A 41,861-nucleotide genomic window follows, 5' to 3' on the forward strand; every position below is an offset into this window, starting at 1 on the left:
GGTCGAGCTGACCAGTGCCACTCATCCGCTGGTGCGGTTCCTCAGCGAACTGCCGCGCTCACACACATCAGTCATGACCCCGTTCTATTGGGGCGCGGCGCAACGGCTCCCATTCCTGCCTCGCGTACGCCACGGGCGTGTCGTGCTCAGCGAGGCCCGCTGGCTCCTCAAAGCAACCGACCTCAGTGTCATGGGTGCCGACGCCCTGGGGGAGTGGCGCGAACGATGGAACGTCCCGGCCACGGTCTACCTCGGCTCCGACGACCAGCGCCTACGCATCGACCTCACCGATAGCGCCCAGCGCGACTGTCTACTCGCTGAACTCACGCAACACGACAGGGTCACCCTGACCGAGGCGCCCAGCGAGGACGCGTACGGATGGATCGGCCGAGCACACCAGATCACCCTGGCCTTCGCCGCCGACCAGGACCAGGCACCCGAACCACCCATCTATGCCGCCCAGGTCGGGACAACGCCACGGCACGAACGAGTTCCGGGTCGTGACCAGACGGTTCTCCTCAAGCTCTACGCGCCCGCCGAGGCCCACAACGAGATCCTCACCAGCGGTCTGACTGACCTGCTCAACGCACACGCCGACGTCCTCACGTGGTGGTTCACCCGATATCAGGACCCCGAACCGCACCTGCGCATCCGACTCCGGCTCCGCACCCCGGATGCACTCGGCACGGTCGCATCGGAGGTCGGTGCCCACGTCGCTAATGGCCGAGCTCGCAGCTGCGTGTCCTGGGCCAGCGACCTACCCGAGTACGGACGCTACGGAACCGGCGGGGTCCTTGATGCGGCCGAGGACGTCTTCGCGGCCGACTCACGCGCCGCCCTGGCTCAGGCGGCCATCGCCGACCCGTGCGAGAGGGAAGCGGTCACCGCGGCAAGCCTGGTCGACCTGAGCGTCGCACTTCTCGGCTCGCGCATCGATGCGCTTCGCTGGCTAACCAACTATCTGCCGCGCAACCCGTCCGCACAAGAACGCTCCATCCAGGACCGAGCGATCCAGTTCAGCGCCCCGACGCTCCCGGACGACGTCCAATGTGCCAGCCTTACTGAGCTCTGGAAGGCACGAAGCGCCGCCATTGCCACCTACGCCGGCCTCCTGAACGAAACGGGCGCGGAGCCGGCGAACATCGTTGCGTCCTTGCTCCACATGCATCTCAACCGAGTTCACGGCATCGCCCCCGAGGACGAGCCGTCACGACTGCGCACCGCACGCACCGCGGCGCTGTCCTGGCTGAAGCGACAGGAGCCGCCCGCATGACCACCGCCCAGACCGAAGTTCCCCGTGCGGCCGTGGCCGCCAACCAGTCCATCGCCCGCGGCGCACTCGGAACGGCGCTGCTGCACGCCGTACGTGCCAACGACCCGTGGGCGGCGCAGGTGCTGCACCACCACGTGCAGCGCGCGTTTCCTCTCGTCATTGGCGATGAGGCCTGTCTGCAGTTCGGCGCACCCGCCCTCGCCTTCGTACTGCACATCGCCGCAGAGCAAAGCGTGGACGCAGCGCAGCGCTATCGCGTCGTGCGACGCCACCTGGACGACCTCGTCGTCCAACACACCCAACGGCGCCTGGACTGCGCCACCGACAGGATGCGCGCTGGGCTGCCCACCGCCTTCCGCGAGTACGACCTGCTGCGCGGGCTCGCGGGTCTCGCACGCCTTCACCTCCTGCGCCACCCAGATCACGACATCACCGCCGAGGTCCTCGGCTACCTCATCGAGCTCACCCAGCCCGTCCCCGGAACCGGCGACAGACCCGGCTGGTGGGTATGGCACCACCACAGCAACCTCAACACGCCCGGCGGTCATACGAACGCCGGCATCGCCCACGGCATCAGCGGCCCTCTCGCCGTCCTGAGCATCGCCATCGCACAAGACATACGCGTCCCCGGCGACACGGGCGCCGTCGAGGGGATCCTCACCTGGCTTGACCAACAACGTGTCGATGACCACCGTGGCCCGTGGTGGCGCCGCTGGCCAGGCGACGAAGCCGGCCGCACCGGCCAGACCTACTGGTGCTACGGCACACCCGGAATCGCCCGAGCCGAGCAGCTCGCCGCGCTTGCGCTCGGAGACGTAAGTCGCGCTGAACGGGCCGAGCGTACGCACCTGGCCTGCCTGGCTGACGCCAGGGCTCACGATCGACCGAACGACCTAAGCCTGTGCCACGGCGTCGCGGGGCTGCTCCAAGCCACCCGCCGAATCGCTGCAGACAGCTTGACCCTGGAGAGATTCCGCGCCGACATCGACTGGCTGCAGACGGCGACGCAAGAAGCCACGTCGATCCAGGGCGACGGCCTCCTCGAAGGGACTCCAGGACTCCTCCTTGCCCGTGACCACGCATCCACCGCGAGCAGCGCGCCATGGGATGCCTGCCTGGGGCTCGCCTGATGACGCGCACGGCGAACCTCGAACAGGCGGTGCTCGCCATCCTCGGCGGACGTGCGACAGGCAACGAAGCCGAGCGCGTCGGGCTACCCGCCGAGCACCTGCGTGAACTCGCCGACAGCTATAGAGCGGCGGGCAGAACGGTGCTCGAACCCGGCGCCGAGAACTGGGTGCAGGTCAACATCACCTTCCCCGACTACGGCGCCGCAGAGATCGCCATGCTGGACGCCGTTTGGCCGGCCCTTCGGCAACTCGACATCGATCGATGGTGGTTCCTCCGCAAACGACCCCACTGGCGACTACGCCTCCGCCCGGCAGCCGACACCACGAAGGCCGGGATTCTCGATCAAGTTGCTGCAGCATTCGAGCCGATCGTGAGCCGACGATTCATCGAGAACTGGTCGATCGCGCACTACGAGCCCGAGACAACGGCCTTCGGCGGACCCCAAGGCATGTGCACAGTCCACGACATCTTCCACGCCGACAGCAACGGATACCTCGAGTTCCGCAAGGCATCGCAAGACAAGACCGACGAAAGCCCCGACCCACTGCTGGTCTCGCTCCTGATCACCACGCACATGTTCAGGGCTGCGGGAATCGAGACGACCGAGCACGGCGACGTCTGGGCACGCGTCGTCGACCAACGCCCGCCCGTTCCCCCGGGGCCTGACCTGACTTCGCAGACGGCCAAGGCGTCCGCTGCGCTTCGGGTAGACCTGCGCGAGCTGACGGCGACAGATCCGAGGTTCACGAGCGCGGAAGCGTGGGCGATGAACCTCGATGAGTGTGGACGTCGAGTCGGCGAACTTTGGAGGGCGGGCGCAATCGACGCTGGGCTCCGGGGGATCCTGGCCCGGGTCGTGATCTTCCACTGGAACCGCATCGGCCTGCACGTCCGGCAGCAATCACTCCTTGCGGCAGCAGCTCGGGATGCCGCGCTCGGCGGCACGGAGTGACAGGGCTGTCGGGTTGGCGCGGATCCGCAGATTCGGCCCGTCAGCCGAGGACGGGACCGCCGACGTGTGACTGCCATCGGTCTTCTCGCGACCGGTGCATTCAACGCCCCGCTAGGTGATGCCAGCGACCGTCGAGCCGTGTTTGAGGGGTGCCTGGCTCGCGCTCGGTCACCACTCGGGCAGCCTAGGAATACGCATGTCACGTCGGTGAGATAGCAGTCGCCCGACCGGCATTGGGCCGTTCTCCGAAAACGTGGGTGTCCTTACCGACTTGGCTAGAGACTGCGGCGGCAGCGCAATCCGCATGTCGCCCACGTTCCATCCCCGGCGTGAGACGACGCGCTGGCGCAGCCCACACGAGCCGCAGTCCGGACCGGCTAGGTTGGGGATCATGTCGTCTGGGGATCGTGTGACCGTCATCGGAGCCGGAGTAACAGGCCTGACCACGGCGGTGGTCCTCGCCGAGACTGGAACCGATGTCACGGTGGTCGCGGAGGCAATCCCGGGGCGGACTTCCTTGGCAGCGGGCGCGATGTGGGGGCCGTACCTCGTTGAGCCGAAGAACTTGGTCGAGCGATGGAGCGGGCGGTCCCTGGACGTGTTCAGAGAACTCGCGGAGGACGCCGTCACCGGCGTTCGGATCACCAGCGGGGTCGAGGCCACACGGCATGAGGACGAGCCACCCGCGTGGGCACGGTCCTTGCCCGGATTCGATCCCGTAGCGAAGGCTGACCTCCCGAGGGGCTTCCGGTCGGGTTACCGGTTCAGCGTGCCGCTCATCGACATGTCCATCTACCTCGGATACCTCCAGAGCCGGCTCTCTTCCCTGGATGTCAGCGTCAGCAAGGGGCACGTCGACTCACTTGATTCAGCGCGAGTGGAAGGGACGGTCGTCAACTGCACGGGCATGGGCGCCGCGAGGCTGGCCGCCGACACCGGCCTGAGGCCGATCCGTGGACAGCACGTCGTCGTGACGAACCCAGGGCTGACCGATTTCTTCTCCGAAGACACCGGCGACTCATCTGAGCTGTTGTGCATCTATCCGCAGGGTGACGTCGTGGTCCTAGGAGGAACGTGGATGTCGAGCCACGACTGAGCGAGGCGACGGTGTTGGAGCATCGCGTCGGACTGCGCCCCACGCGGCCGCAGGTTCGGGTGACAGCGGAGCGATCCGACAAAGGACTCGTAATACACAACTACGGCCATGGCGGGGCAGGCGTGACACTCTCTTGGGGCTGCGCCGAAGACGTCGCTCGTCTTCTTGCAGCCTGACCGGGACTGCACGCCGAAACGTGCGACGCGGCACTGACAGCGCCACGATATCGGGACGCGTGCAACGCGGTTTCATACTCGGTCACGGGTGCGGGCCAGGTTGACGTGCACCGCATCGAGCTGCGAGTCCTGGAATTCAGCGCGCCGGCGATCGCCTGGTACCAAACGCGCCCGGCTTCACGATCGAGGGACGAGAACACGACACGGCGTTGATCGACGGCATCTGGCACGGCGACGTCATCATGCGCATCCTTGACCACGAGTTCGATGGCTGACGGCTGACCGCGGCATGAGGCCCGTCAGTCGAGGAGGTCATTGGCGACGGAGCCAAGGAGTGCTCGCCCGTTGGCGGTGATCGGTGCCTCGACGGCATTGATGGGCATCAGATCTCGGGCAGTTCTGATCATCTGCTCGGCGATACCCCGGCGCCGCCATGCGGACGCCGTCCATATGTGCGCGATGGACTCGTACGCTCCGTCATGGTCGCGGTCGTGGACGACGACGAAGCCAACGAGAGTGCCTAGGAACGTATCGTTGGTCAACTGGTATGGGCTGGTAGCAATCACCCATATGCCGTCCGGTCCCGGTGGCACGTCCCAGCGGCTCTCTCGCTTGTAGGCCAATGCCGCCCGGGCACGCGCAGTCTCCCTCCACTCTTCCGCAGACCATGCCTCCACACAGTGGGCGCCTGCAGGATCACTGTGGACGCCGGTGTCGAAGTCCGAGACAATGATCGTGAAGGGTGGAAAGTCCTCGCCGTCGTTCAGGTCGCCGGGCCAGCTCATTCGAGGGCCGTGTTCAGCATCGATCACTTCCTGCGCCGCTCGGTAGATCGCGTCCAAGTCATCGATGACAACCGCCAGAAGTTCGTCGTCGACTGCGGTCTCGTAAGCGGATGGCACAAGCGCGCGAAGGGCGCGGTACGCGTCACGGATCGGACCTTCGAGCTTGGACGTGACGTGCGGACTGTCGGTCGCCATGTTGCCCAACTCTCTCAAAGCGAAGGGCGCTCTAATGGTCGCGCCGTCCGGCATGTTGCAAACCCGATTGCGCAGCGGGGTTGGATTCAGTGCGTCACTGGAGGTTGGTGCCGACGTCGATCAGCCAGTTCGCACACGCGAGTGCGCCACCGACGAGGACGGCGGCCAACGAGACGAACGAGCCGGTTATCGCCTCCTCATCCGTGTGTCACGTGCCTGCGCATCCCGTTCTTCACAGGTTGGATGTCTCGGGCGCGGCTCGTTTCCTGCCGTGTAGCTACCTACTCCGGTAGCGCAGGACGTCCCTGTCGGTCTTCCAGGGTGCTGGGCCGTCGAGCCAGTTGGGGTCCACTTTGATCGGGGAGAGTTGCTGTCGTTTGAGCCAGGACATCCGGACGCCGGCGTTCGGTCCGTCGTCCCAGTAGGCAACGAGGAAGCGGTTGCCAGTGCCGGCGATCGGCCAGGTGACAACGAGGCCCAGGTGGGGGCGGAGTCTTCCCGGCTGTCGTACGAAGACGAGGCGCTGCTGATCGGCGCGGTATGGCGGCCATCTGTCGTTCTTGGGTGGGCTGGCCATGGCATGAGTGTAGAACACGGTTTCGAACAGGAGTTCGATGATGCGTGGTTGAACTCTTCCCCACTTCAAGAACTTGGCTGGCTGTCCCTGCGGATCCAACCGGCCTCGGCTGCGACTGCTCTCGTTCGGGCGGACTCTTCGATCGGGCCTTGGTGATCATCGGTGCGGTTGAACACCTCCTGTCGCACGATCTCCTCGGCGGCCTTGGCGTCGCCGGTGGCGTCTTTGACGCGAGCCAGGTCGAGGCGGCAGATCTCGTCGTATGGAGACGCCTTGGTGGCGATCTCGACGGTCACGAGGGCGAGGTTGGTGTCGTGCTGTTCCAAGGCGTGGGCGGTGACGATGTGGGCAGTGTCGACGATGGCGCATTGGGCGATGTCGTTGGTGCGTAGGTCGTTGAGCCAGGCCCAGCCGGCCGGGCGGATGTGGGAGAAGGGTTCGCCCGTGACGAGGTCGAGGGCGGCGATGAGGTCGTCGATCCCGTCGGCGCCACGGCGTTGGCCGCGCGTGCGGAGTCGTCTGAAGAGGTCCCAGTCGGTGAGGACGTCTTCGACTCGGTAGAGCGCTGAGCCGCGAACGCCCGAGGTGTCGCTGGTATCGGCCTTGGGGAGGTGGAGCTTTCCGGTGCGAGGGTTGGTCCCGAGCCACTTGCGTACTTCTCCGATGTCCGTGCGCAGACGTTCGATCCGGATGCCGAAGTCCTCGGACATCCGGGCTCCAGTGACTCCTTCAGGGTGCAGAACGAGGTAGGCGAGGATCTCGAGGTAGAACGGCTTGCGTCGTGCAACGGCTTTGGGATCGCCGTGGGTTCGGGCGGAGACGGGGCCGAGGAGGCTCAGGCGCGGGTAGGGGCAGTCGGGGTCGTACCAATTGTCGACGATGCTGTTGAGCGAGGCGTCGGGGTCGGTGGTGCCTTTGCCCTCGCTCGACGGGGGAGCCCCATCACCAGGGCCCGCATCCTCCGGACGTTCGGACTCAGACGCCGGTGGTGCCGTGGGAGGAGGTTGCGCAGCGACGGGGGCCAGATGCTCGATGTCGCTGGCCGTGGTCGCTGCCGCCGCGACGTACTGCTTGGTCTCCTTTGGCAGGACGGATCCAGGTCCTGCCGGTCGACCAGCCGGCCGCGGTTCGGTCTGCGCTGGGAGAAGCGCGCCGGCCTCGTCGGTGGTGCCTTCCTGGCCGCTCGCGCGCGTGGATGTGGGTACGGGGATGTTCTCGGGATCTGGAGCGAGACTGGCGACGGCGGCGCAGGTCGCGGCTTCGGACTCCGTGATTCCGGCGGCTGCCAGGTCGAGGCCCAGGGCGGGGAGGTGCAGGCGTCCTTCGTGGGTGAGCTCGATGGGGGTGCCCTCGGGCGACCTGGCATTCGTGATGAGGACCGCCGTGCCTGCCCGGGCGGGATAGGCCGCGACGATCTCGGAGATCTGCTGGGCGAGGCCGGCATGTTCGCTGGTGGCGATGACCGCGTGGAAGTCCTCGATCTCCCAGTGCGCGATCTTTGGGTCCAGGCTGCTCGCGATGTCGGTGACGAAGTGGTCGTCGCGGCTGTAGTGATGGTTCGCTCGCCCTGTGGTCCAGGCGGACAGGTCGCTGGATCGGAAGGTGACATGGGAGGGTTCGCCGAAGGTATCGACGATGACGTTGATCGACCAAGGGTTGAAGGCGAGCTCAGCGCTCACGTATCTGGCGAACGCCGCACATCTGTCGGGATCGCCGCTGACCGTGACGTACGGATCTTCCTCGAGGTTGATCAGGACGTGCTCGCCGCTGTCGGTGGAACCGATCCCGATGAGAAGAGGGTAGGCACAGGTGTACTCGGGATCGGGAGCGTCTTTCGGTAGTGGAGCGGTCCACACGGTTCCGCTGCCGGTCCAGGGCTGCGGGAGTTCTGCGTCCTCCACCAGATGAAGCGTCGCGGTTCGCTGCCCGAGAGCGACCCAACGAAGCAGTGGCATCGGGGTGGCGGTCTCCTGGAGTGCCTCGAGAAGGTGGTTGAGGCCGAGGATGTTGGGGCCGGTGATGCTTCCAGCGAACTGGGCTGTCTTGGCGACGTTCGTGATCTCTGGGGGCGAGGCGAGGATGTGTCCGGGCTGGCGGTAGCGGAGTGTGGTTCGACGGTAGGTGCGCACGGCGAGGAACACCAGGCCGGCGAGGACCGCGCCGGAACCGGTGAGACCCGGAAGCACCCAAGCTGGAGTGGCCGCGACACCGTCATGCTCGTCGTCCGACGCGTCATTCGCGGTCTTGGCCGTCTGCTCCTCCGGCACCGCCTGGGCGGATGTCGAGGGTGATGTCTCCGGGATGGGGGACCTCGGCCCGGATGGTGTTGCGTGAGGAGGTGGGGGAGGCGGTGATGTCGGTGATACCCCTTCGCTGACCTGGTGTTTCGTTGTCTCTGGGATCTGGAGCGTCCATCCGGGGCGGATCAGGTCAGGATCGGTCAAGCGTGTTCCGTCGGGTTGGATCGTGTTGGTGGAGGCGTTGAAGATCTGGGGGTATCTGGCGGCGTCCCCAAACTTGTCCTCTGCGATCTCGGAGAGGGTGTCGCCTGGCTCGACGACGTAGGTGTTGTCGTCGCCGATGGCGCTCGCGGGGTCCGGTGGAGCTGGTAGGCGCAGGATGAGGCCGGCTTCGAGATAGTCGGGGTTGTTCGCGAGGACGTACGTGTTCAGGGCCACGATCTCCTTGAAGCGGGTGCCACTGCCGAGATGCTTCTCGGCGATGCGCCACAGACTGTCTCCTCGCTTGACCGTGTAGGCCACAGTCTCGCTAGACGCGGTCGCGGCAGGCTCAGGTTGCCGGTTGGGCTCGACGCGAGGGGTGTTGCTGGGGTCCTCGGCCGAGGACTCGTCGACCAGTTGGACTGGCGCGTCAGGTGCGCTGATCGCATCTGCTGGTGGGGCCGTCAACGTCTGTGTCACCGCAGGGACGCTGACGAACAGGAGCGCTGCGGATGCAACGAGGTGGTTGGCGGCTCCTTGGGGAATGGCCAGGCCTGGCATGTGGGGGACACTGATGCCGCGCAGCATCGAGACGACCGAAACGACGACCGAGGCACTGAAGATCGCCCAACAGACCCAGCAAGCGACGTAGATGACCGCGAGCGCCAGGGTGCCGTCGTCGCGAGCTTTGAGTCGTTCCCAGGTGAAGACGCTGAAGTCGGGAAACGAGCGGGTGTAGAGCAGGACGAGAGGCACGCCGATCACGAAGATCGTGAGAGCGAGGATGGCGGCGAGTCCGCGGAGCCGGGTGATCATCGTTGGTTACCTCCGAGGCTGCGTACGAGGTGGGCGGTCGCTTCGCCGTGGACCGTGATGTCGGTGATCCCGACGATCCCGAGGAACTTGGTGCGGTAGGTGTCGCGGGCCTCGACGACGATCCGGTCGCCGTTCCTGATCGAGGCCGTGCCGCGGATGCCGGCGGCGGAGAGGTACGCCTGGGCTGCTTGGCGGGCAGCGCTGGTGTCGATCCGGGCGTACCGGCCTTGGATGGCGGGTGCCGCCTGCACTTCCTGGGCGCCGGTGCGCGCTGCCTCGGCGGCGACATCGTGCGCTCGCTGCTGGGCGTGAACCTGCCCACCGAGGTCGACGGCTAGCCCGACGAGGGTGGCCATCACGAAGGCTCCGGTCGCCATCCAGGCTGTGACGGAACCGCGCTCATCGCGGGAGCGATTCATCTTGAATCACCTCGTTCGCGCCACGTGTCGATCGGCGATGACATCGTTGCTTGGATCAGTCGACTCCCTGGTACGGGCGCGGAGAGGTCGGTCAGATCCAGGCGACAGGTGACGGTGGCGGCCACGGCGCCCGCTTCCCCGACGTAGGTCTGGAATGCCCGGGTGTCGATTCGAACCGAGACCGTACGACAGTTGATCCCTTGGCTCTTGAGGCTTGCTCGTGCCGCGTCGGTCGCTGTTCGCGACGCGTCGGAGGAGGACCGGGCGATCGAAGCCGTACGGGCAGCCTCCGCTGCGGCCGACTGCACGGATTCGTGCGCGACGGCCATGCGTCCACCGAAGATGATCAGGCCGATGAAGAGACCGAAGGCCGGTACGCCGATAGCTGCTTCGATCGCCGCGGATCCACGTTCATCTCGTCGTCTCAAGTTCATGGCGCGGTGAGCCTTTCGATGGTCACGCTCGCTGACTGTCGAACCTGCGGACGCCACCCGGGCAATACGCTCAAGCTCCGCCCGGTGACTGTCGCTGTGGCCGTGGTTCCGGTTCTGGTGACCATGACGCGAGTCGATGTCAGTGCGTCTCCGCCGACGTCGGTGAGGTAGGCGCGGGCCGATCGTCGGCCGTCAGTTGAGGTTGCGTCTTCCGCGCCGGCAGCTCGGGCGCCCTCTTGTGCCGCGGCGATCGCGATCGTGCGGGCGTGGTAGTAGAGCGCGGCCTGCATTCCGAGGAACATGACCGCGAAGAGGGCGGGTAGCAGGATGACGAGCTCGATCGAGGCGGCGCCTCGTTCGTTGCGAGCCCGGCGGTGCCTATCTGATCTTGTTGGACTCATTGGTGACGAAGGTCCTGATCGCGGCGACGACGATGGCGACGATCGCGATCACGGCGACTGCCCACAGGACGTTCTCGATGGTCACCGAGCCGCGCTCGTCGCGGCGTCGGCGACCCTCGATGACTACGTCCAGGTGGTGCTGGCCGATCAGGATGAGTCCGAGGATGAAGGTGATGAGTCGGTGCATGAGGAGATGTCTCGTTTCGTGTGTCGGGGAGCCCTTTCATACGTCTTCAGGTGGGCATGACCATCCGGAGCAGTGATGGAGCCAGGAGCAGCCCCATGAAGACCACCCCAAGCAGAGAGCCGGGGATGGACATGCGTTCACCGACGGCGTTGGCCTCGGTGATCTCGTCGTTGAGCATGGCGGTGCGCATCGCAGCTGAGCGGGCGCGCAGAGTCGAGTAGACCGATGCGCCCTCCTCACCGGAGAGGCGCATGATGTCGGCGAAGTCATCCAGCTCGGGAAGGCCGAGTTCCTCCGAGAGCGCGTGGAGTGCCTCCCAGGGCGGAAGCCCTGACCAGCGCGAGCGGGTGAGCTCCTCGGTCAGTCGGGTGAAGACCCACGAGTCGCCGATCTCGGCGGCGGCCTCCATGGCCTGGCGTACACCGGATCCGTTGTTGCGCTCGAGCGCGACCAGCTCGGTATAGGCCCCCAGTGCTCGAGTGAACTCCAGGCGCGCCGCATGGGCGTCATCGATCGCGTTGTAGTTCGGGATGAAGAACATCACCACCGCAAGCGCAACCGAACCGATTGCAGGGAGGGCGATGGGGAGACCGAGCCCGATCAGCGAGAGGAAGACGGCGAACAGGGGTGCGATGACCAACCCGAGGGCGGCGAAGATGATTTTCTCGCCGTAGAACCGGGCCAAGGAGATCCGGAGGAGTGCGAGCTCACGTGTCGGTGTTCGAACCCAGATCGCCGGCGGGAGGGCCCGGATAGCCCAGGTGCCGAGCCGCTCGGTCCGGTTCGCCGGCACCGCGACAGTCCGTGTCGGGGTCGCTTTGGCGGTGAGCCGGTCCAGGGCGTCAACGGGATCGGGCTGTGCTGGCAGCAGCCGGGCCAAGAGCAGCACGATGCCGAGCCCGATCAGTGCGCCGGAGGCCATCATGATCTGGAGACCGGTCATGACAGTTCAGCTTTCGTGAGCTCGCGGCGGTTGCCGAGGATTCGGGGTGGTGGCTTGCCTTCAGCCATCCGGCGCATCCACACCAGCAGGGCGGCGTAGCCGGCGAGCAGGATGGTCAGGATGATCTGGCCGAGTGGCGTGGAGTACGGCTCGACGTAGTCGCCGGAGAGCGCCAGGATCAGCAGCACGGTGGCGCTGATGATCGTCACCCACCGCGCGGTTGCGCGCGGCTTGGCACGGTCGGCTTCGACCTGACGCCGGGCGCGTACGTCGGCAGCGACGGACTCGGCCAGCGAGTCGAGCACGGCCGAGAGACCGGCCCCGCGGCGGCGGGAGCCCAGGATGAGGTTTGCCGCGACCAGGTCGCCGGTGGCGTCATCGAGCTCATCGGCGAAGGCGCGGAGCGCATCCTCGGTGCGCCACCGGGCACGCAGGCGAGCTGCGAGGCGGCCGACCTCGCCAGCGATCGGTGCTGGGGTGGAGCGCAGCGTGGCGATGAGTGCCTGCTCCAGGCCGACCCCGACGGTGAGCACGCCCGAGAGGGACCGGGACCACTCCTCGAGCGCTTCGAGGCGGGCGATGCGTGCCTTGGCGGGCGAGGTGGCCAGGAGGTAGGGGAGTCCGATGGCCGCCGCCGGGCCGATGACGACGGCCAGCAGCCAGCCGGTCACCAGCCAGCCGAGCAGGCCGGCCATGAACCCGGCGGTGAGCAACAGGCGAGTCTGGCGGGGGAGTGACCGAATCATGTTGAACGACTTCGCGCGGGTAGGAACGCGCTCGACGACCGGCACGCGGCGAAGGCCGGCGGTGAGTCCGATGACCCCGGCGACGATCAGTGCGCCAGAGATCGCGGGGATGAGTGAAGTCATGCCACACCGTCCGGGCGGTAGGGAGTCTGTGTGGCGAGGTAGCCGGCGTAGTCGAACCCGTACGCGGTGAGGGCCCGATAGCGGTCGGGGAGGGTTGTGGGTGTCGCCATCCCCGTAGTGGGGTCTGTGGTGAAGACGGGGGTCGTGGCGTACCCGAGCTCATGCTCGCCGGGTTCGACGGCGCAGATCTCCGCGACGCGGCGCGTCCGCTGCCACTCACCTTCGGCCACCTGGGTGGTGTGCAGTTCCAGGTGGACGACCAGGCGCAGGGTGGCCGCGAGCTTGGCGGTGGCCAGCGTGTGGGTGACGTGAGGGCCGGCCTCCATCGCGCAGGTGACCAGCTTGCGCAGCGCCGCGACGGCGTCGGAGGCGTGGGTGGTCGAGATCGAGCCGGGGCCGGACTCCATCGCCTTGATCATCGGCCAGACCTCCTTGCCTCGGACCTCGCCGACGATCTGGCGCGACAGGTTGAACCGGAAGGAGTCGTACAGCGCCTCATCCAGGGTGAACTCGCCCGCCTGGCGGCCGTCGGGGCCGTACTCGCCCGAGCCCGGTCGGGCCTCCCAGGGATAGACGATCGGGTGCTGGGTCTTGAGTTTGTGCAGGTACAGCTCGTACTCGGTCTCGAAGGTGCCCAGAACCTCGCGCGGTGGGATCTCGTTGCACAGGGCACGGATGAGGGTGGTCTTGCCGGCTCCCTGGACCCCGGAGACGACGATCGACTCCCGGGCTCTGACGGCGGCGCGGAGGAACGAGGCCGCGACAGGGGTGAGCATCTGCATGTCCACCAGGTCATCAAGGGTGACCTCGACCATGCGGTGCAGGCGGATCACCATCGACGGTCGAGGCATCCGCCAGGCCACGGCGGCGAGCCGGGCGTACTCACCCAAGGTCAGGTGCAACGTCGGTCGTGCTGGCGAGAAGGGACGCGAAGAGCCCTCGCTACGAGAAGACAGGAACACCAGGAACTCGATCAGCTCCTCATCCGAGTCAGCCACCGGCGGCCCGGCAAGAAGGGTCCCGTCGACGAGCTCGAGGAAGACCTCATCGCAGCCGGTTACCAGGATGTTCTCGACATCCTCGCGCTCCACCAGAGGCTGCAGCCGGCCGAGCCTGAACAGCGAGTCGAGCACCGCCTTGAACACCGCGCGCTGCTTCGCTGGGCTCCACGTCGGGGCGCCGACGTCCATGTCGTCGGCCATCGTGGCCTCGATCAGGTCCAGCACGATCGCCTTGGCCAGCTCCTCCTGCGACTCTTTGTCGAGACGTACGCCGTCAGCGGCGACTGCTTGGCTGAGCTGCTCTGAGGCCTGGGCACGCAGCGCGGCGACCAGCGACCAGTCAATGTCGACAGAGCCATCACCGTTCTCGGAGAAGGCAAACGACGCAGACCGCACTCGGTGACCGTTCCGTGGCGTGACCGGTGCCGGCATGGTTCGCTGTGGGGTGAACAGCGGAAGTTGGCTCGGGTCGGGCGGCTCGATGTTGCTGGTCGGCGGGCGGTGGTCGTTCATCGAGTCACCTCCTCGACCAGTTGGGAACGGCTGCGGGCGATGGCCGCCTGAATGACCTCGGTCAGCGCCACCAGGGAACGGACGTACGTCCCGTTCTCGAACCGTGCGGGTGCATGGGCGCCGCGGTAGTAGACCGCGGCCGCCTCCGGGTCATCCGGCAGGACGCCGAGCACAGGCAGGCCGATCACCTTGGCGACATCGGCCGCCTTGTAGGGCTGGCCCTCACCGACCAGGATCGCAGCTGGGTTGCGCCAGCCGGAGTCGGGACGGCGTACGGTCGCCGACCACGTTCGCCCCGCAGCCAGCGCCGGGAGCGGCGAGCGGGTCACCATCAGCGTCAGGTCCGCTGCGTTGAGGAGCGGTTCCGGATAGCCGGGCAGACCCAGCCGGCCACCGTCGACGATGACATCCTGGCCGGTCGCCTCCAGGTCAGCCAGTGCGTCGGTCAGCGGTGCCCACAAGTCACGAAGGCCGGTGGCCTGGGCGTGGTCGCGGATGCCGGCGACAATCGAGACCGCCGTGCCCTCCAGGCGCTGCGCCACCGTCGGTAGTGCGTCAGCGACACCGAGAGGACTCAGTGCCAGATCGATCAGCGACAGCTCCGGCGCCCACGCGCCGCGAAAGAATCCGGACAACACCCCGGCGGTCCCGGTCGGGTCCGCGTCGACGAGGAGCACCGGGCGTGGCCACGCGAGCGCGAGCCCGAGGCTCGTGGTCGTAACTCCAGGTGATCCGCCTGCCGATGCGAGTGCGATGACCGCCATCACTCGACCCCGGAGTCGAGCACGAGCGCCACATTGCCAGTCGCCGCACGTGCCGCCAGCAGCGTCGCCTCGGCGTGCGGCACCATCACGCTGACCACCAGCGTCCCGTCCTCACCACGGTGGGACTCGACGATTTCCGCCTCGGAGAACTGCGGCGTACCGCTCGGCGCCTCCTCACCGACGGCCGGAGCGACCACGACACGGACGAGATCCCCACTACGAAGTGCGACCCCCGGCTCCTGAGCGGGCGTCAGCGCCACCCCAACCACCGACTTCCCCTCACCGGGCACCAGGTCATCCGTCGCTGCTTCAGCAGTGATCAGACCGCCGGCCAAGATGTCGTACGCCGCTCGCTTGCCCACCACGTCATCCAGCGCATTCGCCGGCAGGGGAGCAAGGGCCGGGTCGGTGGTGATGCGTACCCGCTCGAGGTCGTCCTGCGTGATCAGCGCGCCGCGAGGAATCGTCGTACGCGCCGCCAGCACCTCGACCGTGTCCGTGGTCGCGGCCCACACCCACGTGCCCCCGAACGCCCCGAGCGCGATCGCTGCCGCGGCGGCGACGGAGAGCCACGGACGGCGGCGCAGTTTCGGTGGCGGCAGGGCCTTCGGGCCATCGGATGGCGTGGCTCGGTCGTTGCGTACGGTGGTGCTGGTCATCGGTGGTCCCTCTCCTGCTCACGGGCGTCAGCTCACGAGCACCTGCGCTTCTCCGACCGTGATGTCAACCGATCGGGCCAGGCCGCCCAGCCGGATCGTCCCGGTCTGTCCCGCGCCGGCCCAGGTGATCACCCAGTCCGAGGTCGCCGTCACGGTGTACTTCTCGCCGTGCTGATGCGCGCTCGACTTCTCATAGACGTGGCCACAGTCCGGCGACTTCCGCTTGCCGAACCTCGGCTCGTACGGCGTCCCGGCGCTCTGGCACACGACCTGCGTGCCGTCTCCCATGTCCCAGGTGATCTCATGCACCCGCGCCGTTGCGGACACCGTGATCCCTCCAGCGGACGCGGATGCTGTCGCTGGTCCGAACGTGTTGGGACCTGGGGCACGGACCCAGAGCCAGACCGGCATCCCGACCAGCCCGACGCGGTCCTCGCCAGCCTCCGGCGTAATCCCGATGTCGATGGCTCGAAGGTTCATCTTCTCGACCGCCATCAACGCCACCTCACGCGGCGATGGTCCGGCGTCCGCACCCGCCGGGGGCGTCTGGGACCAGAACGTCACCAGCAGCGAGGTCTGTGGCTGGTAGCAGTTGTAGACCGCGCCGTCATCGGGGTCGTGTCCCTCCCAGGCCGGGTCGCCCGGCGGGGGAGGAGGATCGTATGCCTCTACATAGCAGTTGCGGTCGTTGCTCCAGGTGCCGTACGGCGATGTGCACGGCACTGGACCGGCCGGCGGGCCTGAGACTCCTTGTTTCGCCGGGTCCCAATAGCAACTGCTCCCCGAGCCGGAATCCTTCGGCCCACCGGTCGATCCGGCGGGGTTGCCGTCGCCGGATCCTCCGGTTCCGCCATCGCCGCCGGAAGGTGGTCCGGTCTCAACCCAAAGGATGCACTCGCCGGTCGACTTGTTGGTCTGCTGACATCGAGTGTCGGCCGACGCCGTGCCGGTGCCGAGAAGAGCGGCGCCCGCCGCGAGGAGGACGATGATGAATACGCGTGTCAGGAAGCCTTGCATGACGGTTGCTCGAGGTCTTGGCCGTTGGCGATGCGCCAGCCGCCATTTGGATTTTTGGACCAGTGGTAGTTGGCCACGGTGAAACGGGTCCAGCCGTCATCCGGTCGATCCGGACTCACCACCGACTTCCCGCTCTTATCGACGACATCGACGTCGGCGACATCCCAACAGGCATCCACCGTCACCGTCGGCACCTTCCCAGCCTTCGGATCGGAGTTGTCCAAGCTCACCGACTGGACCTTCATCTCAGCGACGTCCGTGCTGCCGGTCTGATGCCGACCGTCCTTCCGGAGCTGCTCGATCGAGAGCTTCTGAGCATTGAGCTGGACCCCGACCGCGACCTTGGAGAGTCCTTCGATGTCCTTGCCAGGATCCTGCTGCAGCTCGTCGACCTTCTTGAAGTACGCCCGCACGGCGTCTTCCGCATCGGCTGAGGCGCGATCCTCCTGAGACTCCGGCGCCGTCGAAATCGGCTCCTTCGACGACGGATCTGGCTTGCTCGTCGGACCCGTCCCGTCCGGTGACTGGGCGCAAGAAGTAGCGACGGCGAACAGTAGAACTGCTGTCGTGACGCTGAAAGCTCTTGCCGTGATCCTCATGGTGGGGTACCTGCTTCCTCCGGCTGGAGGACGCAGAATGCGCCCCGCTGGTGCTCAGCGGCGACGCAGACTGGTCCTCAGTCTTCACTGACCTTTACCCAAATTGCAACGCTAATCTTTGTTTGCAGCTGTTAGCGGACAATCATCAAGCTTGCCGATCTGCTGCGCTCTGACCCGGCCTGTCTCGCTCCAAGGTGCGCCGACCTCCCCAGGCTCCCTCTGCGCCCTTCACGGCACCACACGCGTGGCAGATCGAGGGGGTCTCAGTGATTCGCCGGGTGCTGACGCACACCTCAGGGCCACGAGGTGAGGTCCATGGTGGTGTCGATGCGGGTGATGCACGCCGGCGACGGCTACAAGTACTTCGTACGTAGCGTGGCAGCCGCCGACGGCAACCGCGCAGCATCCACGCCGCTGACGCGCTACTACGCCGAATCGGGAACGCCTCCCGGCAGATGGCTCGGCTCAGGTCTGCAGGCTCTCGGCGCGCGCCAGATCACTGATGGTTCTCAAGTCACAGAGGCGCAGCTCGCCCTGTTGATAGGGATGGGCCGAGACCCAGTCTCTGGTGATCCACTCGGCCGCGCGTACCCCGACTACAAGTCGGCCGATGAACGAGTCGCCGATCGCGTACGCCACCTCGACCCCACCCTCAGCGACGACGACCGCGCGACCGAGACCGCACGAATCGAAGTCGAAGAAGAAGCCCAATCCGGGAGACGGGCCGTGGCTGCGTACGACTACACCTTCAGCGTCCCCAAGTCGGTCTCGATCTTGTGGGGCATCGCCGACGCCACCACCCAGGAACTGCTCCTCGCAGCACACCACGCCGCCGTCGCTGACGTGATCGACTACGTCGAAAGAGAAGTGGCCGCCACCCGCGCCGGCGTCGCGAACTCCGACGGCGCCGTCTCTCAGGTCAGGGTCGAGGGGATCATCGCTGCCGCCTTCGATCACTGGGACTCGCGCACCGGCGACCCGCAGCTCCACACCCACGTGGTCATCTCCAACAAGGTCAAAGCCACGCTCGACTGCCGCTGGCGCAGCCTCGACAGCCGACCGATGCATGCCGCGGTCACCGCCGTTTCCGCGCACTACAACGCGGTGCTCGCCGACCGGATCACCGGAACCTTCGGACTCGTGTGGGAGCAGCGGGGGAGAGAAGCAGACTACAACCCGCAGTGGGAAATCGCCGGTGTTGATGAGGCCATGATCAAGGAGTTCTCCAACCGGTCTCGCGCCATCGAGGTGGAGAAGAGCCGCATGATCGACGAGTACGTCGCCAGGCACGGACGCCGTCCCAACAACGCCACCATCGTCGCCCTCCGCGCCCGAGCGACCCTCGCCACCCGCCCCGAGAAACAGTTGCGGTCATTGCTCGATCTGACCACCGAATGGCGTCTCCGCGCCGGTCGGCTCCTCCGTTGCGACGCCACGTCCTGGGCGCGCGGCTTGACGCGGCCTTCCCGCCCGGCGGCCGTGAGGGCCGAGCAGATTCCGGCGGAGCTCGTCGAAAAGATCGGCCGCAGTGTCGTGGCCGAGGTCGAGCGCAAGCGGTCGACCTGGCGTCACTGGAACCTCTGGGCAGAAGCCTCCCGCCAGACCATGCACTGGCGATTCCCCGACGCCTCCGAACGCGAAGCCGTCGTCAGCAAGATCGTCGAGTCGGCCGAAGCCCACTCGCTCGCGCTCACTCCGCCCGAACTGGCCCCTAGCCCGCCTGAGTTCCAGAGGGAGGACGGTACGTCGGTGTTCCGGCCGCGGCACGTCACCAGATACTCATCAACTGCGGTGATCGCAGCCGAGGCCCGGCTCTTGGAACGCGCCGAGTCCTACACCGCCCCGAGGCTGAGCCCCGCAACGGTCAGCTGGGCCGTACGCCGCACTCACCAGGGTCGCCCCCTCACCCGCAACCAAGCCGACGCCCTGGAGTCGATCGCCACCTCGGGCCGACTGATCGACCTCCTTGTCGGTCCAGCCGGCGCTGGGAAGACCACCGCCATGCACGCCCTCCTCACCGCCTGGCGGCGCGAGCACGGTCGAGGCAGCGTCGTCGGCCTCGCGCCATCCGCTGCCGCAGCGGGCGTACTCGGCGGAGACCTCGGCATCCGCTGTGAGAACACCGCGAAGTGGCTTCACGAACACGCCGCCGGCAACGCGCGCCTCCACCGAGGCCAGCTCGTCATCATCGACGAGGCCACCCTCGCTGACACGACCACCCTCGACCAGATCACCAGCCTCGCCGCGATCGCCGGCACGAAGGTTCTGCTGGTGGGGGACTGGGCACAGCTCCAGTCCGTCGATGCCGGTGGAGGTTTCACCCTGCTGGCAGCCGCGCGGCCAGATGCCCCAGAGCTCCTCGAGGTCCACCGCTTCAGAAACGCCTGGGAGCGCGAAACAAGCCTCGACATGCGAGCCGGCCGCCTGGAAGCCGTCACTGCGTACGCCCGCCACGACCGCCTCCGTGACGGAAGCACCGACGAGATGCTCGATGCCGCCTACGTCGCTTGGATCGCCGACCAGAAGGACGGCAAGGCCAGCATCCTCGTCACCGAAACCACCGAGACCGTCCACGCGCTCAACGCCCGCGCGCGAGCCGAACGTATCCTCACCGGTCAGACCCAAGCCTCCCGCGAAGTCACCCTCGCCAGCGGCGAGCCCGCTTCAATCGGTGACGTCGTGATCACCCGCCGCAACGACCGCCGCCTTCGTTCCCTGCGTGGCGTCTGGGTCCGCAACGGCGACCGCTGGCGCATCGACGATGTCGGCAAGGACGGCAGTGTGGTCGTCTCCCACCAGACCGGCCACGCCGCCACCCTCGTCCTCCCCGCCGACTACGTCTCCGAGCACGTCGACCTCGGCTACGCCATCACCGCCCACCGCGCCCAAGGCATCACCGTCGACACCGCCCACGTCCTCGCCTCCTCGAGAACGACGAAGGAGAACCTGTACGTCTCCATGACCCGCGGCCGTGACGCCAACACCGCCTACGTCGCCCTCGACCAGCCCGACGACACCCACGTCAGCCACTCCAACGACGGCGAGAGAAGCGCCCGCACCGTGCTCTGCGGTGTGCTCCAACACTCCGGCGCCGAGCTCTCCGCCCACCAGGCCATCACCGCCGAACACGAGACCTGGAGTTCCATCGCCCAGCTCGCAGCCGAGTACGACACCATCGCCGCCATCGCCCAACGCGACCGCTGGGCCGACCTCGTCCGCCGCTCCGGGCTATCCGAATCCCAAGCCGAAGACGTCATCGCGAGTGACGCTTTCGGTCCGCTGGCGGCGGCACTACGCCGAGCCGAAGCCAGCGGACACAGCATCGAGCGGCTACTTCCACGAATAGTCGCTCGACGCGACCTGGCCGACGCGGACGACATCGGCGCCGTCATCCAACACCGGCTCCGCATGGCAGCAAGTTCGAAACCAGCACGTCGAGCATCTGCTTCCTTACCCCAGCGCCATATTGCTGGCATGATCCCCGAAGCCACGGGCTTCATGCCTACGGCGATGCGCGAAGCGCTCGACGAGCGCAAGAACCTCATCGAAGCACGCGCCAGCGCGCTCGCCGAGTCAGCAACGGTTGATGGTCCAGTGTGGATCCGCCGACTCGGAGAGCCGCCAGCATCCCCGGTAGCGCGCCGCAACTGGATTGCCGCGGTCGCAACGATCGCCGCGTACCGCGACCGCTACCAGATCGCCAGTGACCTCCCGCTGGGACCCGGCGCCCGAAGCGAAGCAGAGCGAGCTGACCGGACCCACGCCCTCGCGGCCCAGCGTCGAGCGACAAGCCTCGCCTCTACCCAGCCAGCAGCCCGAACGCCGTCCGCGGTGTCGTCGCACCCAGTCCCCAGATAGCCGCCTCAGTGGACGTTTATCCACAGGCCACGACGTCGGTTACGGAGCGCGTGGATCGTGGAGCGAAACCCCTGCCCCGACCGGAGGCCGACCCATGCTCACGATCCTCTTGCTGCTTGTCTGGCGCACTGTCGCCACCCTCCACGGCTACGTCAAGGCGTGCGCTCCGTCCAACATTGCCGTCGCCTACCTCCGTGGTCCACGGGGACTCAAGTGGGTCATTCCGTCTGCGGTGGTCGCGGTTCCGACGTACCTATGCGCGGCGTGGCTGGTCGTCGGCCTCGTCGACCGTGGCGCGACGGAGTGGCTGTACGTGGCAGTCCTTGTCGCCTACCTGGACGCCTGCAAATTTGCAGCCCTTGCGCTCGTCGTACCGCTACGGTGGGCGAGAGCGGCCGTCGCAGGCCCCGCAGACCGACGACGCGCCAGCATCTGAGTCAAAGATCGGAGTTGCGGACGACATGTACGTCTACCTCGATAGCGCGCCTGAAAACATCATCCCCGAGTTGGCGCTCGATGCCGACCATGTCCTGCCTGACCGTTGGAACGGTTGGCTACGTCCTATTGCCACCGCTCGGGCATTCGGCGAATTCCTTGACTCTTGGCGGGTGAACGATCCGAACGGCATCTGGGGCTACGTGACGGAGGTCGGTGACACGCTTGTCTCCTCCCGCCCTGACGATGACGAGCCCGCTGAAGAGTTCCCCCGAGTAGGCGAGTTACCCGACGGCACCGCGCTGTACGACTTAACCGGCTGGACATGGATCGGTGAAGCTGGCTAGTCAATCGGGGATGCTTGCCCCCTCGCGTCCATAGGAGGATCAGGCCGACGGGGGATCTCGAGGGCAGCTAAAGGGCGTTGGCGCAGTCAGAGGTTTGGTGTTGCCAGGTACGGTGAGCGCTTGACCAATGTGAACATGTGTTCGAATATAGAACACGAGTCTCGGCGCCTGGCGGGGAGGTGCCTGCCGACGCGACTGCCGACTCGTCGGTCTATTACCCTTTCGGGGTCCGCTTGGTGTGGCGCCCCGGATCGAACTGATCATCACAGTAAGTTGAGGTATGCGAGGTGTTGCTATGGGCGATCTAACGGTTGTTGAGATCTGTGCAGGCGCCGGGGGGCAGTCCCTTGGGCTCGAACTGGCTGGCTTCGAGCACCGTTTGGCTGTTGAGCTCGATGAGAACGCTGCCGCAACCCTCAAGGCAAACCGGAACTGGGAAGTTGCTGTTGGCGACGTAGCTGATCCCTCCGTGTGGGAACCGATGGAGTACGCCGAGGGCCTCGATCTGTTGGCCGGTGGCGTGCCGTGCCCGCCGTTCTCGATCGCCGGCAAACAGTTGGGTGCAAGCGACGAGAGAGACCTCTTCGCGTGGGCTGTTGAGCTTGTGGGCCGCATGCAACCTCGCGCTGTGCTGCTGGAAAACGTCCGAGGCCTGTCGATGCCGCGCTTCGCCGCGTACCGGCAGCACGTTAAGGATCGGCTAGCCGAACTGGGTTACTGGTCCGACTGGAAGCTGCTTGAGGCTCGAGACTTTGGTGTGGCGCAGCTTCGGCCGAGGTTCATTCTGGTTGGTCTTCGCGAAGAGGACTCTCGGTACTTCGACTGGCCTGAGCCAACGCCCTACACGGGGACGGTCGGTACGGCGCTCCGCGATCTGATGGCGCAAGGGGGCTGGCAGGGTGCCGATGCATGGGCGAAGCGCGCGAACGGCATTGCCCCAACCATCGTGGGCGGCTCCAAGAAACACGGCGGTGCAGACCTCGGGCCAACACGAGCAAAGCGAGCGTGGGCTGAACTTGGTGTGGACGCAATGGGTGTCGCGGATGAGCCGCCGAAGGCTGATTACCCCGAGAACTTCGTTCCCAAACTGACGACAGAAATGGTCGCACGGATCCAGGGGTGGCACGGGAGCGACGAATACCGGTGGGAGTTCACCGGCCGCAAGACCAGCCGCTACCGCCAGATTGGCAACGCTTTCCCGCCGCCGGTCGCTCGTGCGGTTGGCGACGCCATTGCCGCAGCACTCAAGCACGAGGGCACGCCTCGCGACCTCGGCGAAACCGTGGTTGAGGTGATGCATGATCCCGTCTACGTCGCATTGAAGGGCGCCACCAAGCCGCTGACCACGCGCCAGATTGTCCGACTGTCGCGCGGAGCTGTGGATGCCCGCGAGGTCGAACAGCGTCTCGGCCGGCTCTCGCGAGACTTCCAGATCAAAGAAGACGGCGAGGGGGACGAGCGCACCTATGTTCTAGGGGAGTTCAAAGGCTTCATTGGGCAAGAGGACCATCTCCGACACCTCGCCTTCGAGAAGGCGAGGTCGACGATCAGCTGATGGCGGGGCGCTCTCGTCCGCCGTCGGGTACTCTCGTTGGTGGTCCTCCGGAGTTGGTAGTTGACGGCCGCTTCGCTGTTGGGCCTTGAAGCCTGATCGGTCATCGCGGCACCACTGGCGCTGGCCGTGTAGTTGGCCTGTTGTCAGGCACGGCCTGCCACCACTCGCCCGCGATCTCGACGCCGATCTCCGGTAACGAGGGCTCAACCCGCACGCTGACTACCTCGCCCGGCTCGGGAACCACGGTGCCGAGTGCGGACGCGATGTTGCGCTGAATGGAGTAGTCACCGCCAAGGATGAGAAAGCCCTCGGGGCGGAGCGCGCTTCGGGCGCCGCCGTTGTCGCGTACCCGCTTCATATAGTCGTCCTGCTGCGCGACGGTCGCGATGATGTTGCGCGAGATGCGCCGATTGGTGGCTCGGCGCAGAAGCTCGTTGATCCGGGCCTGGCCACTGCGTGCGGACATGATCTGGGAGACCGTGGCCGGGCTCATCTGCAGAAGCGCGTTCGGCTGCATGGCTGCGTCTTTGAACACCCAGTCGATCTGGCTACGACCGTAGGCGTTGAGCCCGGTCTTCTTGTCACGGTTTTCGCTCTGCCGACGATTCACTTCGGTCACCCTGACGACGCCAGCCGACCACGTTGCTGTGCGGTCGTCTGCTTGGGTTACGAGAACGATCTGGTTGAAGCTCTCGACTGGGAGCATCCACTGTCCAGTGTGTGAGTACTTGCAGTCGACCTCATGACCGGCGATCTCGAAGTCGAGGACCACGCCGTCGTTGAACCGGAGCTCACGCTGGAGATTGATCTCGATGAGGGTGCCGAAGTGGGTCTTCTCGGTCTTGAAGAGCTGGTCGACCCGGTACCGCCCAGTCCGCTGGCCGTCGTAGAGCTGATCGAAGGTCGCCCGGAAGACCTTTGCCATCTTCGTCCCGTCGGGGTCGCGCCGCCGCAGATCGGCAACGACTTCGGTCACGCCAGGATCAACACTCTCCGGCGAGAGCCCGGGCAATGGTTCATCGCTCACGGGCGCTGACGATAATGGGAGAACTGCATGCTCCGCTGCATGATCGCTGATCACCGGGGATGTCTCCCGCCTTGGTAAGCGGCTGGAGTACCTGAGCCGCCGGTATCGCTGCTGGCTGTGTGCGTTTGGTCCGCGCTTGAGGCAGCAAGAACAAGCCTGGCTGCGGAGACCGCATCGTGTCGGATGTCGTGCTCCCAGATCCGAACGACCGCCCACCCGAGTGCCTCTGCGGTCTCGACCGCACGTGCGTCCCGGTCCCGAGTTCGTTCCATCTTGGCCCGCCACATCTCCGAGTTCGGGCCGGTGAACGGCTTTGTGCGGCCATGTTCAGGACACGAGTGCCAGTAACAGCCATCGACCCACACGGCGACGCGGCGGCCGGGCAGAACGATGTCTGGCGTGCATGCGGGGGCGAGGCGACGGTGTAGGCGAAACCGAACCCCCAGTGCGTGTAGAGCCCTGCGCAGAGCCATCTCCGGGCCTGTGTTTGTGCTCCTCCGTCCCGACAGGCTCGGGCTTGCGTCAGTCGGCACCCAGCGTTCCGCCACCATTGCATGCTACTGATCGGTCGCAAACGACTCGGAAGTACGGGGGCGTGGTCGACACGGGCTTGTTCGCGGGACAGCCTGGTGACCAGGTAGAACGTCTCGTGTGACAGCCTCGGCAACGCGGTCGGGGACTTCTTGCGCAGACAGGTCATGGACTGCGATCCACCGTGACTACGACCACAATGCACGGTCGGCTCAGTGGCGCGAGCTCGCGGACGTGGTCTGCAGCGCGCCAGCGGGTCCGAACCGCCATCCAGTAGGGGCGTCACTGTCCCCGGTCTTGATAGGGCGAATGCGTACGAGTCGTATCGCCTCGCCCGGCTGGCCTGTCAGCAGGTCGGCCGGGATCTTGCTGACCCAGGTCGGTCCCTGCTCCGTGAGTACGCGGACAGCAGCAACTCCATTGGTTGCAACCTCGATGCGCTCGGCGATCCCCTCAAGACAATCTGCGTCGGGCCATTCAGCAGCTGCGTGCCAGTGGGGCTCACATTCGCAGCGACGATCACAGTAGCGGCATACCTCAAGACTTGGTTGAGCGATCTCGCGGTCGAGTTGTCGGGCGGTCTCGATCGCGGTCAGTGCGGCGTCTATCTCGGCGTCGGTGATCGGCACTAGGACCCTGCCCCGACTCAGCGAGAAGACCTCGGCACGATCCGGGCGTGAGCCGAAGGTGTGCTCGACGAGGTGGGCGTAGACGGCGAGCTGGAACTTGATCGATTCGGGAAGGTCATCATCTAGGAACGTCTGCGTCTTGAGATCGAGCAGAACGATTTCTTCACCAAGCAGGATGAGGTCTGGCTTGCCGCGTAGCCGGAGGTGCGGTTCCCAGAGTTCCGCCTCGGAGACGATCTGCTCAGGCGCGCGTGTGCCGATCAATTCAACGACCGCAGGCCCGCGTGCGATCAGACGCGCCCGTGCCAGCGTCCAACCGGGTGGGAGGTCGCCCGGCAACTCGGCCACGCACGTGCTGACGGCGTGCTTCAGCGCGCCAACCGGGTCGGTGTCGTGGTACCCGCCACTGCGAATCCATCTCTCCAGAGCTCTATGTGCAAGGGTGCCTGCGTTCACGTCAGATGTATCGGCCAGGTCGGTCGGACTCGTGGCTCCACCAACGAGCGGGCGGACCGACGCCGGGCACTGGATCATGCGCCAGGCGCGGGTAGGTGAGAGCCACTCCTTCGGAACGTGCTCGACGTCAGTCACGATCGCGGGAGGACCGTCTCGCACAGCTGGAACACACGGCCGGGGTCGCGGTCCAGAGTCAGGCCGTCGACGTAGATGACCGGCGCGTTCGGCACCGCGATCTCCGCGAGCGCTGTCGCTTCCGCCAACCGTTCGGCAGTGAAGCTCGCCTCCGAGGCTTCCAGCGGGTGACGGACGATCAGAATGTGGTCGCCGAGCTGGGGATGCCGGAACTTGACCGCGCCAGGGATGCCGGAAATGGGTTCGGCGGTGTATCCGTTCGCCCACGCTTCGGCAGCGCTGTGTAGTAGACCGACATCGACAGCTAGCTGACCCTCCTGGAGTACCTGGAGCAGGTCTCTGGCCAGTCGCCAGTCGAGAAGTGCGTGGTACGACATGTTCCCGTAGTCACGCAGGCAGCGGTAACACGAGGCCAAGCACTCATCGGCGTGATCCGGGTCGGCCAGGTGCGTGAGGTACTTCGTGGCGTCGTCGAGCAGCGTCGGTAGTACCTCGTCGCGTCCAAGGTGGGTCGAGAACCCGGCGCCGTTCTCCAGTGTGTCGGCGATGAACGCGTATGGCGCTGGATCGCCGTCGGCCAGACCAGCGAAGATCCCGGCAACCAGCTCCAGCGGCTCGATATCGAGCTTGGAGGCGGCGACCTTGCGAATCAGGAAGGCAAGCGAGTACCACGCGGCGCGACGGCCGTCGTTGACATCGGGTGCGCCGTACGGCTGGAACGTGGTTGTGAAGTTCAGTCGCAAGCCCTGGTCTGCGATGACCGCCTTCTTAGGGCCAAGGAATAGGAAGTCAGTCGGTTGGATAGCCCCCAGAGCGACGTCGAAGGGGTCTCCCGTGACGGCAATGGCTGGGAGGAGTTCCTTCTCGACCGCCTCCACCGCGACGTAGCCGTCCCAATCGGGTCCCCCAGGTGCGGCCGCCTTGAACTGGAACAGCTTGCCTGCGTTGTCGTTGATGATGAACCGCTTGCCCGGCCCAGAGAACGCCCTGGCGGCATCGAGATCAGCCAGCTGGAGGGATCCTAGATCGGCGAGCGCTCGAGCGGTGATCGACCGCGGCGACCACGAGAAGTTCCCGTCAAAGTCACGCGGTCGAGCGGCCCGGAAGCCCAGCGGCTCGCGGAGCGGCATCTTTGAGAAGCCGTCAGGACCGTTGCCGCACTGTGGGCAGAGTTCGATGTCGCCGAGGTCCTCGTCCGACAGATATGAGCACGAGCGGCAGAGGTAGATAGTCCGGTCGTGTCCGAGTGCGTCGGTGGATGGGTGACGCGGCGGCCGCCCGTAGGGCTCGAACGCCGCGACCCCGATTGACGTGTGGACCCGGCGGTCGCGGACCAGTTCGCTCATCGGTGCGAACTGACTGACCGCCATCGCTAGGTCGCGGTCGATGACGTTTGCGGGCGGCCACGGGTACGACCGGTGCGGCCGCTCCAGGTACAGGTAGCGGACGCTCGTCGGGAACCCGAACATTGGCAGGACGCCGAACTCGGCCAGTCGCTGACTGAGTTCCTCATGGCCGACGGCGCCCTCGGCGGTAGCAGCATCTATGCGCCCGGGGAGTTCCGCAGCACACGTCGCTGCCAGCGCGATGGCATCCGATGCGAGCGGCGTGCGGTTGGACAGCGCGACCGCCACCCGCTGAACCGTTTGCTGGTTGTGGGCGAGCCAGTCGACCAGGTGCGGCTTGGCGGCCGCCCAGTCATTCACCAGTCCGAACGCGCCGTGAACGTTGTTCGTAGGGTAGAACTCGCCACCTGCACTGATGATCTTTGCCGCCACGACGGGCATGGCGAGCCGCAACACCTCAGCCCGCACCGAGCGTTCGAGGATCTCGCGCCGGTCGACGGCGAGGTATGGCTCTGGCGTTGGGTCGTTGGTGATGCGCTCAGGCTCGTCGAAGTAGTACTCGTCGTGGCTCCGTCCGCGGCAGACGGTTAGCGCGACAGCGACCGGATTGCCGCGGCGCCCGGCCCGGCCGACGCGCTGCTGGTAGTTGAACCTCGTTGGCGGCATGTTGCCCAGTACGACGGCCGACAGCGCTCCGATGTCGACGCCGGCTTCCATCGTGGTGGTGACGCTCAGCAGGTCGATACCGTCGGCGACTTCAATTTCGGCGTTCGGTCCCGAGTCGAGGAAGACACCCTGGAAGCGCGCCTGTCTCGCCTGCGCATCGATACGGTCAGTCTGGCCCGTCAGCTCTTCACAATTGAGCCGGAAACGGCCCGCCTGCCGTGTCGCCTTCCGGCCGTAGTAGTCGTTTTCAAGATCGAGTGGGACGCCAGTCTCCGGCAAGGTTCGATAGCAGCGCGTGCAGTATCCGCAGCCGCGGTTGAGGTGCTGCCGTCCGCAGGTGCCGCACACCCATCCGACCTCGCCGCCCTTTCGCAGCACAACTCGCGATGGGTCGATCAGGAAGTCCTTGACCGCGGTGCCGCAGCGGGCGGCAAACATCGTCGCTAGCTCTTGCTCGCCCGGTCCGCCGGCCTTCTCGATCGCCCGCCAGAAGTTGCGCAGCTGTCGAGGCGGGTCGTCGCGACGAGCGCGCAGCCGGTCGAAGCGACGGGCGTCGGCGAGAACGCGCAGACTTGCCCGCACGTAGGCGAGATCCTTCGTCGCGGGGATGTCGATCGAGTCGTCATCGTCGTCGAGCGCCAGCCAACCCAAGCCGAGCGACTCGAAGTCACGCCTGGCACCCGAGAACAGGCCCTCGAGGATCTCCTGCAGGAGTGAGTTGTTGATGTCCGCGAGTAGGGCCTCCTGCTCGGTGGAGAGATTGGCGCGCAGGCTCGGCGGTGTGGTGCCCCAGTCGTAGAGGCTCGTCCACTTCCGCTCGTTCGAGGTTTCTTCGAGGCTTGCGTGCGGTCCGCCGGGGTTGAGTCCTAGGCTCAGGAGCCTCGCCGCGATGACGCCGGTTGAGGCCTCGATCGTCGGACCCTTGCCGAGACGCGCCACCAGGCCGGGCTCGTCGTCCTTGCTGGTGCCTGGGCGGCCCTCCCAGATCCGGTGGAGTTGCTGGAAGGCGTTCGCGTCACGCTGTTCGAGTCGCTCGATCGCCGCCCACGAGTCCTCGGTCTTCTCGTTGTCGACATAGTGCGCTCGGGCAAGCGCGACATCGGCGATAGCGTCGCCGTGTGCCTGCATTTGCTCGTGGAGCAGTAGGCGCAGCAGGTCTTGGTAGTGGCGGAGACCCAGGCCGGACGACAGCTTGGCGGCGTCCTGTCGGCTGTCGGTGAACATGATGACCTTGCGGTCTTCGCCGAACAGATCGGTCGCCAGCTCGGTGGTGAGAACCTGATTGATCTTCTCGAAACCGGTACGCATCCCGCGGATAGGCGAGCGCTGCGTCGCAGGATCCGTGTGCGGCAGTCGCTTGCCGCCCTTGCCGTACTGGATCTCCCAGTCATCACCGCAGTTGGGACACTGGGTCGGGAACGGACCGACGGTCGTCGGCTTCCGCTTCTCCTGCTTGGCCCTCGGCACGACCGCATGGAACGACCAGCCTGTATGCCCGCCACTGGGCCCCGAGTTCTTGAGCCCACCTGTTGCCGGGTTCAGTGTGCTCCGCCTGAACTCGTACTCGACGCGTTGGTGGTCACGAGTCCAACTGGACTTCTCGACAGCGTCGAGGTTGGCCGCCGCGTTCGGCCAATAGACGAGGTAGTTGGCAGCGGTGCGTTGCAACTGCACCTGGTCGGGCAGTTTGGTCAGCTCGGGGACGTCCGCCAGGAGGAGTGTGTCGACTCGATTCCTCTGCGTCGCGCCCTCGGGGGTGAAGCCGCCGAGCATGACATCGCCGCAGTTCTGGCAGTAGAGCAACTCCAAGACCCGCGCGCCGCACTTACAGCGTGTGACCGGCTCTCGGTACAGGCGCCCGACCGGCCGTGGCTCGCCATCCACGCGCGGAGCAGCCTTGCAGTCGGGGTCGGTACAGGCCCAAACCCCGGGGACGTTGCGGAAAAAGTAGTGGGCTCGGAGCTTCGGATCGGTGTCGACCGAATCGGCTGCGATCGCAGACAGCATCTGCTGGAGCGCAGGCTCGCGGTCCTCGGCTTCCGCGTCTGCGAAGACAGCGGATGCCAGGTCCGCCAGGGTCTTCGCGATCGTGGGCTCGGTGCCGTCATCGCGCTTCTCGATGAAGCCACGGCGAAGCGTGTCGGTGAGCTTCTGGTCGCGGACGTATTGGGCGGTTTCCGTGAAATCTGACGCCAGGATGGCCTTGGCGTGCTCGGCGGTCGCGGTCGGCGCCGACGTGGGCATGTTCAGCACGCCATCAACGAACTCGAACGAGCTGGCGTCCACACCGAAGAACTCTTCGAGGTACTGCTGGTCGCGCTCGGCGTCGATCGATGCAGATGCGGCGAGGATCCGCAGCTGCTCAGGGTGTTCATCAAGGCCCAGGCGCTGCTTGAGGTTGCGGAGCAGGTAGGCGACCTCGGTGCCTGCCGTACCGCGGTACATGTGCAGCTCGTCGACCACAAGCGTAAAGCGATGTTCCGGGTTCGCCTTGAGCCAGGCGCGCGTCGAATCGAAGTAGTGTCCATCGCGCTCGCGAAGGAGCATGACGTTGAGCATCGAGTAGTTGGTAACGAGTACGTCAGGCGGCGCATCGGCCATGTCCCAGCGCGACCGCATCTCGGCGCCATCAAGGCGCGGAACGAAGTACTGAATGTCGTCCCGGCCGGTCTGCTGTGCGACCTGGATTGCGCGCTTGCCACGCTGTTCGGTTGCCGACAGCTCGGCGCGCAGTCGCGCGACGGCTGAGTCGGTTTCGCGGCTACCGGTGACCGGCGTCGCGCCCGTGTAGCGGCCAAAGTAGAACCGGTGGCCGTGCCGATTGGCCTTCAGCCACTCGTGGACAGCATCGCTGTCGAGCGCGTGGCGCATACGCATGAGCTGGTCATCGACAAGTGCGTTCATTGGGTAGAGAACCAGTGCCCGGACCGCGGCGGGCCTACCGGACTCACCGGCACGCTGCGATGCGAACGGTGCGCCCGATTGGCGCCACCAGGGGTCGACCCCTGCCGGTCCGCCCGTCCACGACTTTGACTCCTCAAGGAGCGAGCCAAGCACCGGCAGCAGGAAAGACTCCGTCTTGCCGGACCCGGTGCCAGCCGTCACGATCATGTTCGTGCCGGCGGTCATTCCGGCCTTGAGCGCGTGCTCCTGGTGGAGATAGAGCGGACGGTTGGGCGGGATGAGGCCGCAGGCCGCGAAGTCGGCCAGCTCGGGAGGGGCGCCGCATTCAGCCACGGACTCGGCCAGGCTGCGCGGTGCGGCAGCGTACTCGGGACGAAGTTCGACCAGTGGCAGGCGGTACGTGCCCTTGTCGATGTCCAACAAGTCGCGGCGTTCGTCTTGTAGACGCCTGTCATCCAGCCCGAATGGTGTGTCGTAATAGCGGAAGTACGCCTGACGGAGCCTGTTGAAGGTGCCGATGACATCGAGGCCGTGACCCTCGAGTTCAGTTGCAACCACTGATACCTCCGAGCCGATTCATGCGATCTGGGTCACTTTCTGGCGCACGGACTCTCCCACTTGCTCGGCCACCTCTTGGGGCACATTCGAATATATGGCTGTTCTGGCGGTCTGTCCGAACTTCGTTGGCAAGCCACTGCAGAGCACGAGTGCACGGGCCTGAAGCGGCGGCAGCGGAGCGCCCTGGTCGACGAAGACGGTCCCGATCTCTTCACCGTCGCTGACGCGGTCACGCCGCCACCGGATGACGCCGATCTTCAGGGCTGCGAGAGCGTACAAGATCCCGGTGGCGTGGTCCGTCCGGAACCAGCTGTCACCGCGGCGGTAGCTGTAGCTGGGGCGTCCCTGGACGGTCATACGGCACAGCCCGTCGCCGTGCGGCAGGCCGGTCACGAAGCGCAGGTCATCGCTGTGCGGGAGCAGGTGTTCGACATCATCGCTCCAGGCGGGTGGGGCTGCGGGCGTACCCAGATCGATTCGCCGTAGTCCCTGCGCGATGCGTCGGGCAGCTGCGCCTGCATAGTTGACGCCGAGGGCCTCGAGCGCTGCGATGAGCTGAGGAAGCGACTCGGCCTGGACGTAGATGGATGGCGGTGGTGGCAATGCCTGCCCGAACGCAGACGGCTGTTCTTCGATGTGCACCGCAAGGTCGTCGCAGCCTTCGAGCCGGTCGACGAGTCCGGTCCGGCGGGCTCCGGCCAATACGGCCGTACCACCCGACTGCGGAATGAGGACCGCGGCCGCCGGCGCAACGGCCCATCGTCCGTTCTGCCAATCGATCTCGGCGTGGCCCAGGGCCGATATGTCACGCAGCCAACGGCCGGTCTCGTATGGTTTAGGGTTCAGGTCGGCGGAGCGCGCGGCCCAAGCAATCCGCTGACGCAGGTCACGGACGTCGCCAGAGCCGGTTTCGCTCATCCAGGTCAGGAGTAGATCGGACTTCACTGGTGGCGCTCCCAGGCGGCGACGTAGAGTTTCCAGATCGGGTCATCCAGCCGAACGTTGTGAGCGGCGGTCAGACCGACGTGACGGTCCACGTCCGTCAGCTCGCGGAAGGCGGGCTCGGCAACGCGCAGGCGGACGGCCTGCCAGCCGGTCGTTCGTCGTTGCAGCAGCCACGCGCCGCGGTCGGGCGACACGTCGAAGCACATGAACGATGCGTGCTCCAGGCAGGTCGGGACGGGCGGCTCTGCCAGCTTGGTGACGTGGCCGCGGTGATCGACGACCCAGTTCTCGAGTGCGCCTCGCCGCGCCAAGATCGTCTTGCTCGCGGAGTCCGTGGCGGCGGTCGTCGCCCCGCAGATATCGGCGTCGCCGGTCACCTCGCGGATCTGGTCGTCGACCCAGGCCAAGCTGCCGAGACCCGGAGGATTCCAGTCGGCGTCCGGTCCCGGGCTGACGTGGAAGGGGAGTGTTTCCCCGTCGGCCTCAATGGTGTGTGTCCCAGGCTCGTACGGACCGAGTCGTGCGAACGGGAACGGAAACATCGAGGCGCGAATGCCCTGGGGTGGTGACCCATCCAGTACGACGTCAACGGTTCGTGGCTCAGTGCCGACAGGCAGTTCCAGATCGGGTTCTCCACCGGCCAGATAGGTGTTGCGACTCAGGCTCTTGAACAGCGGGAGGCCGTTGACGAGCCGTGGTCGGACCGTCGTTCCGAGGCGGATCTGCCCGGCCGCCGCACCGGGCAACTTCCGGATCGCGGCTGTGAGCGCGTCACGATCGGAGAACGTCACCCGGAAGTAGATGGCATAGCCGCTCAGGATGTCGTTCGCGATCGCGTCGGCCACCTTCCGCCAACCGGTGTCAGCCGCCGTGCCGAGGGCTTGTTCGACGGCGGACGCGAAATCGGTGGTGACTGCGACGACATGCTCCTCGTACGCCTCTAGCGCATCGACCGACATCCAGCCGCCAGCGTGGGCACTCTCGATGAATGCGAGAAACTTGCTCGGCTGGTACTCCGCAACGCATGAACTGCCTCGCGCTGAAAAACCGTGCTGGAGCGCGATGGGCGTGACCGGAGGAAGGCCGTCAGCCGCATACAACGATGAATGATCATCAGGAGTGAGGAGAGCTGTGAACGGCGTGCCGTCGACACGGCCATCGACGATGTCGCCAGGCAGGTCGGCGACCGCCGGGACGACCCACCACGCCTTACCTTGGTCAAGATCCATCGCGAGGCGGATCTCCAGTCGCCGGAGACCCTCAGGGGTCACCACCTTGCCGTCCCACGCGACAGCCAGCCCATGGATGAGAGGTTTCAGATACACGTGCATGGCGGGCTCGTCGAGCGCCTCGACGAAGCGCTCGCTGAACCCGCGTGAGCGACGGTGCGTCCAGACCTTGAGGAGGCTCAGAAGTGCGTCGGGACCCGGCACGCCAGCACGGGTGAGGTTCATCCGATCAAAGAACCGTGTGAGGACTGCACGGTCGCTGCGGCGAACAAGGGTCTGTGAAAGCGGGTAACCGATCCGCCGTAGATCGGGATCCTCGCGAATCGTCGACGTACCGAACGCCCCGGCCCGCTCGGACAGCCAGGCGTCGAAGCCCTGCCAGAGCGTGGTGAGATCGAGCGATCCTTGCTGACGCAGAACGAGTCGCAGGTCTTCGACCTCGTGGTCGGCGCCGTCCGGAAGAAAGGCCCGGGCGAGCCGGGTGTAGTAGTTGTGACGCGCTCCAGATGCATCGGTCCGCATCTCTGACGCGGCAAAGACGCTCAGAGCCAGGATCGGGAGCGTCGGGGGCGGGCTGGTTCGTGGCCCTTGGCGCCAAAGCTTCTCAGCCAGACAGGCCCGCCGAAACATGGCGCCGCGCCGCTGGAGATTGACCAGGCTGCGCACCGCCGCCGCAAGGGAGCGCGGACCGTCCTCAGTGTCGTCAGCAAGCCGCTGCAGCTCGTCGCAGTCGACGAACATGACAACGGGCTGGCCTGCATGTCCGTCCAAGAACTCGTGCGCGAGTCTGGCTTGCCAGCGTGCGTACTCCGGCGCGAGCAGATCCGTGCAGCTTGCCACGGGGCAAGACCATACGGCACCCCACCGACAGATTCGCCGGAATGCGGAGACCGCCCGGACTCGTGCAACCTCGCAGCGTGCCATGGCTGCGCCTTGCTGCCAGTGACGAGCTGCGAGGAATTCAACCGGTTCCTTGACCGTGGACTCGTGATCGGTACGTTTGACGAGCCAAGTCTGGGGTACTTCTCCGACCTCACCTTTTGACTCGGAAGTGCATGGCGAACTCTGCTCAGTCGCCGATGATCGAAGTGATCTTGTCGGCCATCCTCTGACGGTCGGCGGCGCCGAGGCGACGGATGCGTCCGTACACGCGTTCGGTGCGACTCCGCTCGCGCCTGCCCGCAGCGATCCACTTCCGCAAGATCGTGAGCTCGTTCTTCCCCATCCCGCGGACTTCCGGAAGGACCTCGTCGTAGGTTTCTGGGTCGGGAAGCTCGTCACGGATCGGCTCGTTGCAGATGGAGCACTCGGTCTGGAGTTCGTCGACGGACGCACCGCCGAGCCGCTGCCCCGGTACCCGGTGGCCGATGGTCATTCGCGCGGAGCGACCCGGGTATTCGTCATACTCTTCGCCTTGGGCGATCCCACATACCTGGCAAGCGTGGCTGTCGCGCTCCAGCACCTGCCGCCGGACCTTGGCGGAGATGGCATCTCGTTCCATACGCTCGCCGAGCCAAACGCGAGTGCCGACCGCGTCGAGCCGGTAGGTGTTGGCGGGAAGTGACCGGTCATCCTTGTAGCTGGTGATCACCCAGCCGTCTGGACGTAGGTTTCGGAGCCTCCGGTTCAACTGTTCAGCATCCTCGGCCCTTCCCTTTGCCGGAGCGATCGCAGTTCTCAGATCCCGCATCGTGAACGTCGCCCCCAACGGCACGTTGAACTTCAGATACGCCGCGATACGCTTCTCACCGCCAAACTTCTGGGACTTCGTCCCGGGAGTGACCTCGACCTGCCACCAGTTGACGCCATCAGCAGTCTGAGGGCCGTCTGTCTTGTACTGATCCTTCACAGAGCGTGTTCTAGCCGGCTCCGCCGGGAACTGCGTGGTCCTCCGCCATTCTCGTCGTCGTTGACAGACGAAGGGGCGGGCCCAAGGCGCGGGCCCACCCCTTACCCAACCACGTCACTTCGACTTGGACTTGGACGGCGCCTGCGCCAGGGCGCTGGCGGCAGCCGACTTGGCGGCCTTGCTGGACTTCGGGCTGGCGAGCACCTTTGCCGCGGCGGATGCTGCCTTGTTCCCGTCTGTCGCGTGTTCTTTGCCATGTCTCACCTCCTCCCTGGGGCGGTCGAGACGGGAGCATCACTCACGCCGCGACGAGCACGTAGCCGCGGCGCTTGGCCTCCTGGAAGTTGAAGCGGAGCTCGCGCTCCACTCGCTCATCGATGTCCGGAGGCAAGGTGCAGCAGCCGCGACCGCCAGTACCGTATCCGGCAGGCTGGTCTGGGGTGCACCGCAGTTCCGGCGGCACCCCGCGGCGGACGAGGTAGCACAGGTCGTGCTCGCAGTTTCGGCCGATGAGTCTGACGTGACAGCGGTTGTACTGGGCCTCGTTCACGAGCCCTCCTTCGTTCGGGTCGTGAAGACACGACGTAGCGACAGTCGGACCGGTGTTAGGCCGACCTAAGGAGAGGCGCTACGCTGGGATTGGTTTAGGTTGCGTAAGCGCCTCCCCGGGGCGGGTGTTCCAGCACCCGTCCCGGTTTCATTTTCAGTTGGATGACCGGATCAGCGTCCTCGGAAGGTGCTGACAGGCCAGTACTACAACGGTGTGGTTCTCCGCCGAGTTACATCATATGGGCTACCGCCGACATCGGTTCGCGCTGCTATCGGGCAGCTGACGACGCGTGCTTTGATCGGCTGTTCGACGAGTATCCTGCTGCCGGGTTTGAGCCTCACGAAACCTCCTCGGACACCGCGGGGTCACGTACGACCGATAGCCGGGGCCGTGCGCTCTCGATGCCGATCAGATCGCGAATGCGACGCGGTTTCCAGCTCAACTCAGCTGCGAGGTCGGCGATGCCCCGGGAGCCCTCCGTTGATAGTTCGAGCGCTTGGAGTAGAAGCGTGGGCTGCTCGCCTGGGTAGGCGGTCAGCGGCTCGGCAGGTCGCACGTCCTTGATCATCGCGAGCCGCTGGAACGCCCTCCGCAGCGTTGGCTCCGAGACATGGCGCAGCTCGCGCATTCGAAGGAGCAGCGATTCGATCGAAACGCCCCACTTCCTACCGATGCGGTCCAGCGTGTCGAGATCGACCCGCTCGGGCAACTCCTTGTTCATCTCGACCGCTGGGGTGAGGAACGCTGCAGCGAAGGCGTCGGCCTCCTTCTCCTGCTCGACGTCCCCCGGTTTCGGGTCATGGTGCATGAGCAAGTGTCCGAGCTCATGTGCGCAGGTGAATCGGTGCTTGTAGACCTCCATTGACCAGCGAGGACTGGAGACCACGACTGGGCGTCCTTCGAGCTCGCAAGAGAACGCGTCCACGCGCTCGATTGCGTTCTGCGAGGTCACAACCACGACTACTCCGTTGCTCTCCATGGTGGCTACCAGGTGGCGTACAGGACGTGTCCCGAGATTCCAATGGTCACGCAGCAGTGCGGCGGCCTCGGGAGCCGTGGAACTATCGGGGACTTCTGGTAGGTCGACCGCCGGAAACTCCACGTGTCGCTCGAAGACATGGACCAGCTCGCGGATCTGTTCAACCGTGGTCAGCGCTAGCTCCCGGTCGCTGGCGCGCATCGAGCGCAGGCTTCGGAAGTGGACGTGTCCAGTGTCGATGCCGAAGAGCGGCCGCCCGGCCGCGAAGAAGGTCACGTCGACATCGAGAGTCCTGGCCAGCGTAGGCAGGTGCTCCGGCCTCGGCTTGGCCGCACCAGACTCGTACTGGCCTATCGCGGCGGCAGAGACGCCGACCCGCTCGGCAACCTCGTTCTTCTTGAGACCGGCGAGCGTACGTGCTTGACGCAGTCGCTCCCGATCGAACGCGGCGCTGATGGCTGTCAGTGGCAAGTTAGCAGTCACGGTCTACCTATCATCGGTGCCTGTCTCACGCTTCCTGATAATCGGCTTCGGAGGCACTCCGGTGTTGAAGGAGTCGTCATCCCGAACGGCCGTGGTCGGCTTGGTGAGTGGCGGCGCGGGCGGTGTATCGGCGAACTCATCGTCGGTGTAGATGACCACGGGGTCGAGGAACCTCAGGGTGCCGTCGGCGTTGGCGACCACTTCGCCCCAGGTGATCCGCCAGACCCGTGTCGGGTCGGACTCCATTGCCACGACCGCGACACGCTCGTACTGCCCGGACGCGGCCTGGATATCCCTCAGCAGGTCGGGATCGATCTCAACGGGGACGCTCGTTGGGTCCGGCTCGATGTCGAAGAGGGTGGGCTCAGACTCGGGAATCCGGTGAAACATTGCCGCTCGTGACGGGCTGGTGACGAAGGGCGTGTTGTTGGGGTCCCCGCCGAGTGGCGGACGCCAAGGCACCAGGAGCGTGTCGCCGATGATGGGAAGCGAGTAGCCGGCGTGGGGCAGCCGGAGCGACGCCGTATTCGGCCAGCGGCCAGTGATCGCGTGCACGACGTTCGCGGGCAGCGCATGCCAGATGGCGCCATAGACGATCTGGCCAGACTGTCCGGAGGCCTTCTGTGCCTCTACGTGGCGGCGGTGGGTCGCGAGCAGCTCTGTCACCACGAGCTTGCGCAACTCGTCGGTCCTGTCGCCAAACAACGGTGGTCTGTCCTCGGACATGTGGTTCCCCCCTACGATAATGACGATCCGATACTTCAGCATCCGTCGGAGAGACCGTACCAGACACTTTAGAAATTGTCGTACTACGATCAACTTGACCTTATGTGTGCTTCGCGCTGCTGCTTGCCATCGCTTGCAGGCGTCCCTGACGTCGGGCCCGGCGGAGGCTGCCGGAGCCTGCGGGCGAGGGTGACATCGCTCGGAGAGACGATCGGGCGGGCCGTCGAAGGGGAGTCAGCGCTATCCTGCCGGAGACAACACAACAGCAGGTCTGTGCGCCGATCTGCCCTACGGCTGCCCTATTAGGCGATCCTGAGGTCTCGGGAAATGCGAGAAACCCCAGGTCTCCCTGGGGTTTCTCTCTGTGCGCGAGGGGGGACTTGAACCCCCACCCACTAATACGTGGACTAGCACCTCAAGCTAGCGCGTCTGCCTATTCCGCCACCCGCGCGCAACAGGAAGAACATTATCAGGAGGGGGCCCTGGTGCCGAATCGGGGTGGCCCTCCGGGCGGCGGCCCAGGTCAGGCCGGGAGCAGCGCTCGCGCGGGGTGGTTGCTGGTGACCATCCAGACGCGCTTGTCGTGGACGAAACGGCGCAGCCGGCCGGGGTTGTCGACGGTCCAGACGAGGACCTTGATGTTGCGGCGGTGGGCCCAGCGCAGCAGCCAGACGTCGGCGAGACGCTGCTCGACGACGACCAGGTTGGAGCGGCAGCGGCGGATGCGGCCCTCGGGGAAGAACTCCGAGAGCTTGAGGTGGATCAGCTTGAGCGGGTGGTGGCGCCAGTCGACGCCGCCGAGGGAGAGGCCGACGAGGGTCGAGGGGGAGCGGAGGTCGGCCCAGTCGCGCAGGACGCGTACGGACTCGTCGACCATCGTGGTCACGATGAAGCTCTCCTTCATCACCTCGAGCGCGATCTCGGCGGCGTCGATCTCGTGCGGGAGGCCGAGGTGGCGCGACGGAGAGGCGAACTTGAGGTCGATGTGGGCGTGCTTGCCGTGGGCGGCGAGCAGCTCGAGGGCCTCCCGGTAGCGCACCAGGCGGAACGGCGCGAGCCTCGCCAGCGCTGCGTACGTCCTGTCCGCGATCCTCAACCGGCGGCCGATCCGGTCGCGGATGTGGGCGTCGTGGTGGAGGACGAACTCGCCGTCGCGGGTGCGGTGGACGTCGAACTCGACGTAGTCGACCTCCATCCGGACGGCCTCCAGAAGCGACTCCCAGGAGTTGTCGCGGTGCCCCGACTGACGCGCGGCGGCGCGGTGAGCGGAGAGAAGGGCACGCTTCTGCATGCGCCCATGGAAACCCACGCATCCGACCACAACGAAATCCTTTGCCATCACATAGGTGGACGTCAGGCGGCTGTTTGTCGACACCGGTCGATACGGTGGCGGTATGACCAGCGCCGAGACCGAGGTCGTCGACCTCTGCCGTGACCTGATCCGCATCGACACCAGCAACTACGGCAACGACCCGGGACCGGGGGAGCGGAAGGCGGCCGAGTACGTCGCGGCACAGCTCGACGAGGTCGGCATCTCCTCCGAGATCTACGAGTCCGAGCAGGGCCGGGCCTCGGTCGTCGCCCAGTGGGGCGGCTCGACCGGTGACGGCCTTCTCCTGCACGGTCACCTCGATGTCGTCCCGGCCGCGGCCGAGGACTGGCAGGTCGACCCGTTCTCCGGCGAGATCAAGGACGGGTACGTCTGGGGCCGGGGCGCCGTCGACATGAAGGACTTCGACGCGATGCTGCTCGCGGTCGTCCGCGAGCGCCAGCGCACCGGCCGGATCCCGGAGCGTCCGATCACGCTCGCGTTCACCGCCGACGAGGAGGCCGGCGGGATGAAGGGTGCCCACGTGCTGGTCGAGGACCACGCCGACCTGCTCGCCCACTGCACCGAGGCGGTCGGCGAGGTCGGCGGCTTCTCGACGACGGTGAAGGGACGTCGTCTCTACCTCATCGAGGCGGCCGAGAAGGGCATGGCCTGGATGAAGCTGACCGCCCGCGGCACCGCCGGCCACGGCTCGATGATCAACCGCGACAACCCGATCACCCGCCTCTCCGGCGCGATCGCCCGTATCGGCGCCCACGAGTGGCCGGTGCAGCTGACCCCGACGATGCAGACGCTGCTGGCCGCGGTCGGGGAGATCGCGGGGGAGGAGCCGACCCCGGAGAACGCCGAGCGGCTGGTCGAGGAGTTCGGCCCGGCGGCCCGGATGATCGGCGCCACCCTGCGCAACGTCACCAACCCGACGATGACCAGTGCGGGCTACAAGGTCAACGTCATCCCCACCGAGGCCACCGCCCACGTCGACGGCCGCTTCCTGCCCGGCTTCGAGGACGACTTCTTCGAGACGCTGCGCAAGCTGTGCGGCGAGGGGATCGACATCGAGTTCGACCAGAACCAGATGCCGTGGGAGACGCCCTACGACGGCGCGCTGGTCTCCGCGATGGAGCGCTCGCTGATCGCTGAGGACCCCGAGGCGCTGGTCGCTCCCTATCTGATGTCCGCCGGCACCGACGCCAAGCACTTCAAGCGGCTCGGGATGAGGACGTACGGCTTCGCGCCCCTGCGGCTCCCCGAGGAGCTCGACTTCACCGCGCTCTTCCACGGCGTGGACGAGCGGGTGCCGGTCGATGCGCTCCAGTTCGGGGCGCGCGTCATGGACCGCTTCTTGGATGAGGTCTGAGACGGCAAACTTTCTCGCCGAACGCCCCTCCTCCGACCTCAGTTCCTGATAGGTCTGGGCGGCTGCGAGCAACCGCTCGCCACCCCACACATCAGGAGTGACGATGGATTCCCCACGTATTCATCGGAGGGCCTACGGACGGATCGCCGTCGCCGGTGTCACCACACTGGCTGCGGCCTCCGCTCTCGGGTTCACCGCGACCACCGCAACCGCGGCCGGGCCGGGCCTCGCCAACGCGCCGCGCCACGCCCAACCCAGCGACCCGCTCGTCACCGAGCACCACGACGCCGATCGACGCCATGGGACCGCCAAGCCGACCGCCCGCCAGCGCTCGGCCGCGGCCGCAGCGCCCACAGACGTACGCTGGAACGCGCTCGGGACGCCTGCGTCGGTCGGGCCGGCGAAGGCCCTGGCCAGCGGCCTGCGCGGCAGCCCGACCGAGCGCGCGCAGGACTATCTGGCCGACAACGACGACCTCTTCGGGCTCTCCGCCGCCGAGGTCGCGTCGCTGGAGAAGGTGCTGGTCAAGCCCATCGGCGAGGGCACCGTGGTCACGCTGCGGCAGAGGTTCGGCGATCTGCCCGCAGGCCACGACGGCCTGGTCTCGGTGCTGCTCCACGACGACAAAGTCGTCCGGGTCACCTCCTCGCTCGCGCGGCATCGTCGTGACCATGGACACCTGGATCTCCGGGTGGCGCCCGCGCGACCTGAGCACCTC

At 66.2% G+C, this 41,861-nt stretch carries 36 protein-coding genes, 1 tRNA gene and 1 pseudogene (1 of these 38 running past the window's edge); 11 read left to right on the forward strand and 27 right to left on the reverse strand.

Annotated features, from left to right (window positions below; genetic code table 11):
* The 5 genes from ACFVJS_RS00825 to ACFVJS_RS00845 form a co-directional block, all read left to right on the forward strand.
* On the forward strand, positions 1-1,273 hold the 3' end of the coding sequence (locus tag ACFVJS_RS00825) for a lantibiotic dehydratase (RefSeq protein ID WP_378876462.1). 1,580 nt of this gene lie to the left of the window's left edge; the window shows 1,273 of its 2,853 coding nt (coding positions 1,581-2,853); its start codon lies off the left edge, out of view; its stop codon occupies positions 1,271-1,273.
* Complete coding sequence (locus ACFVJS_RS00830; RefSeq protein WP_378876464.1) at positions 1,270-2,403, forward strand: lanthionine synthetase C family protein; 1,134 nt, start codon at positions 1,270-1,272, stop codon at positions 2,401-2,403. The genes ACFVJS_RS00825 and ACFVJS_RS00830 overlap by 4 nt, the downstream gene beginning before the upstream one ends.
* The gene (locus tag ACFVJS_RS00835) at positions 2,403-3,356 is read left to right on the forward strand and encodes a thiopeptide-type bacteriocin biosynthesis protein (protein WP_378876466.1); all 954 of its coding nucleotides are present in this window, start codon (positions 2,403-2,405) and stop codon (positions 3,354-3,356) included. The genes ACFVJS_RS00830 and ACFVJS_RS00835 overlap by 1 nt, the downstream gene beginning before the upstream one ends.
* Positions 3,357-3,765: 409 nt before the next feature.
* Positions 3,766-4,452: an FAD-dependent oxidoreductase gene (locus ACFVJS_RS00840; RefSeq protein ID WP_378876468.1), complete on the forward strand. Its 687-nt coding sequence runs from the start codon at positions 3,766-3,768 to the stop codon at positions 4,450-4,452.
* Positions 4,453-4,463: 11 nt separating this feature from the next.
* Positions 4,464-4,628, forward strand: a complete 165-nt coding sequence (locus ACFVJS_RS00845) for an FAD-dependent oxidoreductase (RefSeq protein ID WP_378876533.1) — start codon at positions 4,464-4,466, stop codon at positions 4,626-4,628.
* 299 nt (positions 4,629-4,927) lie between these two features.
* Here the strand turns inward: ACFVJS_RS00845 and ACFVJS_RS00850 are convergent, their stop codons facing one another.
* The 14 genes from ACFVJS_RS00850 to ACFVJS_RS00915 all read right to left on the reverse strand — a co-directional run bounded on the left by ACFVJS_RS00850 (position 4,928) and on the right by ACFVJS_RS00915 (position 17,248).
* Positions 4,928-5,662, reverse strand: coding sequence for a GNAT family N-acetyltransferase (locus tag ACFVJS_RS00850; RefSeq protein ID WP_378876470.1), 735 nt, complete (start codon positions 5,660-5,662; stop codon positions 4,928-4,930).
* A gap of 223 nt (positions 5,663-5,885) precedes the next feature.
* On the reverse strand, positions 5,886-6,185 hold the full coding sequence (locus ACFVJS_RS00855; RefSeq protein WP_378876472.1) for a hypothetical protein: 300 nt from the start codon (positions 6,183-6,185) through the stop codon (positions 5,886-5,888).
* A gap of 65 nt (positions 6,186-6,250) precedes the next feature.
* Positions 6,251-9,442, reverse strand: coding sequence for a LysM peptidoglycan-binding domain-containing protein (locus ACFVJS_RS00860; protein ID WP_378876474.1), 3,192 nt, complete (start codon positions 9,440-9,442; stop codon positions 6,251-6,253).
* Positions 9,439-9,861 carry a TadE/TadG family type IV pilus assembly protein gene (locus ACFVJS_RS00865; protein ID WP_378876476.1) on the reverse strand — a complete coding sequence of 141 codons (423 nt, stop codon included), beginning with the start codon at positions 9,859-9,861 and terminating at the stop codon, positions 9,439-9,441. Before ACFVJS_RS00865 ends, ACFVJS_RS00860 begins: the two co-directional genes overlap by 4 nt.
* On the reverse strand, positions 9,858-10,352 hold the full coding sequence (locus tag ACFVJS_RS00870; protein WP_378876478.1) for a TadE/TadG family type IV pilus assembly protein: 495 nt from the start codon (positions 10,350-10,352) through the stop codon (positions 9,858-9,860). The genes ACFVJS_RS00865 and ACFVJS_RS00870 overlap by 4 nt, the downstream gene beginning before the upstream one ends.
* On the reverse strand, positions 10,292-10,696 hold the full coding sequence (locus ACFVJS_RS00875) for a TadE family protein (protein WP_378876481.1): 405 nt from the start codon (positions 10,694-10,696) through the stop codon (positions 10,292-10,294). Before ACFVJS_RS00875 ends, ACFVJS_RS00870 begins: the two co-directional genes overlap by 61 nt.
* A complete protein-coding gene (locus tag ACFVJS_RS00880; RefSeq protein WP_378876483.1) occupies positions 10,674-10,883 on the reverse strand; it encodes a hypothetical protein in 210 nt (69 codons plus the stop codon). Before ACFVJS_RS00880 ends, ACFVJS_RS00875 begins: the two co-directional genes overlap by 23 nt.
* A 46-nt stretch (positions 10,884-10,929) precedes the next feature.
* On the reverse strand, positions 10,930-11,826 hold the full coding sequence (locus ACFVJS_RS00885) for a type II secretion system F family protein (protein WP_378876485.1): 897 nt from the start codon (positions 11,824-11,826) through the stop codon (positions 10,930-10,932).
* Positions 11,823-12,695 (reverse strand): type II secretion system F family protein, encoded by an 873-nt coding sequence (locus ACFVJS_RS00890; protein WP_378876487.1) that lies wholly within the window; start codon positions 12,693-12,695, stop codon positions 11,823-11,825. The genes ACFVJS_RS00885 and ACFVJS_RS00890 overlap by 4 nt, the downstream gene beginning before the upstream one ends.
* On the reverse strand, positions 12,692-14,209 hold the full coding sequence (locus ACFVJS_RS00895) for a CpaF family protein (RefSeq protein WP_378876489.1): 1,518 nt from the start codon (positions 14,207-14,209) through the stop codon (positions 12,692-12,694). The genes ACFVJS_RS00890 and ACFVJS_RS00895 overlap by 4 nt, the downstream gene beginning before the upstream one ends.
* The gene (locus tag ACFVJS_RS00900; RefSeq protein ID WP_378876491.1) at positions 14,206-14,973 is read right to left on the reverse strand and encodes a hypothetical protein; all 768 of its coding nucleotides are present in this window, start codon (positions 14,971-14,973) and stop codon (positions 14,206-14,208) included. Before ACFVJS_RS00900 ends, ACFVJS_RS00895 begins: the two co-directional genes overlap by 4 nt.
* Positions 14,973-15,632 (reverse strand): SAF domain-containing protein, encoded by a 660-nt coding sequence (locus ACFVJS_RS00905; RefSeq protein WP_378876493.1) that lies wholly within the window; start codon positions 15,630-15,632, stop codon positions 14,973-14,975. Before ACFVJS_RS00905 ends, ACFVJS_RS00900 begins: the two co-directional genes overlap by 1 nt.
* A 27-nt stretch (positions 15,633-15,659) precedes the next feature.
* A complete protein-coding gene (locus ACFVJS_RS00910; protein WP_378876495.1) occupies positions 15,660-16,355 on the reverse strand; it encodes a hypothetical protein in 696 nt (231 codons plus the stop codon).
* Between the two features lie 278 nt (positions 16,356-16,633).
* Positions 16,634-17,248 carry a hypothetical protein gene (locus tag ACFVJS_RS00915; protein ID WP_378876497.1) on the reverse strand — a complete coding sequence of 205 codons (615 nt, stop codon included), beginning with the start codon at positions 17,246-17,248 and terminating at the stop codon, positions 16,634-16,636.
* A gap of 315 nt (positions 17,249-17,563) precedes the next feature.
* Here ACFVJS_RS00915 and mobF point away from each other — a divergent pair, with 315 nt between their 5' ends.
* The 4 genes from mobF (at position 17,564) to ACFVJS_RS00935 (ending at position 23,443) form a co-directional block, all read left to right on the forward strand.
* Positions 17,564-21,106, forward strand: a complete 3,543-nt coding sequence (gene mobF / locus ACFVJS_RS00920) for a MobF family relaxase (RefSeq protein WP_378876499.1) — start codon at positions 17,564-17,566, stop codon at positions 21,104-21,106.
* A gap of 94 nt (positions 21,107-21,200) precedes the next feature.
* Positions 21,201-21,542 (forward strand): hypothetical protein, encoded by a 342-nt coding sequence (locus ACFVJS_RS00925; RefSeq protein WP_378876501.1) that lies wholly within the window; start codon positions 21,201-21,203, stop codon positions 21,540-21,542.
* 25 nt (positions 21,543-21,567) lie between these two features.
* Positions 21,568-21,888 carry a hypothetical protein gene (locus tag ACFVJS_RS00930; protein ID WP_378876503.1) on the forward strand — a complete coding sequence of 107 codons (321 nt, stop codon included), beginning with the start codon at positions 21,568-21,570 and terminating at the stop codon, positions 21,886-21,888.
* Positions 21,889-22,183: 295 nt separating this feature from the next.
* Entirely contained in the window at positions 22,184-23,443 is a 1,260-nt protein-coding gene (locus tag ACFVJS_RS00935) for a DNA cytosine methyltransferase (RefSeq protein WP_378876505.1), read from the forward strand.
* 100 nt (positions 23,444-23,543) lie between these two features.
* Here ACFVJS_RS00935 and ACFVJS_RS00940 read toward each other — a convergent pair whose 3' ends face one another.
* From ACFVJS_RS00940 to ACFVJS_RS01000, 13 genes are all read right to left on the reverse strand, one after another.
* Positions 23,544-24,470 (reverse strand): NaeI family type II restriction endonuclease, encoded by a 927-nt coding sequence (locus tag ACFVJS_RS00940; RefSeq protein ID WP_378876507.1) that lies wholly within the window; start codon positions 24,468-24,470, stop codon positions 23,544-23,546.
* Between the two features lie 50 nt (positions 24,471-24,520).
* On the reverse strand, positions 24,521-25,021 hold the full coding sequence (locus tag ACFVJS_RS00945) for a very short patch repair endonuclease (RefSeq protein ID WP_378876509.1): 501 nt from the start codon (positions 25,019-25,021) through the stop codon (positions 24,521-24,523).
* Between the two features lie 192 nt (positions 25,022-25,213).
* A complete protein-coding gene (locus ACFVJS_RS00950) occupies positions 25,214-26,221 on the reverse strand; it encodes a RecB family exonuclease (RefSeq protein WP_378876511.1) in 1,008 nt (335 codons plus the stop codon).
* Positions 26,218-31,695: a DEAD/DEAH box helicase gene (locus ACFVJS_RS00955; RefSeq protein ID WP_378876513.1), complete on the reverse strand. Its 5,478-nt coding sequence runs from the start codon at positions 31,693-31,695 to the stop codon at positions 26,218-26,220. Before ACFVJS_RS00955 ends, ACFVJS_RS00950 begins: the two co-directional genes overlap by 4 nt.
* Before the next feature lie 18 nt (positions 31,696-31,713).
* The gene (locus ACFVJS_RS00960; RefSeq protein ID WP_378876515.1) at positions 31,714-32,613 is read right to left on the reverse strand and encodes a hypothetical protein; all 900 of its coding nucleotides are present in this window, start codon (positions 32,611-32,613) and stop codon (positions 31,714-31,716) included.
* Positions 32,614-32,636: 23 nt separating this feature from the next.
* Positions 32,637-34,709: a hypothetical protein gene (locus ACFVJS_RS00965; protein WP_378876517.1), complete on the reverse strand. Its 2,073-nt coding sequence runs from the start codon at positions 34,707-34,709 to the stop codon at positions 32,637-32,639.
* A gap of 229 nt (positions 34,710-34,938) precedes the next feature.
* Entirely contained in the window at positions 34,939-35,718 is a 780-nt protein-coding gene (locus ACFVJS_RS00970; RefSeq protein ID WP_378876519.1) for an HNH endonuclease, read from the reverse strand.
* Positions 35,719-35,832: 114 nt separating this feature from the next.
* Positions 35,833-35,982: a hypothetical protein gene (locus ACFVJS_RS00975; RefSeq protein ID WP_378876521.1), complete on the reverse strand. Its 150-nt coding sequence runs from the start codon at positions 35,980-35,982 to the stop codon at positions 35,833-35,835.
* 34 nt (positions 35,983-36,016) lie between these two features.
* Entirely contained in the window at positions 36,017-36,268 is a 252-nt protein-coding gene (locus ACFVJS_RS00980) for a hypothetical protein (RefSeq protein WP_378876523.1), read from the reverse strand.
* Positions 36,269-36,605: 337 nt separating this feature from the next.
* Positions 36,606-37,718, reverse strand: coding sequence for a helix-turn-helix domain-containing protein (locus ACFVJS_RS00985; protein ID WP_378876525.1), 1,113 nt, complete (start codon positions 37,716-37,718; stop codon positions 36,606-36,608).
* Positions 37,719-37,733: 15 nt separating this feature from the next.
* Positions 37,734-38,456 carry a hypothetical protein gene (locus ACFVJS_RS00990; RefSeq protein WP_378876527.1) on the reverse strand — a complete coding sequence of 241 codons (723 nt, stop codon included), beginning with the start codon at positions 38,454-38,456 and terminating at the stop codon, positions 37,734-37,736.
* Positions 38,457-38,821: 365 nt separating this feature from the next.
* Positions 38,822-38,907: transfer RNA gene (locus ACFVJS_RS00995), tRNA-Leu, on the reverse strand.
* 72 nt (positions 38,908-38,979) lie between these two features.
* Positions 38,980-39,747 (reverse strand): glycerophosphodiester phosphodiesterase, encoded by a 768-nt coding sequence (locus ACFVJS_RS01000; protein WP_378876529.1) that lies wholly within the window; start codon positions 39,745-39,747, stop codon positions 38,980-38,982.
* 103 nt (positions 39,748-39,850) lie between these two features.
* Between ACFVJS_RS01000 and ACFVJS_RS01005 the strand changes: the two genes are divergently transcribed.
* Complete coding sequence (locus ACFVJS_RS01005) at positions 39,851-41,143, forward strand: M20/M25/M40 family metallo-hydrolase (protein WP_378876531.1); 1,293 nt, start codon at positions 39,851-39,853, stop codon at positions 41,141-41,143.
* Positions 41,144-41,246: 103 nt separating this feature from the next.
* A pseudogene (locus tag ACFVJS_RS01010) lies at positions 41,247-41,861 on the forward strand (hypothetical protein); the annotation flags it as partial.

Origin of the sequence: Nocardioides sp. NPDC057772, from assembly GCF_042798075.1 — a bacterium.
Classification (GTDB): domain Bacteria; phylum Actinomycetota; class Actinomycetes; order Propionibacteriales; family Nocardioidaceae; genus Nocardioides.

Excerpts from the sequence above, each read along its gene's own strand:
- ACFVJS_RS00830 (WP_378876464.1), top strand. The coding sequence starts at position 1,270 with ATGACCACCGCCCAGACCGAAGTTCCCCGTGCGGCCGTGGCCGCCAAC.
- ACFVJS_RS00835 (WP_378876466.1), top strand. The coding sequence starts at position 2,403 with ATGACGCGCACGGCGAACCTCGAACAGGCGGTGCTCGCCATCCTCGGC.
- ACFVJS_RS00850 (WP_378876470.1), bottom strand. The coding sequence starts at position 5,662 with ATGCCGGACGGCGCGACCATTAGAGCGCCCTTCGCTTTGAGAGAGTTG.
- ACFVJS_RS00855 (WP_378876472.1), bottom strand. The coding sequence starts at position 6,185 with ATGGCCAGCCCACCCAAGAACGACAGATGGCCGCCATACCGCGCCGAT.
- ACFVJS_RS00860 (WP_378876474.1), bottom strand. The coding sequence starts at position 9,442 with ATGATCACCCGGCTCCGCGGACTCGCCGCCATCCTCGCTCTCACGATC.
- ACFVJS_RS00865 (WP_378876476.1), bottom strand. The coding sequence starts at position 9,861 with ATGAATCGCTCCCGCGATGAGCGCGGTTCCGTCACAGCCTGGATGGCG.
- ACFVJS_RS00875 (WP_378876481.1), bottom strand. The coding sequence starts at position 10,696 with ATGAGTCCAACAAGATCAGATAGGCACCGCCGGGCTCGCAACGAACGA.
- ACFVJS_RS00880 (WP_378876483.1), bottom strand. The coding sequence starts at position 10,883 with ATGCACCGACTCATCACCTTCATCCTCGGACTCATCCTGATCGGCCAG.
- ACFVJS_RS00885 (WP_378876485.1), bottom strand. The coding sequence starts at position 11,826 with ATGACCGGTCTCCAGATCATGATGGCCTCCGGCGCACTGATCGGGCTC.
- ACFVJS_RS00890 (WP_378876487.1), bottom strand. The coding sequence starts at position 12,695 with ATGACTTCACTCATCCCCGCGATCTCTGGCGCACTGATCGTCGCCGGG.
- ACFVJS_RS00895 (WP_378876489.1), bottom strand. The coding sequence starts at position 14,209 with ATGAACGACCACCGCCCGCCGACCAGCAACATCGAGCCGCCCGACCCG.
- ACFVJS_RS00900 (WP_378876491.1), bottom strand. The coding sequence starts at position 14,973 with ATGGCGGTCATCGCACTCGCATCGGCAGGCGGATCACCTGGAGTTACG.
- ACFVJS_RS00905 (WP_378876493.1), bottom strand. The coding sequence starts at position 15,632 with ATGACCAGCACCACCGTACGCAACGACCGAGCCACGCCATCCGATGGC.
- ACFVJS_RS00915 (WP_378876497.1), bottom strand. The coding sequence starts at position 17,248 with ATGAGGATCACGGCAAGAGCTTTCAGCGTCACGACAGCAGTTCTACTG.
- mobF (WP_378876499.1), top strand. The coding sequence starts at position 17,564 with ATGGTGGTGTCGATGCGGGTGATGCACGCCGGCGACGGCTACAAGTAC.
- ACFVJS_RS00925 (WP_378876501.1), top strand. The coding sequence starts at position 21,201 with ATGCTCACGATCCTCTTGCTGCTTGTCTGGCGCACTGTCGCCACCCTC.
- ACFVJS_RS00930 (WP_378876503.1), top strand. The coding sequence starts at position 21,568 with ATGTACGTCTACCTCGATAGCGCGCCTGAAAACATCATCCCCGAGTTG.
- ACFVJS_RS00935 (WP_378876505.1), top strand. The coding sequence starts at position 22,184 with ATGGGCGATCTAACGGTTGTTGAGATCTGTGCAGGCGCCGGGGGGCAG.
- ACFVJS_RS00945 (WP_378876509.1), bottom strand. The coding sequence starts at position 25,021 with ATGGTGGCGGAACGCTGGGTGCCGACTGACGCAAGCCCGAGCCTGTCG.
- ACFVJS_RS00960 (WP_378876515.1), bottom strand. The coding sequence starts at position 32,613 with ATGAGCGAAACCGGCTCTGGCGACGTCCGTGACCTGCGTCAGCGGATT.
- ACFVJS_RS00990 (WP_378876527.1), bottom strand. The coding sequence starts at position 38,456 with ATGTCCGAGGACAGACCACCGTTGTTTGGCGACAGGACCGACGAGTTG.
- ACFVJS_RS01000 (WP_378876529.1), bottom strand. The coding sequence starts at position 39,747 with ATGCAGAAGCGTGCCCTTCTCTCCGCTCACCGCGCCGCCGCGCGTCAG.
- ACFVJS_RS01005 (WP_378876531.1), top strand. The coding sequence starts at position 39,851 with ATGACCAGCGCCGAGACCGAGGTCGTCGACCTCTGCCGTGACCTGATC.